At 61.0% G+C, this 57,671-nt stretch carries 49 protein-coding genes (2 of these 49 only partly in view); 32 read left to right on the top strand and 17 right to left on the bottom strand.

Annotated elements, in window-relative coordinates; translation table 11 throughout:
• Window positions 1-1,750 carry the 3' portion of an ATP-binding protein gene (locus tag AC06G5_RS03020; protein WP_413427410.1) on the top strand. 812 nt of this gene lie to the left of the window's left edge, so the window shows 1,750 of its 2,562 coding nt (coding positions 813-2,562); the start codon falls outside the window, past its left edge; the stop codon is at window positions 1,748-1,750.
• Between the two features lie 103 nt (window positions 1,751-1,853).
• On the opposite strand, the gene AC06G5_RS03015 is transcribed toward AC06G5_RS03020, so the two are convergent.
• Genes AC06G5_RS03015 through AC06G5_RS03000 form a run of 4 tightly spaced genes read right to left on the bottom strand, consistent with a single transcriptional unit; the run spans window position 1,854 to window position 4,139 of the window.
• Window positions 1,854-2,417 carry a DUF4136 domain-containing protein gene (locus AC06G5_RS03015; protein ID WP_413427409.1) on the bottom strand — a complete coding sequence of 188 codons (564 nt, stop codon included), beginning with the start codon at window positions 2,415-2,417 and terminating at the stop codon, window positions 1,854-1,856.
• A gap of 55 nt (window positions 2,418-2,472) precedes the next feature.
• Window positions 2,473-3,075, bottom strand: coding sequence for a DUF4136 domain-containing protein (locus tag AC06G5_RS03010; RefSeq protein WP_413703641.1), 603 nt, complete (start codon window positions 3,073-3,075; stop codon window positions 2,473-2,475).
• Window positions 3,076-3,087: 12 nt separating this feature from the next.
• Window positions 3,088-3,837: a methyltransferase domain-containing protein gene (locus tag AC06G5_RS03005; protein WP_008016770.1), complete on the bottom strand. Its 750-nt coding sequence runs from the start codon at window positions 3,835-3,837 to the stop codon at window positions 3,088-3,090.
• Window positions 3,837-4,139 (bottom strand): MazG-like family protein, encoded by a 303-nt coding sequence (locus AC06G5_RS03000; protein ID WP_413427407.1) that lies wholly within the window; start codon window positions 4,137-4,139, stop codon window positions 3,837-3,839. The genes AC06G5_RS03005 and AC06G5_RS03000 overlap by 1 nt, the downstream gene beginning before the upstream one ends.
• Window positions 4,140-4,318: 179 nt before the next feature.
• Here AC06G5_RS03000 and AC06G5_RS02995 point away from each other — a divergent pair, with 179 nt between their 5' ends.
• On the top strand, window positions 4,319-4,612 hold the full coding sequence (locus AC06G5_RS02995; protein ID WP_413427406.1) for a hypothetical protein: 294 nt from the start codon (window positions 4,319-4,321) through the stop codon (window positions 4,610-4,612).
• A 66-nt stretch (window positions 4,613-4,678) separates the two neighbouring features.
• Window positions 4,679-6,028 (top strand): MATE family efflux transporter, encoded by a 1,350-nt coding sequence (locus AC06G5_RS02990; RefSeq protein WP_413427405.1) that lies wholly within the window; start codon window positions 4,679-4,681, stop codon window positions 6,026-6,028.
• Here the strand turns inward: AC06G5_RS02990 and AC06G5_RS02985 are convergent.
• The 7 genes from AC06G5_RS02985 to AC06G5_RS02955 form a co-directional block, all read right to left on the bottom strand.
• The gene (locus tag AC06G5_RS02985) at window positions 6,022-6,894 is read right to left on the bottom strand and encodes an alpha/beta hydrolase (RefSeq protein WP_413427415.1); all 873 of its coding nucleotides are present in this window, start codon (window positions 6,892-6,894) and stop codon (window positions 6,022-6,024) included. The two genes, AC06G5_RS02990 and AC06G5_RS02985, sit on opposite strands and share 7 nt — an antisense overlap.
• 14 nt (window positions 6,895-6,908) lie before the next feature.
• The gene (locus AC06G5_RS02980; protein ID WP_413427404.1) at window positions 6,909-7,709 is read right to left on the bottom strand and encodes a DUF4123 domain-containing protein; all 801 of its coding nucleotides are present in this window, start codon (window positions 7,707-7,709) and stop codon (window positions 6,909-6,911) included.
• A complete protein-coding gene (locus tag AC06G5_RS02975) occupies window positions 7,706-9,025 on the bottom strand; it encodes a type VI secretion system Vgr family protein (protein WP_480458962.1) in 1,320 nt (439 codons plus the stop codon). The genes AC06G5_RS02980 and AC06G5_RS02975 overlap by 4 nt, the downstream gene beginning before the upstream one ends.
• A 232-nt stretch (window positions 9,026-9,257) precedes the next feature.
• Entirely contained in the window at window positions 9,258-11,171 is a 1,914-nt protein-coding gene (gene speA / locus AC06G5_RS02970; RefSeq protein ID WP_413427402.1) for an arginine decarboxylase, read from the bottom strand.
• A gap of 219 nt (window positions 11,172-11,390) precedes the next feature.
• Window positions 11,391-11,762 carry a translation initiation factor Sui1 gene (locus AC06G5_RS02965; RefSeq protein WP_008016777.1) on the bottom strand — a complete coding sequence of 124 codons (372 nt, stop codon included), beginning with the start codon at window positions 11,760-11,762 and terminating at the stop codon, window positions 11,391-11,393.
• 404 nt (window positions 11,763-12,166) lie between these two features.
• A complete protein-coding gene (locus tag AC06G5_RS02960; protein WP_480458961.1) occupies window positions 12,167-12,724 on the bottom strand; it encodes an NUDIX hydrolase in 558 nt (185 codons plus the stop codon).
• Between the two features lie 3 nt (window positions 12,725-12,727).
• Window positions 12,728-13,795 (bottom strand): DUF2333 family protein, encoded by a 1,068-nt coding sequence (locus AC06G5_RS02955; RefSeq protein ID WP_413427400.1) that lies wholly within the window; start codon window positions 13,793-13,795, stop codon window positions 12,728-12,730.
• 485 nt (window positions 13,796-14,280) lie between these two features.
• On the opposite strand from AC06G5_RS02955, the gene gcbA reads away from it, so the two are divergent.
• The 14 genes from gcbA to AC06G5_RS02885 all read left to right on the top strand — a co-directional run bounded on the left by gcbA (window position 14,281) and on the right by AC06G5_RS02885 (window position 32,955).
• The gene (gcbA, locus tag AC06G5_RS02950; protein ID WP_413703642.1) at window positions 14,281-15,951 is read left to right on the top strand and encodes a diguanylate cyclase GcbA; all 1,671 of its coding nucleotides are present in this window, start codon (window positions 14,281-14,283) and stop codon (window positions 15,949-15,951) included.
• A 52-nt stretch (window positions 15,952-16,003) separates the two neighbouring features.
• On the top strand, window positions 16,004-17,950 hold the full coding sequence (locus AC06G5_RS02945; RefSeq protein ID WP_480458960.1) for a methyl-accepting chemotaxis protein: 1,947 nt from the start codon (window positions 16,004-16,006) through the stop codon (window positions 17,948-17,950).
• A gap of 192 nt (window positions 17,951-18,142) precedes the next feature.
• Window positions 18,143-19,888 carry a protein-disulfide reductase DsbD gene (locus AC06G5_RS02940; protein WP_413427397.1) on the top strand — a complete coding sequence of 582 codons (1,746 nt, stop codon included), beginning with the start codon at window positions 18,143-18,145 and terminating at the stop codon, window positions 19,886-19,888.
• Between the two features lie 132 nt (window positions 19,889-20,020).
• On the top strand, window positions 20,021-20,476 hold the full coding sequence (gene aroQ, locus AC06G5_RS02935; RefSeq protein ID WP_413427396.1) for a type II 3-dehydroquinate dehydratase: 456 nt from the start codon (window positions 20,021-20,023) through the stop codon (window positions 20,474-20,476).
• Window positions 20,477-20,500: 24 nt separating this feature from the next.
• Entirely contained in the window at window positions 20,501-20,959 is a 459-nt protein-coding gene (gene accB / locus AC06G5_RS02930) for an acetyl-CoA carboxylase biotin carboxyl carrier protein (protein ID WP_413427395.1), read from the top strand.
• A gap of 17 nt (window positions 20,960-20,976) precedes the next feature.
• Window positions 20,977-22,335 (top strand): acetyl-CoA carboxylase biotin carboxylase subunit, encoded by a 1,359-nt coding sequence (accC, locus tag AC06G5_RS02925; protein WP_223462769.1) that lies wholly within the window; start codon window positions 20,977-20,979, stop codon window positions 22,333-22,335.
• 271 nt (window positions 22,336-22,606) lie between these two features.
• The gene (prmA, locus tag AC06G5_RS02920) at window positions 22,607-23,485 is read left to right on the top strand and encodes a 50S ribosomal protein L11 methyltransferase (protein ID WP_413427394.1); all 879 of its coding nucleotides are present in this window, start codon (window positions 22,607-22,609) and stop codon (window positions 23,483-23,485) included.
• A gap of 30 nt (window positions 23,486-23,515) precedes the next feature.
• Window positions 23,516-24,769, top strand: a complete 1,254-nt coding sequence (locus AC06G5_RS02915; protein WP_413427393.1) for a DUF3426 domain-containing protein — start codon at window positions 23,516-23,518, stop codon at window positions 24,767-24,769.
• Between the two features lie 184 nt (window positions 24,770-24,953).
• Complete coding sequence (dusB, locus tag AC06G5_RS02910; protein WP_480458959.1) at window positions 24,954-25,964, top strand: tRNA dihydrouridine synthase DusB; 1,011 nt, start codon at window positions 24,954-24,956, stop codon at window positions 25,962-25,964.
• A complete protein-coding gene (gene fis, locus AC06G5_RS02905; protein ID WP_007907419.1) occupies window positions 25,961-26,281 on the top strand; it encodes a DNA-binding transcriptional regulator Fis in 321 nt (106 codons plus the stop codon). The genes dusB and fis overlap by 4 nt, the downstream gene beginning before the upstream one ends.
• Before the next feature lie 82 nt (window positions 26,282-26,363).
• Window positions 26,364-27,971, top strand: a complete 1,608-nt coding sequence (purH, locus tag AC06G5_RS02900) for a bifunctional phosphoribosylaminoimidazolecarboxamide formyltransferase/IMP cyclohydrolase (RefSeq protein WP_413425523.1) — start codon at window positions 26,364-26,366, stop codon at window positions 27,969-27,971.
• A gap of 148 nt (window positions 27,972-28,119) precedes the next feature.
• Complete coding sequence (purD, locus tag AC06G5_RS02895) at window positions 28,120-29,415, top strand: phosphoribosylamine--glycine ligase (RefSeq protein WP_480458958.1); 1,296 nt, start codon at window positions 28,120-28,122, stop codon at window positions 29,413-29,415.
• A 100-nt stretch (window positions 29,416-29,515) separates the two neighbouring features.
• Complete coding sequence (locus tag AC06G5_RS02890; protein WP_413703647.1) at window positions 29,516-32,293, top strand: hybrid sensor histidine kinase/response regulator; 2,778 nt, start codon at window positions 29,516-29,518, stop codon at window positions 32,291-32,293.
• A 65-nt stretch (window positions 32,294-32,358) separates the two neighbouring features.
• Window positions 32,359-32,955 (top strand): MarC family protein, encoded by a 597-nt coding sequence (locus tag AC06G5_RS02885; RefSeq protein WP_111284385.1) that lies wholly within the window; start codon window positions 32,359-32,361, stop codon window positions 32,953-32,955.
• 197 nt (window positions 32,956-33,152) lie between these two features.
• On the opposite strand, the gene AC06G5_RS02880 is transcribed toward AC06G5_RS02885, so the two are convergent.
• The 5 genes from AC06G5_RS02880 to cobG all read right to left on the bottom strand — a co-directional run bounded on the left by AC06G5_RS02880 (window position 33,153) and on the right by cobG (window position 38,550).
• On the bottom strand, window positions 33,153-33,998 hold the full coding sequence (locus AC06G5_RS02880; protein ID WP_413425516.1) for a hypothetical protein: 846 nt from the start codon (window positions 33,996-33,998) through the stop codon (window positions 33,153-33,155).
• Window positions 33,999-34,183: 185 nt separating this feature from the next.
• Entirely contained in the window at window positions 34,184-35,893 is a 1,710-nt protein-coding gene (cobJ, locus tag AC06G5_RS02875; protein ID WP_413425514.1) for a precorrin-3B C(17)-methyltransferase, read from the bottom strand.
• Window positions 35,893-36,627: a precorrin-2 C(20)-methyltransferase gene (locus AC06G5_RS02870; protein ID WP_413703648.1), complete on the bottom strand. Its 735-nt coding sequence runs from the start codon at window positions 36,625-36,627 to the stop codon at window positions 35,893-35,895. Before AC06G5_RS02870 ends, cobJ begins: the two co-directional genes overlap by 1 nt.
• Window positions 36,624-37,250 carry a precorrin-8X methylmutase gene (locus AC06G5_RS02865; protein WP_015093293.1) on the bottom strand — a complete coding sequence of 209 codons (627 nt, stop codon included), beginning with the start codon at window positions 37,248-37,250 and terminating at the stop codon, window positions 36,624-36,626. The genes AC06G5_RS02870 and AC06G5_RS02865 overlap by 4 nt, the downstream gene beginning before the upstream one ends.
• Window positions 37,243-38,550, bottom strand: a complete 1,308-nt coding sequence (gene cobG, locus AC06G5_RS02860) for a precorrin-3B synthase (RefSeq protein ID WP_413425527.1) — start codon at window positions 38,548-38,550, stop codon at window positions 37,243-37,245. The genes AC06G5_RS02865 and cobG overlap by 8 nt, the downstream gene beginning before the upstream one ends.
• Window positions 38,551-38,802: 252 nt before the next feature.
• Here cobG and AC06G5_RS02855 point away from each other — a divergent pair, with 252 nt between their 5' ends.
• The 12 genes from AC06G5_RS02855 (at window position 38,803) to AC06G5_RS02800 (ending at window position 51,013) form a co-directional block, all read left to right on the top strand.
• Window positions 38,803-39,462, top strand: coding sequence for a hypothetical protein (locus AC06G5_RS02855; protein ID WP_413703649.1), 660 nt, complete (start codon window positions 38,803-38,805; stop codon window positions 39,460-39,462).
• A 153-nt stretch (window positions 39,463-39,615) separates the two neighbouring features.
• Window positions 39,616-40,827, top strand: coding sequence for a precorrin-6y C5,15-methyltransferase (decarboxylating) subunit CbiE (gene cbiE / locus AC06G5_RS02850; protein WP_480458957.1), 1,212 nt, complete (start codon window positions 39,616-39,618; stop codon window positions 40,825-40,827).
• Window positions 40,820-41,917, top strand: coding sequence for a cobalt-precorrin-5B (C(1))-methyltransferase (locus tag AC06G5_RS02845; RefSeq protein ID WP_480458956.1), 1,098 nt, complete (start codon window positions 40,820-40,822; stop codon window positions 41,915-41,917). The genes cbiE and AC06G5_RS02845 overlap by 8 nt, the downstream gene beginning before the upstream one ends.
• Window positions 41,914-42,642 (top strand): cobalt-precorrin-6A reductase, encoded by a 729-nt coding sequence (locus tag AC06G5_RS02840; protein WP_480458955.1) that lies wholly within the window; start codon window positions 41,914-41,916, stop codon window positions 42,640-42,642. The genes AC06G5_RS02845 and AC06G5_RS02840 overlap by 4 nt, the downstream gene beginning before the upstream one ends.
• A 252-nt stretch (window positions 42,643-42,894) precedes the next feature.
• Window positions 42,895-43,293 (top strand): DUF2946 domain-containing protein, encoded by a 399-nt coding sequence (locus AC06G5_RS02835; RefSeq protein ID WP_102669214.1) that lies wholly within the window; start codon window positions 42,895-42,897, stop codon window positions 43,291-43,293.
• 47 nt (window positions 43,294-43,340) lie between these two features.
• Window positions 43,341-43,820, top strand: a complete 480-nt coding sequence (locus tag AC06G5_RS02830; RefSeq protein WP_413425504.1) for a copper chaperone PCu(A)C — start codon at window positions 43,341-43,343, stop codon at window positions 43,818-43,820.
• Window positions 43,821-43,841: 21 nt separating this feature from the next.
• A complete protein-coding gene (locus tag AC06G5_RS02825) occupies window positions 43,842-44,297 on the top strand; it encodes a DUF2946 domain-containing protein (RefSeq protein WP_413425502.1) in 456 nt (151 codons plus the stop codon).
• Window positions 44,298-44,488: 191 nt separating this feature from the next.
• The gene (locus AC06G5_RS02820; RefSeq protein ID WP_413425500.1) at window positions 44,489-46,606 is read left to right on the top strand and encodes a TonB-dependent copper receptor; all 2,118 of its coding nucleotides are present in this window, start codon (window positions 44,489-44,491) and stop codon (window positions 46,604-46,606) included.
• 92 nt (window positions 46,607-46,698) lie between these two features.
• Entirely contained in the window at window positions 46,699-48,078 is a 1,380-nt protein-coding gene (locus AC06G5_RS02815; RefSeq protein WP_480458954.1) for a PepSY-associated TM helix domain-containing protein, read from the top strand.
• A 183-nt stretch (window positions 48,079-48,261) separates the two neighbouring features.
• Window positions 48,262-49,050 (top strand): ABC transporter ATP-binding protein, encoded by a 789-nt coding sequence (locus AC06G5_RS02810; protein WP_413703655.1) that lies wholly within the window; start codon window positions 48,262-48,264, stop codon window positions 49,048-49,050.
• On the top strand, window positions 49,047-50,006 hold the full coding sequence (locus AC06G5_RS02805; RefSeq protein WP_480458952.1) for an ABC transporter substrate-binding protein: 960 nt from the start codon (window positions 49,047-49,049) through the stop codon (window positions 50,004-50,006). Before AC06G5_RS02810 ends, AC06G5_RS02805 begins: the two co-directional genes overlap by 4 nt.
• Window positions 50,003-51,013: a FecCD family ABC transporter permease gene (locus AC06G5_RS02800; RefSeq protein WP_413703657.1), complete on the top strand. Its 1,011-nt coding sequence runs from the start codon at window positions 50,003-50,005 to the stop codon at window positions 51,011-51,013. The genes AC06G5_RS02805 and AC06G5_RS02800 overlap by 4 nt, the downstream gene beginning before the upstream one ends.
• Window positions 51,014-51,036: 23 nt before the next feature.
• Here AC06G5_RS02800 and AC06G5_RS02795 read toward each other — a convergent pair whose 3' ends face one another.
• Window positions 51,037-54,474, bottom strand: coding sequence for a hypothetical protein (locus AC06G5_RS02795; RefSeq protein WP_480458951.1), 3,438 nt, complete (start codon window positions 54,472-54,474; stop codon window positions 51,037-51,039).
• Between the two features lie 204 nt (window positions 54,475-54,678).
• On the opposite strand from AC06G5_RS02795, the gene urtA reads away from it, so the two are divergent.
• From urtA to urtC, 3 genes are all read left to right on the top strand, one after another.
• Complete coding sequence (urtA, locus tag AC06G5_RS02790; RefSeq protein WP_413425488.1) at window positions 54,679-55,944, top strand: urea ABC transporter substrate-binding protein; 1,266 nt, start codon at window positions 54,679-54,681, stop codon at window positions 55,942-55,944.
• 155 nt (window positions 55,945-56,099) lie between these two features.
• Window positions 56,100-57,602 (top strand): urea ABC transporter permease subunit UrtB, encoded by a 1,503-nt coding sequence (urtB, locus tag AC06G5_RS02785; RefSeq protein WP_413703659.1) that lies wholly within the window; start codon window positions 56,100-56,102, stop codon window positions 57,600-57,602.
• Window positions 57,602-57,671 carry the start of an urea ABC transporter permease subunit UrtC gene (gene urtC, locus AC06G5_RS02780; RefSeq protein ID WP_413425484.1) on the top strand. 1,010 nt of this gene lie beyond the right edge of the window, so 70 of the gene's 1,080 nt are visible here — the first part of the coding sequence; it begins with the start codon at window positions 57,602-57,604; its stop codon lies off the right edge, out of view. The genes urtB and urtC overlap by 1 nt, the downstream gene beginning before the upstream one ends.

Below are 57,671 nucleotides of genomic sequence, written 5' to 3'. Positions count from 1 at the left end.
CACTGAGCGCGACTGGTTGCAAATCACCGCTGCGCTCGCCAGCCCCTTGCTCGAACGCCTGCGCGAACACCGGCATCATCTGCAACTGGAACGCCTGGAATCGCTGCAAGCATTGCTGGGCACAGGCTGGTGGGAAGTTTTCAGCGACAGCGACGAGTTGCAATTGGCACCTTCGCTGGCCACGACCCTGAACCTTGGAGCGACACGTTTATCCGTGCAGGATTTGCTCGACAAGGTGTATCCCGCCGACCGCGAAGAGCTGCGCATCCGCCTGCAAGACTTGCAGGTGTCGGGCATGCCGCTGCTGTTGTGCGTGCGCCTGTATCACCCCGACGGTGCACCCGAACCGATCTGGTATCGCCTGCAAGGCCAGGCCCTGGGCGCGGGGAAAAAACGTCGGCTGGTGGGTTTCATGCTCGACATCAGCGACATCAAGAACCAGGAGCAGAGCGCCGCCGCTGCCCATGCACGCCTGGACAATCTGATCGCCAGCTCACCCGCGGTGATTTACGTACAGCGCTATGTCGAAGGTGCGTTGCAACCGGTGTTCTTCAGCGACAGCCTGTTGCCGCTGCTTGGCTGGACCCTCGCCGACTGCGCGCCCGGAACACTGGTGGAGCGGGTGCATCCCGACGACCGCTTGCAGTATTTCGAGCGCACGCGGCAGTTACTGCGTGAAGGCTCGGTGCGCGCCCGCTATCGGATGCGCGACAGCCGCGGCGACTATCACTGGCTGCTGGATGAAGCGAAGCTGTTGCGCGATGACCTCGGTTTGCCGGTAGAAGCCGTGGGCCTGTGGCTGGACGTCACCGAAGCGACCCTCGCCACCGAACAGGTCAGGCAGAGTGAGGAACGCTACCGGACTCTGGTGGAAGACTCTCCGGCGATGATCTGCCGCTACCAGCCGGACCTGACCCTGACCTTCGGCAACCGTCCGTTGGCCACTTATCTGGAACTGGCGCCCGAGCAATTGCCGGGGATGAACCTGGGTAGCTTGATGTCCGAGGAACAGCGCGATGCGTTCATCCAACGGCTGAACCAACTGAGCCCCGAGGTTCCGGTCAGCACCGCCGAGATCAACCTGCAACTGCCCGGCCACGAACACGCCTGGTGGTTCTGGTCCGATCGCGGGGTATTCGATGAACAGGGCCGGTTGCTCGAAGTTCAGGCCGTGGGGCGCGACAACACCGAGGTGCAGCGCGCCGCGCGGGTGGTGGATCACATGCGGGTGTTCGGCCGCCGCTCGGAAATCGAGCAGCAACCGTTCAACCCGGCCCTGGCCATCGAAGGCGCGCTGTCGCTGTTGTCCGAGGGCATGCGCGGCAAAGGCATCGACCTGCGCACCAACGAGACCGGTTTTGAAGTGCAGGTGCGCGGCTACGTCGATCAGCTTGAACAGGTGCTGATCAACCTGATGGTCAACGCCCGGGACGCGCTGCTCGGCAAGCGCGAAACCCGGCCCGGGTTCAAGCCGTGGATTTCGCTGCACGCCGAACGGGATACGCACTCGGTACGCCTGTGGATCGAGGACAATGGCGGCGGTATCGACCCGCGTTTGCTGGAGCGGATTTTCGAGCCGTTCTTCACCACCAAACCGGCGGGCGTCGGCACCGGCCTGGGGCTCTCGGTGAGCTACGGCATCGTCGAAAACATGGGCGGCAGACTGAGTGTCAGTAACTCCACCGAGGGTGCGCGTTTCTGCATCGAGCTGCCGATTGTGCTGCCGGATCAGATCACCAGTGACAACTGAGGTTGGCACCCACCTCGACTTTGCTCAGGTCGATCCCCAGGCTCGCCAGTGTCGAGCATAAAAAACCCCTGTGGGAGCACAGGGGTTGAGAGGCCGGCTGATTCTAGGATGCGTGCGGTGGGTAGTTGGCCAATATCCGCGTGACCGTTTCCCAGATGGCATCGCGACGATCCGTCGGGTTCGGCGTGCGGCTGAGTATCTGTTCGTCACTGCCGCGCCACACCAGCTTGCCGTCCTTGCCATCGAGCATGTCGATCTGGATGGTCGCTACCTTGTAGCTGACATTGCGGGTTTCGTTATACATGGGGGCGCCGTAGTAGCCATGCCACGGGTTACCCCAAGCGCCGCCGTAATTGGTGGTCACCTGTTGTTGCCGCTCTTCGACAATCAGGTAGGTCTGCACATTCAAATCGCCCTTGGCGCCTGCGGCGGCCGGGCGCAAACCGCGCTGATCCAGTTGATCGGCAACCGCCTGACGGATGCGCTGTTCGGTCAGGTCGCTCTTGATTCGTGGATCATCGGGACGGTATTGCAGGGCGGGTTCTTTCCACGTCCAGCTGCGATAGGCAGCAAAATCGCGGCTGGCGTCGAAGTCATGATTGACCTGGTTGGCGGCGCAGGCACTGAGCAGCGCGACCACTGCCAGTAATGCAAAACGGCGGAACATGGTGATTCTCCGATTGAAGGCATGATCCTGTGAAATGCTTCTTATCTACAAGAAGCTAACTAGGAGGATACGCCGACATTGCCTTTTCCACAGCCTCCCGTATCGCGTCGGCCCGCTCGCTTTCGCTGCCCCGGTTGCCGGTTTCAGCGCTCGAGCTCCATACCGGCTGGCCACTCCTGGCGTCAAACATATCCACCTGAACTACCACGACCTGTTCCGAATAGGTACGCACAATCGGCACGCTGCCGTACATGCCGTATCCCGGCCCGTAGCCGCCGTAACCGCCGTAGTAACCGTAATCGTCCCGGACCTGGCGCAAGCGGGTTTCCAGGCGCAGATCGGCGCTGACAAACAGGTCGGCCGGGCGATTGTCGTGCAACGGGCGCAAGCCGCGTTGATCCAGCGCATTGCTGACCGCTTCGGCGACCTGCGCCGAGTCGGCCCAGGCGGTGCCCGGTGGCAGGTGCCCGTCGAGCCACGCCCAACTGCGGTAGCGCCCATAGTCACGGGGGGCTGCCGGGTAAGCGCTGCGGTCAAAGGTGTTGGCGGCCTGGGGCGGTGCCGGTGGCAAAGGGTTGGACGTGGCGACATAGGGGTTGCTGCCCTGACAAGCGGCCAGCCCCAGGCAGAAAAGCAGTAAACCTGAATGACTTTTCATTGCGTGCTCCGATCAGACAGGCCGACAGATCCAGTGCAAGTAACGCCCAAGCCCGGCAAAGCTCGGATGACGACGGTGGGCCAGTTCCATTTCCAGCAAGTCCACCAGCTCGGCGCGAGCCTGGAATTCCACCGGCATGTAATCGTGAAAAACCCGCACTCCACTCTCTGATTCGACCCGCCACAGGCCTTCAAGTTGCGCCGCCAGCTCGCGTGGATCAAGGGGTTGCTGCGGGGTCAGGCTCTGCTTTTCGCCGGCCATGTCGTTCTTGCGCATCTTGCGGAAATGGCCCTTGAGCAAGTTGCGATAAATCAGCGCATCGCGGTTGTAAAACGCCAGGGACAGCCAGCCGTCCGCCTTGGTCAGCTGATGCAGCACCGGCAGGATGGCATGGGGTTCGGCCAGCCATTCCAGCACGGCGTGGCACAGCACCAGGTCGTAGGGTTCGGTGAGCTGCCCGAGCAGCTCCTGCCAGGGAGCCTGAATGAACGTGGCGCTCTGCCCGGCTTCGGCAAAACGCTGGCGGGCCCCTTCGAGCATCGGTTCGGCAGGCTCGGCGAGGGTCACCTGATGGCCACGCTGGGCCAGCCACAACGACATGTGGCCAAGGCCGGCGCCGATGTCCAGAACACGCAGCGGCCGGTCGGGCAGGATTTCGGCCAGATCGGCCTGCAACACCGCCAGACGGATCGCACCTTTGGCACCACCGTAGATTTTTTCGGCAAAACGGGTCGCCAGTTGATCGAAATGACGGTCGCTCATCAGCTGAACCTCCGTTCGCTGTCCGCCAGCTTGCTGCGCACCACGGCCTCCATGTCCAGGCCCAGCTCGCTGCACAACAGCAACAGATAAAGCACAATGTCACCGACTTCCTGCCCGGCGTGGGCGAGTTTATCCGCTGGCAACTGGCGTGACTGGTCTTCGGTCAGCCACTGGAAAATTTCCACCAGCTCGGACATTTCCACACTCGCGGCCATGGCGAGGTTTTTCGGGCTGTGAAATTGCTGCCAGTCATTGCGGTCACGGATGGCGTGCAGGCGTTCGGTCAGTTCAACAAGGTTCATCGGGCTCTCCTGAAGATGTATAGCTTCGGGGGGATGACCGAGGATGGCAAGTGACAACGTTTTTCGGGTGGGAGCGAGCCCGCTCCCACAGGACCGGTGCAACGCTCTATGCTTGTGGGAACCCGGCAGCATGATCGACAGCCCAAGACTCGATTCTCTTTAATCAGGACTCCCACTCCATGCAGGTAGAAGGTTTTTCCGAATGGCTCGGCCAGGTACTTGGCTCGATCATCCGCTTCATCGTTGATAGCCTCAGTGGGCTGTTCAATCTGTTGAGCAACGCCAGCAGCAATTTTGTCGAAGGCTTGTCCCAGGCGCTGGGCATGGATACCTCGGTCGTCAGCATCGTGACCTTGATCCTTGGGCTGATACTGATGTGGTCGGCGATCCGTGCATTTCTCAATGCGTCGTTCATCATGGGGATCATCTGGCTGATGCTGGGGCTTTGGTTATTTAGCTGGATCATTCACTGACCCCACAATTGATCGCGGCTTGCTCTCGATGTGCCGCTACAATGCCCGCTCCTCCAAGGAGCCTGCATGTCCAACCTGACCGCCGACTGGCGCGACCGCCCTACCCATCGCCGGGTCTGGGCACTCGCCGCGCCGATGATTCTTTCGAACATTTCCGTACCGTTGGTGGCACTGGTCGATAGCACCGTCATCGGCCACCTGCCCCACGCCCATCAACTCGGAGCCGTTGCGGTCGGGGCCAGTCTGTATACCTTCCTCGCCTGGGCCATGGGTTTTCTGCGCATGGGCTCCACCGGGTTCGCCGCCCAGGCAGCCGGGCGCGGGGATGGTGCGGCCTTGCGACAGATTCTGCTCCAAGGCCTGTTGCTCGCCATCGGCCTGGCCGTGGTGTTGGGTGCGGTGGGGGTGCCATTGAGCGGGGTCGCGTTGCACTTCATGCAGCCGTCGGCGGAGCTCGATCAACTGACCCGCGAGTTCTTCCACACCCGCCTGTTTGGCCTGCCGGCGGCGCTCGCCAGTTATGCCTTGGTCGGCTGGTTTCTCGGCACCCAGAATGCCCGGGCGCCACTGGCGATTTTGCTCAGTACCAACCTGGTCAACATTGCCCTGAACCTGTGGTTCGTCCTCGGCCTGGAATGGGGCGTGGCGGGTGCTGCCCGGGCCTCGGTGATTGCCGAATGGACCGGTGCACTGATCGGTTTGCTGATGACTCGCAAAGCCCTGCGCGCCTACCCCGGGCATATCGCCTGGACGGCATTGGCGCTGTGGCAGAGTTGGCGGCCATTACTGGCGGTCAACCGCGACATCTTCATCCGCAGCCTCGCGCTGCAATCGGTGTTTTTCCTGATCACGGTGCAAGGCGCGCGGTTGGGCGACGCCACGGTCGCAGCCAATGCCTTGCTGCTCAACGGATTGCTGCTCACCGCCCACGCCCTCGATGGCCTGGCCCACGCCGTCGAAGCCCTGTGTGGGCATGCGCTCGGCGCCCGCGACCGCGATGCCCTGCGCCGTTCATTGGTGGTGGCCGGCGGCTGGTCGTTGCTGGCGAGCCTGGGCTTTGCCGCGCTGTTTTTGTTCGCCGGGCATCTGTTCATCGAGATGCAGACGGACATTCAGAGTGTGCGCGACACCGCGTTCATTTACCTGCCCTACCTCGCCGTATTGCCGCTGATTGCTGTCTGGAGCTACCTGCTCGACGGTCTGTTCATCGGCGCCACCCGCGCCAGGGAAATGCGCAACGGCATGCTGCTGACCGTGGCGCTGGTGCTGCCTTTCGGCTGGGCGTTGCAAGGCTGGGGCAACCATGGCCTGTGGATAACCTTTCTGTTGTTCATGCTGCTGCGCAGTCTGACCCTTGGCGTGATCGCCTGGCGCCTGCGTCGTCACGATGGCTGGTTCGTCGGCAGCACTCACTGAACGGGCGTGGCCCCGACAAACGCCGAGACTTCATCCAGCACTGGCGCCAGTCCACGCAACGGACGGGATAACGTGGCCACCAGCGTGGCGTGACTGGTGCGGGAGAAATACAGGTCCTGCACCGGCACCCCCGCCTCCCGCAACTTTTTCGCCAGCCCACCGGTATTACGCGTCGGGTTGACCACGTCATCGTCACTCGAAGCCATCAGCAATGCCGGCGGCGCTCCTCGGCTGACATGGTTGATCGGTTGTGAGCGAGGCGGCGAGTCCGGCCAGAAAAATACCGGGCGTACCTCCGGATTCTGGATCGGCAAGAAATCATAAGGCCCGGCCAGGCCGATCCAGCCGCGCAAATCATGGGGCGACATGCCCACTGCCGCGAGCAGGCCGGGGTCCAGTGCCAGCATTGCGGCGTTATAGGCCCCGGAACTGTGGCCCATCAGATACAGCTGTTGCGGGTCACCGGAATACTGGCGAATGTGTTCATGAGTCCAGGCCACCGCTTTGGCGCAGTCTTCGAGAAACAGCGGATAGCGCACCTGTGGATACAAGCGATAGTCCGCCAGAACCGCGACGATGCCCCGCGAAGCCAGTGCCTCGCCGACAAAGCTGTAGTCACTGCGTGAACCGCTATTCCAGCTGCCGCCGTAGAAAAACACTACCACCGGGGTGTTCGGCCCGGCCTTGCGTGGCACGTACACATCCAGCTTTTGCCGTGGATCGTTGCCATAGGCAATGCCCTCGGCCTTGCCAAAAGAACCGTCGGGGGTCAAGGCATTGAGCATTTCCAACGGCGAACAGGCGATTACCGTGGCCAACATCAGGCCAGCGAATGCCACGCATAACAGCCGCCAAACAGGCCGCATCATCAATTTCGACCTCATGGCCAGGGTGGGTCGTTCTGCCACAGGTGACGCAGGCTATCGAGGCGTTCCTGTTGAGTCCTGCCCGGCAATGGCTGCACGGGCACGGCGTCGGGATATTGCAAGCGTAGCCATATCCAGCCATCAAGCACCGGGCGCTCGCTGAAACCCAGCGCCCCCCCCTCCAGCACGTGGGCCGACAAGCGGTAGAAATCGACACCGGTGGATTGGCTCCAGCGCCAGGCATGCTGCTCGAGCAGGCAGGTTTGCAGTGTTCCCTGTTGCCCGGCGCTGAGGCTCTCCTCGACTGCCAACGGGCGGACAGCCAGCCCCGGGTTGGACACACGCTGCCAGCCCTCACAGCCCATCGCGCGATCCGCCCAACTGCCGCCGAACCAGCGCAACTGGTTGATGGGCCCCAGCCAGCGACTCAATTCAGCGGCATCGCAGGCATCGAAAAAATAGCTGGCCGTGATCGGGTTGTAGTAGTTCAAAAGGGCCCGGTGCAGGCCAAGCGTGACCGTGAGCATGCGCCGCAAATGCGCCAGCAACGTCGAAGCACTGGCCTCACTGACCATCAGCAACCCGGGCCAACGTTGTCCGTCGACGATGCATAAATCGGCCAGTGCCGGGCAGGTGCGCAGATCGACCAGGACCGGCCCCTGCTCATGCAGCGCATGCCACTCGGTATCTTCGAACAACCCTGACCACCGGGCTTGAGCAAACATCTGCCGAAGTGTGACACCCGCCTGTGGCGTGCCCGGCACATCCAGCAACAGCCACTGCTGTGGTGCTTCGGGCGTGCGTGTCACGATCATGCTCCAGAGCTCTGGCCAAGCTGCGTCGCCAGACGGCAGGTGCACAATGCCTCTGCACAGTGGTTGAAACTGCCACCGCCGGGCAGCAGGCACAACACCAGCAATGGCTCTCCCGACCGCAACCACTGCTCCAGGCCCTCATCAGGGGTGCCGGTGGCCTGGGGTGCGTCGGTGTCCGTCACCTCGATCGTTGCCGGTACATGCAGCAACCCGGCTATCTGTGGCTGATCGGGATCGCCCTCGACAAAACTCACGACCAGCTCAGTCCCTTCCCGCAATGGCGAGAACATTTCGGCCTGCAACGGCCTGGCCAGGGGCAACCAGCAATGACTGGGCGCTGCCCCTTCGCCCTGATAAAGCCAGTCGAATTGCACCGGTACCGGTCTTGCCGGGTCGGGGCCTGGTTCATCGACTTCGACGACCCACGCCCGTTGCAGGCTATGCATCTGTGGTTTGACCGCCGCACAGGACGGCTCGAATGGTGCAGGCCAGCGCAGGGCACGGACCTGATTGTGGTAGGGCGTCGCCATATCCTGGCTGCCCCAATGTTCAACGTGGGTCAGCAGCCAGAGTCGATTGCATTCGGTAACCGGATGACCGGACAGCGGCATCAGCCCACCGCTGCGCAAGGTCGCCAGGTCTGTCCGGCATTCGGCACGCTGGGCTGCTGTTCCCCCGCAGCGCTGACGTTCGAACTGCCGCACCGCCGGCCCAACGCCCTCGTTCCGGAACACCGCCGGTTCGCCGGTTGGGAAATGCTGCCGGTCATCCCCAAACACCACACAGTGTCCGCAGGCCCGGTGTTCGAAGTGGTAGTGAAGCCGTTCCTGGGCGCACAGTCGCTGCAGAAACTGCAAGTCTGACTCTCGATATTGCGTGCAAAAATCTCTGGGCAGGTATTCGCCGCTCAGCTCCAGGCGTCGATCCTTGCCGGTAATGCCATGCTCCCTGAGCACCTGGTCGAGGATTTGCGGCACCGAACGGCCGCTGAAGATTCGTTGGCTGAAGCGCTGGTCCAGGCAAGCCAGTTTTGGCCCCAGGCGCACCTGGCAGAGTCGGGGCCCCGAGGCATGATCACGCTGGACGAGTTCATGCAACTGTCCATGCACGTGGTTTCCGGCTGGCCCGAAATGCAAGGCGGCCGGGCGGTACAGCAAACTGGCAAGGTCCAGCACCGGGTCATCGATCAGCAACTCCAGGTCGAACACGAACGGCTCACTGATGGCTTCTTTACCGGTAAAGGCCAGGACCTCGAAGGAGTCGGGCAGACCTGCTACATCCAGACGAGATGACGGTTCGCTGACTGGATTGAACATCGGCGTTTCTCTACAGGAGGGGCGGCCGGGGATTCTCGCTGAGAGACATGGCCGAGTAGAGTGCCGAAGTACAACTTAGGAAATGACCTACGCGAAAAGAAGACCAAATGGCATGGATCGCCAAGGACGTGGGTATTTTCGTTTGAAAAAACAGAAACGCCGTACCAGGTCATCTGAAATTTCCGCGGCAAACGGAAAAATTTCAGACAACCTGATCAGCGTGACGCTTACCTCAGGAAGACAGGTAAGACGAACGGGTCAGCCCCAGACGCAAGGCATCGAGGAACTGCGTGCGCTCGGATGCGCTGATGCGGGCACTGGCGCACTTGTCGCGGTAGTGAGTCATCAGTTCTTCCGGCGACAAGTGCACGTAACGCAGCATGTCTTCGATGGTGTCGTGGGTTTCGATACCGGCGTGGTACACGCTGCCGTCGGCGTTCTGGTAGATGTTCACCGAGTCGGTGTCACCGAACAGGTTGTGCATGTCGCCAAGAATTTCCTGGTAGGCACCGACCAGGAAAACTCCCAGCAAATAGTCTTCACCTTCGTTCAGCGCGTGCACCGGCAAACTGGTTTCGATGCTCTGCTCGTCGACGTACTGGTTGATCTTGCCGTCGGAGTCACAGGTCAGGTCTTGCAGCACCGCACGACGCAGCGGCTCTTCATCGAGGCGGTGCAGCGGGATGATCGGCAGGACCTGATCAATGGCCCAGGTGTCCGGCAGGCTCTGGAACACCGAGAAGTTGCAGATGTATTTGTCCGCCAGCTTGTCGTTGAGTTCGTCCAGCACCTGACGGTGGGAACGCTGGCGCGCCTTCAGCGAGTTGTGCAGGCGACGACACACCGCGAAGTAGCATTGCTCGGCCAGTGCTTTCTCGGCCAGGGTCAGCTTGCCGTCGGCATACTGGGCAGCGACATCGCTCATGTAGTGCGTGGCGCGCCAGTAGGTTTCGGTGACCATCTCGATGTCGGTCGGACCCAGCAGGTCCACCAGCCACTGCACGGTTTCCGGCAGTGCTTCCTTGTTCTCGATCTGCGGAACGTCGTCGTTGTGTTTCTCGACGTCGGTCACTTGCACCACCAGCATGGCGTGGTGGGCGGTCAGGGAGCGGCCGCTTTCGGAGAAGATGTTCGGGTGCGGCAGACTCTGCGCATCGCAGAATTCCTTGAGCATCCCGACCACGACGCCAGCGTAATCGTCCATGTCGTAGTTGATCGAACTGGCGTTACGCGAGTGCGTACCGTCGTAATCCACGCCCAGGCCACCGCCGACATCGATGTGGTCCACCGGCAGGCCGAGGTTGCGCAACTCGCCGTAGTAACGGATCGCTTCCTTGAAACCGTGCTGGTAGTCAGCGAGGTTGGCGATCTGCGAGCCCATGTGGAAGTGCAGCAGGCGAATACCCTGGTCCAGGCTGGCCGCACGGAAGCGCTCGACCACCGACAGCAGTTGCGCCGCCGACAGACCGAACTTGGATTTCTCGCCGCCGGTGTCCGCCCACTTGCTCGACGCCAGGGACGACAGGCGCACGCGCAGGCCGACCTGAGGCTTGACCTTGAGCGAGGCCGCTTCTTCGATCACCAGACCGACTTCGGATTCTTTCTCGATCACGATGAACACGTTGTGGCCGAGCTTCTGGCCCATCAGCGCCAGGCGGATGAATTCGCGGTCCTTGTAACCGTTGCAGACGATGGTGCCGCCCTTCGGCGCCAGTGCCAGCACTGCCAGCAGTTCGGGCTTGGACCCGGCTTCCAGGCCGATGGAAACGTTCTGGGTGGCGATGATGTTCTCGATCACCGCTTCCTGCTGGTTCACCTTGATCGGGTACAGTGCGGTGTACTTGCTCTGGTATTCCAGACGTTCGATGTTGGCGTCGAACGCGCCGGTCAGCTGACGCACGCGGTCCTGCAGAATGTCCGGGAAGCGGACCAGCAATGGCAAGGACAGGCCGCTTTTGCGCAGCTGGTCGACTTGCTCGAACAGGTCGATAGGCGAGCTGCTCGGACCGTTCGGACGAACTTCGACGCGACCGGCGTCATTGATCGCGAAATACCCGGCCCCCCAATGGCGAATCCCGTAAACACTGCGGCTGTCCGCAACTGTCCATTGGCTGCCATCGTCTTTGCGTGTGCGTCGTACGGACATCGAAGTCCCCTATAAAGAAGTCATAGTGCGTCGCCTGGGTTCAGGCCGGCGCAGTCTAAAGAATGAAAATGACGGTTCGTCAACGAGGCAATAGACCCCGCCGACCGCAGTGAGTTTAGAAACCGGTCATGAACAGGCTCTGTGAAAACCATGTGGCTGACGCCAGGCCTGAATGCCATCAGGACCGGATCAAGCCGAGGGTGGTTTTCACAGAGGCTGCTAGCCGCCGGACTTCTTCGCTTTGAAACCGAGCTTGATCAGTTCTGCCAAGAGTAGCTCGACATGATCGCCCTGGATTTCGATGACACCGTCTTTCAACGCCCCACCGGTACCGCAACGTTTCTTCAACGTCGTACCCAGTTCCTTGAGCGCATCTTCAGCCAATGGCACGCCGGTGATGGTGGTCACCGTCTTGCCGCCACGGCCCTTGCTTTCGCGACGCACGCGCGCAATGCCGTCGCCGGCCGGGATAACGGTCTGTTTGCAGATGCAGGCGTCCACCGGTTTACTGCATTCCGGGCAATGACGACCTGCGTCGGTGGAAAATACCAGGCCGCCCAGGGCGGCGAAGGATGCGGCTTTTTTGGCCACCGGCAATCCTCTTTGGAGGACAAAGACTGGCCGCAGCACCTGGGAAGTGCCATCGACCGCGAAGCCCCACTCAGGCAGGGGCAGCGCTACTGAAACGGTTCGACATTCATTTCATTGCAGGAGCGAGCTCGCGATGAACGTCAACGATAACGCGCGGCATCAGACAGCACGTGTCGTCCATTCGTTTTTCGCGAGCGAGCTCGCACCTACACGTAATGCATCTTTGTAGGAGCGAGCTTGCTCGCGATGGTCGTTAACGATAACGCGTGCATTCAGAATACACGCGTCGTCCATAAGTTCATCGCGAGCTCGCTCCTACAGAAACAGCCATACCGGTTCAGCTTGAAAAGGTCGCGCAGTGTAACGGCAAAAACGCCGATTGCTAAGAGCCAATCGGCGCCAATTTATAGCCTTTTTGCGACGTCTTGCCCGCGAGACCTCAGATAGCGTTTCAATGCCGCCAAAGAGTCCGGGCAGTAAGGCTTTTCCTCGATTTCCCGCAGCACTTGCTCAATCGGCAAAAAGCGCGCTTCGAGCACCTCTTCCGGTTGCAGGATCAACGGGCCGTCCCACACAGCCGAGAACGCCGAACACCACAGGCGATTACCGGTGTCCTCGAAGAAAAAATGGTCATGGGCGGTCAGCTCCACGCCACTCACGCCCAGTTCTTCCTCAAGTTCCCGGGCCGCCGACTCGGCGTAGGTTTCACTGGCGAGCACCATGCCACCCGCCGCCACGTCCCAGTAACCGGGATAGATCGCCTTGCTCAGCGTGCGGCGATGCACGCACAACTCGCCAGCGGAGTTGAACAACATGATGTAGGTGCCGCGCCCGATCAGCCCGCGCTCGCGCAGGTCGGAACGGACCAGGGCGCCGAGCAGGTTGTCCTGCTCGTCGACCCAGGCGATCTGTTCGGCATCGGACGCCGCGCGGTGCGCGGCTTCCCTGGCGTTATCGACCATGACTCAGCCCTGATTGAGCAATTGACGCAAATCGATCACCGCCGCGTTGGCCCGGGAAATGTAGTTGGCCATGACCAGCGAGTGGTTGGCCAGCACACCGAAGCCGCTGCCGTTGAGGATCATCGGGCTCCACACCGGCTCCTGCGACGCCTCCAGTTCACGAATGATCTGGCGCACGCTGACCGTGGCGTTTTTCTTGGCCAGCACATCGGCGAAGTCGACTTCGATGGCGCGCAGCAAATGCGACAAGGCCCAGGCCTGGCCACGGGCTTCGTAGAACACGTTGTCGATCTGCAGCCATGGAGTTTCGACGATTTCTTCATCGACTTGCGGCGCCACACCCGGTGCCACCACCTCGGTTTTCAACGCAGTGTTGAGCTTGACCCGACCGACACTGGCCGACAGCCGTTGCGACAGAGATCCCAGACGCGTGCCGACATCACCCAGCCAGTTGTTCAGGTTATCGGCGCGGGCATAGAACAATGCGCTCTTCTGGTTCGGATCGGACAGGCGCGCCTGATAGCGGCTCAGGGAATTAATGCCTTCCTGGTACTCGGACTCACTGGACGGCAGCACCCAGCTCTTGTTGTCGAAGTTGAAACGCGGCTCGGCCTTGGCCAGGTCGGCGTCTTCAGCGGACTGCGATTGCGAGCGGGCGAAGTCTTTACGCAATGCGCGGCTCAGGTCGCGGACCTGCACCAGCACGCCGTATTCCCAACTCGGCATGTTGTCCATCCACAGGCCTGGCGGGAATCGGTCGTTGGAAATATAGCCGCCCGGCTTGGTCAGCAAGGTGCCGGCGACGGTCTTGAGGGTTTCCACCGTGGTGTAGCCGACCACCATCTGCTTGCCTTCTTTCTCGGCCGCCAGTTGAGCGGTTTGCTGGACCGGGAACAACGCCGGCTCCTGGCTCCAGTACCAGCCCAGGACACTCGCCACCAACAGGTAGATGCCCAGCAGAGTGGCCAGCGCCCGGCTGAACAACAGGCCGCCCAGATAACTGCGGGCCTCCGACTTCGGTTCAGCGGTACGTTCAGGCGCACTGCCTGTGCGGTTCTTCCAGTCCAGCATGGCGATATCCTTTCAATCTCTTGGGTTCGACGGTTCGACCACAACCATACAACAACGTGCCTTGGCCCGGCACCCGCCATTGCATCGAAGGGGAAAATTACCGGGCTTGTGATGAAAAGTGTTCCTGCCCACCCGACGACGCTGCCGCCCTCAAAATCCACCTAATGGTAAGGATTGCACCCATAAGGGAATCCCTTACCCCCTGAAACCCGAAAAACCGAACCGGTCAGCACTCGCAAAAAAATCATCAATGGCCGAATGCCAATCGCTCGCCAATGGCCGCCCCACACCCGTCAAGTGCCCTGATTAATGCACTTCGCCCTCCGCACGCCGCGACTTCCAGGGCCAAAACCAGACCGACCGGTCACAAACTGAATGGAGTCACATTGCAGATTATTGACGTACAGCACTCATGTAATGGAAAAGTGGTGCTAGCATAGAGCCACCAGTCGACCTCAGTGTGCACCCTAACTAGTAGTCAGGATATGACCGAGCCAGAAGACCCCAGCCGCGAGCGCCTCAAGCATCACTTTGCCCAGCGGGTAATTCATCAGGCTCGTCAGATTCTTGAGATATGGCAGCGCCTGCAACGCAGTGAGTGGTCCACCGCCGACCTTTCGGAACTGAGCGAGGCCAATCTGCGTCTGCTGCGTTTCGCCGAGCGTTTCGAGCAACCGGAACACACGCAACTGGCACGCCATATCGGTCAGTCCCTGGAAGCGGTCGATGCCAACCGCGGACGCCTGAGCAGCGGCCTGATCACCGACCTCAATCGCTTGATGCAGCGCCTGTCACGCACCGGTCTGCGCCATGGCGACCAACTCGATCAAACCTTCCTGCCACCACTGCGCAAGCCTATCTATGTGATGCTGCAGGATCACGACCGTGCCGAGCGCCTGGCCAAGCAACTGGAATTCTTCGGGCTCAGCGCCCAGTCCCTGGACAGCGTAGACGCATTTCGCTCGTCGATGGTTGAGCGCTCGCCGGCGGCGATTGTCATGGACGTGGATTTCAGTGGCCCCGGCGTCGGCCTGAAACTGGCCGCCGAAGCCCAGGAAGGCCTCGACCAGCGTTTGCCGCTGCTGTTCTTCAGCCTGCACGAAACCGACACCCCGACCCGCCTGGCCGCCGTGCGTGCCGGTGGCCAGGAGTTCCTCACCGGCACCCTCGAAGCGTCGAGCCTGCTGGAGAAAATCGAAGTCCTGACCTGCGTCGCCCAGTACGAACCTTATAAAGTGCTGATCATCGACGACTCCCGCGCCCAGGCCCTGCACACCGAGCGCCTGCTCAACAGCGCCGGGATCGTTACCCGGACGTTGATCGAGCCGATCCAGGCCATGGCCGAACTGGCGGATTTCCAGCCGGACCTGATCATCCTCGACATGTACATGCCGGCCTGCACCGGTACGGAACTGGCCAAGGTGATCCGCCATAACGACCGTTACGTCAGCGTGCCGATCATTTACCTGTCGGCCGAAGACGACCTGGACAAACAGCTCGACGCCATGAGCGAGGGCGGCGATGATTTCCTGACCAAACCGATCAAGCCCCGGCACCTGATCACCACCGTGCGCAACCGCGCCGCGCGAGCCCGCAACCTCAAGGCACGGATGGTCCGTGACAGCCTCACCGGCCTGTACAACCACACGCACATCCTGCAATTGCTCGAGGACTGCTCGTTCCGCGCCCGTCGCGAGAACAAGCCGCTGAGCTTTGCCATGCTCGATATCGACCACTTCAAACGGGTCAACGACAGCCACGGCCACCCCATGGGCGATCGGGTGATCAAGAGCCTCGCGCTGTTTCTCAAACAACGCCTGCGCAAAACCGACTTCATCGGCCGCTACGGTGGCGAAGAGTTCGCCATCGTCATGCCGGACACCGATATCGAAGCGGCCTACAACGTGCTCGATGAAATCCGTCAGCGATTTGCCGAGATTCACTACCCCGCTCAACCCCAGGATCTGTGGTGCACCTTCAGTGCCGGGGTGGTGGAGTTATGCGAAAGCTCCGACAGCCTGATGATGGCCAGCCAGGCCGACGAGGCGCTGTATCGCGCCAAAGACGGTGGACGCAATCGCGTACAGGCCGCACGCACATCAAAGCAAAGTGCCACTTTTTTATCGGAATCGACCGATACGGTCATAACCCTGTAACAGAAACGCAATAACTTCAGGCACTTACCATTTCTGCCGTTGGTAGTCCGTAATGCGCCTGAAGCTGCTGACCAATCTCAATACCCTCCTTCTGGTGGCCGTGTGCGTGGCCCTCGGCGCTACGCTGTGGTGGTCGCAGAAAGCCCTTGAGCGCCCGTATCTATTAATGGAGCGCTACCTGGGTCTGTCGCAGCAGTTTCAGAATGAAGTCGCCCGCAGCATCGAAGATTACCTTGGCAGCGGCGATGCACTGCGCCTGAGCAGTGCCGCCCAAGGCATCGAAAGCCTGCAAAAACAACTCGGCGAATTGCCACCGGCCCTGGCCGAGACCTTGCGCCCCAGCCTCTCGACCCTTGAAGAGTTCAGCAAAACCGACCTGCTAGCCGCCGGCAAACTGGCTGGCGATCCGCAGGCGCTGTTGCTGCAGGCCGAGCGGGAACTGGGCGCCAGTCTCGATCAACTCAGCCAGTACGCCAGTGGCAATGCGGCCTACCTGACGCCGCTGCTCGCCGCCTCCCAGCACCTGGGCAAACTGTCCCTGGCGCGGGACAAACTGGTCAGCAGCGGCCGCAGTGAACTGGCCGCCGATGTCGAACGCGAAGTGGCCAACATCCGCACCCAGGCGGAGAAGCTCGACGCCCTGCCGCTGCTGGGCGTGACCACCAGCAGCGAGTCGAACACCGATGATTTCGCCTCGATGATGGGCCTTGAGAACAAGGAAAAAACCGTTGCCGAAGATGCCGGCGTTGGCCTCAAGCGCGAGCTTAACAGTCTGCTCACCCGCTACCCGGCCGAGCTCTCGCGCACTCGCGATCAAATCAGCAAACGCGCCGACCTCAGCACCGCGACTCACTTGAAAATCGCCGACGTGCAACAGGCCATCGCCGGGCTGGAACCGGTGGTACGCGCCCAGCACGGACAGATCCAGGGTGAAGTGCGGTTGATGCAAGGCGTGATGATCGGCTTGATTCTGTTGATCGCGCTGCTGATCGACACCCTGCAGCGCAAACTGGCCCGGACCCTGACCAACCTCGCCCCGGCCCTGTCGACCTGGGCCGAAGGCGACTTCAGCCGCGATATTGAACTGGGCAACACCAACCGCGAACTACATGACATTGAAGCCTCGCTCAACCGCTTGCGTGCGTATCTGGTGGACCTGGTGGGGACCATTCGCCGCAACGCCGAACAAGTGGCCGGTAGCAGCCGTACCCTGGCCGACCTGAGCAACGACTTGCACAGCGGCGCCGAGCACCAGGCCGGCGACACGGCGCTGATCCGCGATTCCCTGAGCGAACTGGAAGCGACCATTCAACAAGTCGCCGGTGATGCCAGCCAGGCCGCCGACGCCAGCCGCCACGCGGGCCTGGCCGTGGAGCATGGACAGAAAGTCATCGGCTTGAGCCTCACCGGTCTGCATGCGCTGGTGGATGAAGTGCAAGGCAATGCACAAATGATCGAACACCTGGCCGAAGAGTCGGCCACCATCGGGGGCGTGTTGACGGTGATCCGCTCGATTGCCGACCAGACCAACCTGCTGGCCTTGAACGCCGCCATCGAGGCAGCCCGGGCCGGGGAGATGGGCCGAGGCTTTGCCGTGGTGGCCGAAGAGGTGCGCTCACTGGCGCAACGTACCGCCGGGGCCACGGCAGAAATCCAGACCTTGATCGCAGGGCTGCAAACCGCCGCGCGACAATCGGTGGAAGGCATGCGCGCCCAGGTCGAACACGCCGAAGCCACCGCCAACCAGGCCCAGGCCGCCGATGGCGCGCTGGATAAGATCGTCGGGGCAATCCAGACCATTTCCGACACGGCGGTACGCATCGCCGATGTCACCGCCCAGCAAAGCGGCGCTGTCAGCGAGATCCGCGACCACAGCGAGCGGATTCACCAGTTGGGAGGGGATAACCTGCTGCGTATTGGCGAAGGCCGCGAGCAGGGGGAGAACCTTTTGGTGCTCGGTGGACGACTGCATACAGCCGTTCAGGCGTTCCGCGTCTGACAGATTGCTTTCGCGAGCAAGCCCGCTCCCACATTTGATCTCTGGTGTTCACAAATGATGTGCACACAGCAGAACCAATGTGGGAGCGGGCTCGCTCGCGAAGGCGTCAGAACCTTCACCACGAAACTCCCGCCCTGCACACCCCCGCAACTGTCCGCTATCATCCCCCCAATTCCGATACGCGAGACCGTCATGCGCCGCTTGCTCTGCCTGTTGTTTTTAGTGTTTGCCCTGCCGGCCAGCGCCACTGGCTTGCTGGAGAATCGCCCCAGTTCGACCCTGGGCTCGATCAACAACAGCGCCGACTTCCTGCCAGTGCGTGAAGCCTTCCGGCTGAGCCTGGTAGAAAGCACGCCGCAATCGATCAAGCTGCGCTTCGTCGCCACTGAGGGTTATTACCTCTACCGCCACCGTTTTCAGTTTCGCGCAGATCCGGCCGAAGTCGTCCTCGGCGCCGCGAAACTGCCAGACGGCCAGAAAAAGCACGATGAATATTTCGGCGATGTCGAGGTCTATCACGGCATTCTCGACGTCGAGCTGCCGCGCACCGACCAGCGCGCCTTCACCCTGGCCGTGACCTATCAGGGTTGCGCCGACAAAGGCCTGTGCTATCCGCCGGAAACCGAGCGATTGAGCATCGACGGCAGCGGCGCTCCGGCGACGGCCTATCAGTGGAATTGGCGCGAACTGGCCTTGTTTTTTCTCGCCGGCCTTGGCCTGACGTTCACGCCGTGCGTGCTGCCCATGCTGCCGATCCTGTCCGGCGTGGTACTGCGCGGCCAGGTCGGCGGCTGGCGCGGTTTCAATCTATCACTGGCCTATGTGCTGCCGATGGCCGCCTGCTTTGCCCTGCTCGGCGCGCTGATGGGCCTGTTCGGTGCCCAGCTCAATCTGCAGGCGCGGCTGCAATCGGCCTGGGTGCTGGTGCCTTTCGCGATGTTTTTTGCGCTGTTCGCGCTGGCGATGTTCGGCGTCTTCGAACTGAAACTGCCGCACGCGATCAGCAGTCGCCTGGACCGTATCGCCGGTCGCACCGAAGGCGGGTCACTGTGGGGCGCCGCGGTGTTGGGCGTGGTCTCCAGTTTGTTGGTTTCACCCTGTGTTTCGGCGCCATTGGCCGGCGCGCTGCTGTATATCAGCGCCAGTGGCGATGCGCTGGGCGGCGGCCTGAAGCTGTTCATGCTCGGCCTCGGCATGGGCGCACCGCTGTTGCTGGTGGCCACCGGTGGCGCAGCCTGGTTGCCGAAAAGCGGCCCGTGGCTGGTCTATGTGAAAAACGCAATTGGCGTGTTGTTGCTCGGGTTGGCCATCGGCCTGCTCAGCCGCATCCTGCCGGGTCAGGTCACCTTGCTGCTGATCGGCTTGCTGGCGGGCGGCGTCGGCCTGTTCATGGGGGCTCTGGAGTTCGTCTATAAACCGCCGCGCAAACGCCTGGGCCAATTGCTCGGCATGTTCCTGCTGTTTTACGCACTGGCCTGCTGGTATGGCGCCTTCAGCGGCCAGACCGACCCGTTCAACCCGATTGGCCAGCCCCGTATCATTGACAACAGCGGACCTGCGCAAAACACCAGCAGCTGGCAAACCGTCAGCACACCGGTCGATCTGGATCGCGCACTCGCCGACGCACGGTCATCCGGCACACCGCTGCTGCTCGACTGGTACGCCGACTGGTGCATCAGCTGCAAAGTCATCGAACATGAGGTGCTGAACGACCCGGTCGTCGTCGAACGCCTCAAGGGTTACCGGCTGATCCGCTTCGACATCACCGCCAGCAACGCCGAACAACGCGCCCTGCTCGACCGTTACCAGTTGTTCGGCCCTCCGGCCCTGATGTTTTTCGGCAAGGACGGTGTCGAACGCGCCGATGTGCGGGTGATCGGCGAGATCAACGCCAAAGACTTCGCCGAACGTGTTACCAGGGCCAATGACCAAATTTAATCAAGCAGTCATATATTTCGCGCAAACATCGGTCATCGTGCCGGCTATTGCAGAGAACTGGACAGTCACAAAGGCTTTGCGGCATAGTCGCCGGGTTCTGACAATTGCTCACGGATAACAAAGGAACCGCCGATGGCGACACTACTCGTATTGCACGGACCCAACCTGAACCTGCTCGGCACTCGCGAACCGGGTACCTACGGCGCCACGACGCTGGCGCAGATCAACCAGGACCTGGAACGCCGTGCCCGCGAAGCCGGTCACCATTTGCTGCACCTGCAAAGCAATGCCGAGTACGAATTGATCGACCGTATTCACGCCGCCCGCGGCGAAGGCGTGGACTTCATTTTGATCAATCCGGCAGCTTTTACACATACAAGTGTCGCATTACGTGACGCGCTGCTGGCGGTGAGCATCCCATTCATCGAAGTGCATTTGTCTAACGTGCACAAACGCGAACCTTTCCGCCATCACTCTTACTTCTCCGACGTAGCGGTGGGAGTGATCTGCGGCCTTGGCGCCAGCGGTTACCGACTGGCCCTGGAGGCCGCCCTGGAACAGCTTGAACAACAAGTTAACCGCCCCTGACCGACCCTTGGGAGTTGATGATTCATGGATATCCGTAAAGTTAAGAAACTGATCGAACTGCTGGAAGAGTCCGGCATCGACGAGCTCGAGATCAAGGAAGGCGAAGAGTCCGTACGCATCAGCCGTCATAGCAAGACTCCGGCTCAGCAGTACTACGCGCCGGCACCAATGCCTGCTCCGGTTGCCGCGCCTGCCGCTGCCGCCGCTCCGGCTGCTGCACCTGCTGCCGCCGCCGCTCCAGCACTGAACGGTGCCGTTGCCCGTTCGCCGATGGTCGGTACTTTCTATCGCAAGTCTTCGCCAACCTCGCCGTCCTTCGTGGAAGTCGGCCAGACCGTGAAGAAAGGCGACACCCTGTGCATCGTTGAAGCCATGAAGATGATGAACCACATCGAAGCTGAAACCAGCGGTGTGATCGAATCCATCCTCGTCGAAGACGGCCAGCCGGTTGAGTACGACCAACCGCTGTTCACCATCGTTTGAACCGCGGAGAGCCTTTGATGACTGCGAAGTTGGAAAAAGTTCTGATCGCCAACCGCGGTGAGATCGCCCTGCGGATCCTGCGCGCCTGCAAAGAGATGGGCATCAAGACCGTCGCCGTTTACTCCAAGGCTGACAAGGAACTGATGCACCTGGGCCTGGCGGACGAATCCGTCTGCATCGGTCCGGCATCGGCCGCCCACTCCTACCTGCACATTCCGGCAATCATTGCCGCAGCCGAAGTGACTGGCGCCACCGCCATTCACCCGGGCTACGGCTTCCTTGCGGAAAACGCCGACTTCGCCGAGCAGGTCGAGAAATCCGGCTTCGCGTTCATTGGCCCGAAAGCTGAAACCATTCGCCTGATGGGCGACAAGGTATCGGCCAAGCACGCCATGATCGCCGCCGGCGTACCGACTGTTCCGGGCTCTGACGGCCCGTTGCCGGAAGACGAAGAAACCGCTCTGCGCATCGGTCGCGAAGTCGGCTACCCGGTGATCATCAAGGCCGCTGGCGGCGGCGGTGGTCGCGGCATGCGCGTTGTGCATAAAGAAGAAGACCTGATTTCCTCGGCCAAACTGACCCGCTCCGAAGCAGGCGCGGCGTTCGGTAACCCGATGGTCTATCTGGAAAAATTCCTGACCAACCCACGTCACGTGGAAGTCCAGGTTCTTTCCGATGGTCAGGGTCACGCTATCCATCTGGGCGACCGCGACTGCTCGTTGCAACGTCGCCACCAGAAAGTTCTCGAAGAAGCGCCGGCACCGGGCATCGACGAGAACGCGCGCGAGGAAGTCCTCGCCCGCTGCGTCAGGGCGTGCATCGACATCGGTTACCGTGGCGCAGGTACTTTCGAGTTCCTGTACGAGAACGGTCGCTTCTACTTCATCGAGATGAACACTCGTGTCCAGGTAGAGCACCCGGTATCGGAAATGGTCACCGGCATCGACATCGTCAAGGAGATGCTCAGCATCGCCGCCGGCAACAAGCTGTCGTTCACCCAGGATGACGTCGTCATCCGCGGTCACGCACTGGAATGCCGGATCAACGCCGAGGACCCGAAAACCTTCATGCCGAGCCCGGGCACGGTCAAGCATTTCCACGCTCCAGGCGGCAACGGCGTTCGCGTCGATTCGCACCTGTACAGTGGCTATGCCGTTCCGCCGAACTACGACTCGTTGATCGGCAAGCTGATCACCTACGGCGCAACCCGTGACGAAGCCATGGCGCGCATGCGCAATGCGCTGGACGAAATCGTGGTCGACGGGATCAAGACCAACATCCCGCTGCACCGCGACCTGACCCGCGATGAAGGCTTCTGCAAAGGGGGCGTGAATATTCACTACCTCGAGCACAAGCTGGCTGGCGAGAAGCACTAAGCTTCGAACCCATCAACAAAGCCGCCTTTGGGCGGCTTTGTTGTATCTGGACGCTCCATCAGATAGGTGACTTTGCACATTCCCTGTGGGAGCGGGCTTGCCCGCGAAGGCGTCTGCACACCCAACATCAATGTAGCAGGCAGTCCGCTTTCGCGAGCAAGCCCGCTCCCACAGGTACAGTGGACTCCCACAAACCCTCCGCGCTCGCGTAAACTTGCGCGCTTCTCGCAGCCCGCTAGGCTGCAATCAACATTTTTCAAAGGTGCCCGCCATGCCTTGGCTGCAAGTACGTCTCGCCATCAGCCCAGAACAAGCCGAAACCTATGAAGACGCTTTCCTTGAAGTGGGCGCCGTGTCGGTGACCTTCATGGACGCCGAAGATCAGCCGATCTTCGAGCCGGAACTCAACACCACGCCGCTGTGGTCGCACACGCACCTGCTGGCCCTGTTCGAAGGCGGTACCGAGCCCGGCCCGGTACTGGCCCATCTGGAGCTGCTGACCGGCAGCCCGCTGCCTGAACACCACAGCGAAGTGATCGAAGACCAGGACTGGGAACGCAGCTGGATGGACAACTTCCAGCCAATGCGTTTCGGCCAGCGCCTGTGGATCGTGCCGAGCTGGCACGCCGCGCCGGAGCCTGATGCAGTGAATCTGCTGCTGGACCCAGGCCTGGCATTCGGCACCGGTACCCACCCGACTACCGCACTGTGCCTGGAATGGCTCGACGGTCAGGACCTGAAGGACTGCAACGTGCTGGACTTCGGCTGCGGCTCGGGGATTCTGGCGATTGCCGCCCTGTTGCTGGGCGCAAAACAAGCCGTCGGTACCGATATCGACGTGCAGGCCCTGGAAGCCTCCCGCGACAACGCCGGACGCAACAACATTGCCGAAGAGCTGTTCCCACTGTACCTGCCGCAAGACCTGCCGCAGGTTCAAGCCGATGTACTGGTCGCCAACATTCTCGCCGGCCCGCTGGTTTCCCTGGCACCGCAGTTGTCCGGCCTGGTCAAGCCGGGCGGTCGCCTGGCGCTGTCGGGCATCCTCGCCGAACAGGGCGACGAAGTCGCTGCCGCCTACGCCGAGGACTTCGATCTGGATCCGATCGCCAATCGCGATGGCTGGGTGCGCATCACTGGCCGTCGGCGCTAGAATGACCGCCTGCATAATCCGGATCGCCGCATGACCGATAGCTTCGTCACCCAGTGCCCGCATTGCCAAACCAGCTTCCGCGTCAGCCATGCCCAGTTGAGCGTGGCGCGTGGCGTGGTTCGTTGCGGCTCCTGCCTGCAGGTGTTCAATGCCGCCAGGCAGTTGCTTGAACAGGCGGGCAAGGAATCACCGGTAGCGACGCCGATTCCGCCTGTGCAGCCTGCGCAGCCCCTCGAACCATCGCCGCCGCGCGCCATCAGCCAAAAGCAATGGAGCGCGACCGAACTGGACCTGGACAGCCTCGACCTCGACGAAGAACTCGCCCGGCTCGAACAGCGGGAGATCCAGCCGGCCACCGAACTCGGTCGCCATCGCGACGACTCGCTGAGCGCCCGTCGCGACAGCACCGGGCAGGATGACGAAGAGCCGTGGTCCGACAGCCTGTTCAGTGAGTCGGCCGCCGATCGTGCGCAAGCCGACGAACCGCTCGACAGCCTTGAAACGCCAGAGCCCACGGTCGAACCGGGCAAAGCCTCACGTACCGAACCTTCGCTGTCCCTGGAACCGGTTGATCTGGACGACGAGCCGCAGCCGCCCCAGCTGCGATTGCACGACCCTCTCGATGCACCGCTGAACCACGAACGCCTGTCGGCCACCGACGAAAACGGAATCGACGACAACCTGCCCTCGATCGAACCGCTGCGCAAACGACGCGAGCGTAGCGAGCCGGGCGTGCGCGCTGAAGTGCTGCAAGACCTGACCGACGATCCGCTGCAACTGGATTGGCAAAAACGCCGCTCGCCCTGGGGCCGACGACTGCTGTGGTCGCTGCTGGTGCTGATTGCCGCTGGCGCCCTCGCCGGCCAGTACATCGCCTACCATTTCGACGAACTGGCGCGACAGGATCAATATCGTCCGTGGTTCCAGCAACTTTGCCCGCAAATCGGCTGCATCGTGCCCTCCAAAGTCGACATCGCGAAAATCAAAAGCAGCAACCTGGTGGTGCGCAGCCATCCCGAGTTCAATGGCGCTCTGGTGGTCGATGCGATCATCTATAACCGCGCGCCCTTCTCCCAGCCCTTCCCGCTGCTGGAACTGCGCTTCGCCGACCTCAATGGCCACCTGATCGCCAGCCGCCGCTTCAAACCCGGCGAGTACCTCAATGGCGATCTCGAAGGCATGGCGGAAATGCCACCGCAAACGCCGATCCACATCGCCCTGGACATTCTCGACCCCGGCGCCAAAGCCGTGAACTACAGTTTGAGCTTTCACTCTCCGGAGTGAAACGCCTCATCCACCTAGGATTGATGTCGGCTTTTTGACTCCACCCGGCAAACCAAACCACGGGTAATAACAGAATAACTGTTCAGATTTTGTTCAATTCAGCCTTTATCCAGTCATCGAGAGCGGGTATCATGCCAACCCTTTTTCGAACTCCCATGATCCGGCCCCACAACAGGGAAGTCCTATGTCGGCGGTACGCATCGGCCCATACACATTACATAACAGCTTGATTCTCGCCCCCATGGCGGGCGTCACCGACCAGCCCTTTCGTCAGCTGTGCAAGCGCCTGGGCGCGGGACTGGTTGTCTCGGAAATGGTCACCAGCGACATGAGCTTGTGGAACACCCGCAAGTCGCGCATGCGCATGATCCATGAAGGTGATCCCGAGCCACGCTCGGTACAGATCGCCGGTGGGGACGCGCAAATGCTGGCGGACGCCGCCCGTGCCAACGTTGAAATGGGCGCGCAGATTATTGATATCAACATGGGCTGTCCGGCAAAAAAAGTCTGCAACAAGGCTGCCGGTTCCGCACTGTTGAAGGATGAGCCCTTGGTAACCGAGATCCTGCAGGCTGTCGTGGCCGCGGTCGATGTGCCGGTTACCCTGAAGATCCGGACCGGTTGGGACCGGGACAACAAGAACGGCCTGACGGTGGCGAAAATCGCCGAGCAGGCAGGCATTACGGCGCTGGCAGTGCATGGCCGCACCCGTGCCGACCTGTACACCGGTGAAGCCGAGTACGACACCATTGCCGCGATCAAGCAGGCGGTGTCGATTCCGGTCTTCGCCAACGGCGATATCGACTCGCCGGAAAAAGCCCGGTACGTGCTCGACGCGACCGGTGCCGATGGCCTGCTGATTGGCCGGGCCGCCCAGGGGCGGCCGTGGATTTTTCGCGAGATCGACCATTTCCTGCGTACCGGCGAGAAGCTCCCGGCGCTGGAGCTGATCGAGGTGGAACGCATTCTGCTAGAGCATCTGGCCGCCCTGCACGCCTTCTATGGCGATGTCATGGGTGTACGCATTGCTCGAAAGCATGTGGGCTGGTATCTCGCAACCCTGCCGGGCGCCAGGGAGTTTCGTGCCCACTTCAATCGTTTGGATGGTACGGATGCACAATGCGCCAACGTTCAGGCGTTTTTCGCCGAACGTTACAAGAGCCTGACAGGGGACGGAGAGTGGGTGGCCGCATGACGATGATGACCGAGACTTTAGTGAGTGGAACAACACCCGTGAGCGACAACGTGAATTTGAAACAGCACCTCAATACACCGAGCGAAGAGGGCCAGACCCTTCGCGGGAGTGTCGAGAAGGCGCTGCACAATTATTTCGCCCACCTTGAGGGCGCTGCCGTCACGGATGTGTACAACCTGGTGCTCTCCGAAGTCGAGGCTCCCCTGCTCGAGTGCGTGATGAACTACGTCAAGGGCAACCAGACCAAGGCCAGCGAGCTGCTCGGGCTGAACCGGGGCACGCTGCGCAAGAAACTCAAGCAGTACGATTTGCTGTAAGCATTCAATCAAACCAGAAAGGCGCCCGCGTAAAACCGGTCGCCTTTTTTGCTGACTTCCTTTGCTTTTGATGGAAATTGAGATGACCGACCAGACTACCCGCCTGCCGATCCGCCGCGCCCTGATCAGCGTTTCCGACAAGACCGGGATCCTCGAATTCGCCAAGGAGCTTGAAGCCCTGGGCGTCGAGATCCTCTCCACCGGCGGAACGTTCAAGCTGCTGCAGGACAACGGCGTTGCCGCAGTGGAAGTCGCTGATTACACCGGTTTTGCCGAGATGATGGACGGCCGGGTGAAGACCCTGCACCCGAAAATCCACGGCGGGATCCTCGGTCGTCGCGGTATCGACGACGCCATCATGAGCGAGCACGGCATCAAGCCGATCGATCTGGTAGCGGTCAACCTGTACCCCTTCGAAGCCACCATCAACAAGCCTGGCTGCGACCTGCCGACCGCCATCGAGAACATCGACATCGGTGGCCCGACCATGGTCCGTTCAGCGGCCAAGAACCACAAGGACGTGGCCATCGTGGTCAACGCCAGCGATTACGCCAGCGTCCTGGAAAACCTCAAGGCCGGCGGCCTGACCTACGCCCAGCGTTTCGACCTGATGCTCAAGGCCTTCGAGCACACCGCCGCCTACGACGGCATGATCGCCAACTACATGGGCACCGTGAACCAGGCTGCCGACACCCTGAGCACCGAAGGTCGCAGCGAGTTCCCGCGCACCTTCAACAGCCAGTTCATCAAGGCCCAGGAAATGCGCTACGGCGAGAACCCGCACCAGAGCGCGGCGTTCTACGTTGAAGCCAAGCCTGCCGAAGTCGGCATCGCCACCGCGACCCAATTGCAAGGCAAGGAACTGTCGTACAACAACGTGGCCGACACCGACGCCGCGCTGGAATGCGTGAAGAGCTTCGTCAAACCGGCTTGCGTGATCGTCAAGCACGCCAACCCGTGCGGCGTGGCTGTCAGCCCGGACGCCGAAGGCGGCATCCGCAAGGCCTACGACCTGGCCTACGCCACCGACACCGAATCCGCCTTCGGCGGCATCATCGCCTTCAACCGCGAACTGGATGCCGAGACCGCCAAGGCCATCGTCGAGCGTCAGTTCGTCGAAGTGATCATCGCCCCGAGCGTCAGCGCAGAAGCCCGCGCCATTGTCGCCGCCAAAGCCAACGTACGCCTGCTGGCCTGCGGCGAGTGGTCGGCTGACCGCGCCGCGGCCTGGGACTACAAGCGCGTCAACGGTGGCCTGCTGGTACAAAGCCGTGACATCGGCATGATCGGCGCCGATGACCTCAAGGTCGTGACAAAACGCGCACCGACCGAACAGGAAATCCACGACCTGATCTTCGCCTGGAAAGTCGCCAAGTACGTGAAGTCCAACGCCATTGTCTACGCCAAGAACCGCCAGACCATCGGTGTCGGCGCCGGCCAGATGAGCCGCGTGAACTCCGCGCGTATTGCTGCAATCAAGGCTGAGCATGCTGGTTTGCAGGTTCAAGGTGCGGTCATGGCGTCCGACGCCTTCTTCCCGTTCCGCGATGGCATCGACAATGCGGCCAAGGCCGGTATCACTGCGGTGATCCAGCCAGGCGGCTCGATGCGTGACAATGAAGTGATTGCAGCCGCTGACGAAGCTGGCATTGCAATGGTATTCACCGGCATGCGCCACTTCCGTCACTAATAGAACGGCTTCCCCTGTAGGAGCGAGCTTGCCCGCGATGAACGATAAGACGCCGCGTTGATTCAGACACCCAGCGTTATCGTTAACCACCATCGCGAGCAAGCTCGCTCCTACAGTTCCCAGATTTGCGTCATCCGAGGTTTTTGAAATGAATGTTTTGATCATTGGCAGCGGTGGCCGTGAACACGCCCTGGCCTGGAAAGTGGCTCAGGATCCGCGCGTGCAGAAGGTGTTCGTGGCTCCGGGCAACGCCGGTACCGCCATCGAAGCCAAGTGCGAGAACGTCGCCATCGACGTACTGGCACTTGAGCAACTGGCAGACTTTGCCGAGAAAAACGTTTCCCTGACCATCGTCGGCCCTGAAGTGCCGCTGGTTGCCGGTGTTGTGGATCTGTTCCGCAGCCGCGGTCTCGACTGCTTCGGCCCGACGGCTGGTGCTGCGCAGCTGGAAGGTTCGAAAGCCTTCACCAAGGATTTCCTGGCTCGTCACAAGATCCCGACTGCCGACTACCAGAATTTCACCGAAATCGAGCCGGCCCTCGCTTACCTGCGTGAAAAAGGCGCTCCGATCGTGATCAAGGCCGACGGTCTGGCCGCCGGTAAAGGCGTGATCGTCGCCATGACCCTGGCCGAAGCCGAAGACGCCGTGCGCGACATGCTGGCGGGCAATGCCTTTGGCGATGCGGGTTCGCGCGTGGTCATCGAAGAGTTCCTGGACGGCGAAGAAGCCAGCTTCATCGTCATGGTCGACGGCAAGAACGTGCTGCCGATGGCCACCAGCCAGGACCACAAACGCGTCGGCGACGGCGACACCGGTCCAAACACCGGCGGCATGGGTGCTTACTCCCCGGCGCCAGTGGTCACCGCCGACGTGCACAAGCGCGTCATGGACCTGGTGATCTGGCCGACCGTGCGCGGCATGGCCGAGGAAGGCAACGTCTACACTGGCTTCCTGTACGCCGGTCTGATGATCGACAAGGCTGGTAACCCAAAAGTCATCGAATTCAACTGCCGTTTCGGTGACCCTGAGACCCAACCGGTGATGCTGCGTCTGCAGTCGAGCCTGGTGCTGCTGGTCGAAGCCGCCCTGGCCAAGGCGCTGGATAAAGTTGAAGCGCAATGGGATCCACGCCCGAGCGTCGGCATCGTCCTGGCCGCTGGCGGCTATCCTGGTGACTACGCCAAAGGCGCAGCCATCAAGGGGCTGGAAGCAGCCTCCGCACTGGAAGGCAAGGTTTTCCACGCCGGCACTGCGCTCAAGGATGGTCAGGTAGTGACGGCCGGTGGTCGTGTATTGTGCGCCACAGCCATGGGTGCCAGCGTCGACGCCGCACAGCAGCAGGCCTACAGGCTGGCGGCAGCGATTGACTGGGAAGGCTGTTTCTATCGCAAGGACATTGGCTACCGCGCCATTGCCCGCGAGCGTGGCGAAAATCAGGAATAAGGTAAACACCGCGCCAGGCAATGAACACGGTTTATTGCCTGGCTATTCCGGCGCCGCGCATCGTTATATTCTGGCATCAACCTAACGAAGGGATTTCGCCGTGCGCTGGCTCAGGATTGCCATAAGCTTGACCGTCACTTTGCTGACCTTGCTCTGCATGCTACCGGCCCAGGCCACGCAAGGCAGTGGCTGGGCGGTATTGCTCGACGAACAGGGCGACCTGCAACTGAGCGACATCCGTTCCGCACGCTACACCAATCAATTCAGCCCTATCGAACCCGACCGCATAACCGCGGCCGAACCCGATGGTGCGTTATGGTTGCGATTCAGGCTGGCACCGGGCAAACACGAACAATTGCTGCGGATGTTTGCGCCTGACCTGCGTCAGTTCAACATGTACGTACTGGACGGCGACAAGCTGATCGATCAATCCAGCACGGGCAACGAACAGCACCAATCCGAGCGGCCATTGCCCAGCAGCGACTTCATGCTCGCCCTGCCGCAAAGCGACAACCCCCTCGATGTATACGTGCGACTGGCCTCTGACCACCAGTTACGGCCCTATATCACCCTGCAATCGGCGATCACCGCGGCTGCCAACCAGAACCAGACGCTGATCTATGGCCTGCTGTTCGGTTGCATGGCCATGTTGATCCTGCACAATCTCATCCGCTACGCCTACACCCGCTCGCGCAGTGCCCTCTGGCTGGCGGCGTGCGAAGGGTTGTTGATGCTCAGCCTGCTGCTGTTGCTGAACCTTGCCAGCCCCTGGCTACCGGACTGGCATGCACTGCAAACGCCGGGGGCTTACCTGGCACTGCTACTGACTGCGCCTTGCGGCCTGATGCTTGCCCATCGCTTTTTCTCCCCGCTCGGGCCGCACCCGCTGAATCGGTTGCTGCTCGGCGAGGTCCTGCTCATCACCGCCTGCGGCCTGATGCTGTTGTTCGTCAATACCTTGCCGCTGAACTTCATTACCTACGGCCTGGTAGCCCTGGCAGGCCTGAGCATGCTGTTCATCAGCGCCTACCACTGGCAAAAAGGTTATCGCCCGGCTCGCCTCTTCGTGGCGGCCATGGTGGTGTTCAATCTCGGGACACTGGTCATCCTGCCCGCCCTGTTGGGGCTGACCCTGATCGAACCCCATGGCCTGATCACCACATTGCTGGTGTTCATCTGTATCAGCGGCCTGCTGATGAGCATCGCGTTGAGCGAGCGCCAGCGCCGCATCACCGAAGACCGTTTCAGCATCAGTCGCGACCTGGCGGCCAGCAACGCCGAGATCAACGCCAAGGCCGAGTTCCTGGCGAAGATCAGCCATGAGATCCGCACCCCGATGAACGGCGTCCTCGGCATGACCGAGCTGCTGCTGGGCACACCGCTTTCGGTCAAGCAACGCGACTATGTGCAGACGATCCACAGCGCCGGCAACGAGCTGCTGACACTGATCAACGAAATTCTCGACATATCCAAACTCGAGTCCGGGCAGATCGAGCTGGACGATGTGCAGTTCGACCTCAACGCACTGATCGAAGACTGCCTGAGCATCTTTCGCGCCAAGGCCGAGCAGCAAAACGTCGAGTTGATCAGCTTCATCCAGCCGCAAGTGCCGCGGGTGATCAGCGGTGACCCGACGCGCCTGCGCCAGACCCTGTTGAGCCTGCTGGAAAACGCCCTGAAGAAAACCGACGAAGGTGAAATCCTGATCGTCGTGGCGCTCGACGAGCGCAGCGCCAAACCTCGCCTGCGTATTGCGGTGCAGGACAGCGGCGAGCCCATGGACGCCGAAGAACGCGACGCCCTGATGCACGCCGAACTGCACAGCCGGCATTTCCTTTCGGCCACCCACCTGGGTGGCAACCTGGGCCTGGTGATCGCCCGGCAGTTGATTCGCTTGATGCAAGGGGAATTCGGAATCAAGAGTGGCAGCAACCAGGGCAGCACCCTGTGGCTGACCTTGCCGCTGGACCCGGATCGCCTCGAACACCCGACCTCAGACCTCGACGGCCCGCTGCAGGGTGCACGGGTATTGGTGGTGGACGATAACGACACCTGTCGCAAGGTGCTGGTGCAGCAATGCAGCGCCTGGGGCCTGAATGTCAGCGCCGCACCTTCCGGCAAGGAAGCGCTGGCACTGCTGCGCACCAAGGCTCATTTGCGCGATTACTTCGATGTGGTCCTGCTGGACCAGAACATGCCCGGCATGACCGGCATGCAACTGGCGGCCAAGATCAAGGAAGACCCGAGCCTGAACCATGACATCCTGCTGATCATGCTCACCGGCATCAGCAATGCGCCGAGCAAGATCATTGCGCGCAACTCCGGGATCAAGCGCATCCTCGCCAAACCGGTGGCCGGCTACACCCTCAAGACCACCCTGGCCGACGAGCTGACCCAACGCAACAAAGGCCTGGTCGTCTCGCAACCACTGCCAAGCGGCCCTGCCCTGCCGATCAAGGTCCCCAGCGACTTCCGCATTCTGGTGGCCGAAGACAACAGCATCTCGACCAAGGTGATCCGCGGCATGCTGAGCAAGCTCAATCTGCAACCGGACACCGCCTGCAACGGTGAAGAAGCCTTGCAGGCAATGAAAGCCCAGCGCTACGACCTGGTCCTGATGGACTGCGAAATGCCAGTCCTCGACGGCTTCTCGGCCACCCAGCAATTGCGTGCCTGGGAAGTCGGCAACCAGCGGGTCCGTACCCCCGTGGTGGCATTGACCGCCCATATCCTGGCCGAACACAAAGAGCGCGCGCGCCAGGCCGGCATGGACGGACACATGGCCAAACCGGTCGAACTGTCACAGCTGCGAGAATTGATCGAGCATTGGGTCGCCCAGCGTGACCAGCAGAATCGCGCAACGACCCAAACGTCCTGAGCCGACAGACTGCGCAACCCCTGATAGACTCCCCCTCGACTTCCCTCGCCAGTGAGCCCGGCACCATGCTCCATGTGTTGTTCAGCGTTTACTTGAAGATGCTGGTGCTCTACAGCCCATTCTTCGTATTGTCCTGCTTCATCAGCCTGACCCGTGGTTATTCGCGCAAGGAGCAGCGTCGGCTGGCCTGGAAAGTGGCGGTCGCCACACTGGTCTCCAGCGTGCTGTTGTACTTGTTCGGCCGAGTGATTTTCAGCGTTTTCGGTATTACCGTGGATGCATTCCGCATTGGCGCAGGCAGCGTCCTGTTCATCTCGGCACTCGGGATGGCACAAGGTAAATCGGCGGTGCAGACCGACAACGTGCAGCAGGATGTGACCATCGTCCCGCTGACCATTCCGCTGACCGTCGGCCCCGGCACCATCGGTGCCTTGCTGGTGATGGGCGTGAGCCAGCCGCACTGGGACGACAAGCTCACCGCCATTGTCAGTATTGCCTTGGCCAGCTTCACCGTGGGGGTGGTGCTTTATCTGTCGAGCCGCATCGAACGCATACTCGGCGATCAGGGCTTGCAGATTGTCAGCCGGCTGATGGGGCTGTTCGTCTGCGCACTGGCGGCGCAAATCATTTTTACCGGGGTGAAGGGGTACCTGGTACCTTGAACACAAAGCGCTCCGTTTCTGGCAAGTCGTGGGGCTAGTGGACTCGAAACATCCGTGTGCCTCACCACTGCACGATGCCTGCATCGCAATCCCTGCAACACCCAATGATGCAAACCGGGTAACCCTTCCCCCTCTACATCCTTATATGTTTCAAACAGGCCAGAGACAATCAGCCTCTGACCCTGGCTTAATTGAGTTCACTGCCTGCGTCGCGGAAATCTTTTAGCCAACACTTCTTTGCGATTCTGCGCCAGGATAAATTCGACATCATTTTTTACTTCAGCGTAAGCAGAAGGATTAAAGGCAAGAAAGTTGGAGCCCTGGTAAATATCGAGACCTGCAATTTTCAAATCCAAAAACAAAACCCCACCACCCACTTGGTCTCCAACATGATTAACAGATGAAAACGAAACTATGACCAATCCGTTCCTGGTTTGCTCGCAAGGCAGCAAGGCCAGTTTCACACCCTTGGCCCTGGTAACTTCATAGTTGAAAACCTTGATGGTTTCAGGCTCTTTTTCCAATGCTGACAATGTGCTGTCTGCGATGGCACTTAGCACGGTTGCACCTGGAATGGCCGCTTTTGCCGCTTCAACGCCCGCCTGGACAATAGTGGTGACGACATTTTTCATTGTCCCGCTGCCAGCCCTCCTCTTGTATTCGATACTCGCGTTGATGGGGACAGAACAGCCCATATCCTCCATACACTGGAGAAAAGCCCGGTGCCAGGCGGCAGGGCTATGACTATCTTTAGTCTCGCGATCGGCCTCCAGCTTCGAAAACTTTATGAGGTTTTCGATAATTGTCATATTCTCAAGCGAAATATTATCGCCATAACCAATAAGTGCATTACCCAAAACCAAAGCATCCAAAGCCTTGGTAGGACTCGAATCGTCCAACGCCTTGGGTGAACTTGAGGCAGTGGTCGACATTAATGCTCTGGCACGAGCTACACTGTTCAACAATGCCTTTGACCTGGCAAGACGCGCCTTCCCAATATCAGTGCATTGTCTGTGAGTTATAAAATCTTCTACAACTTCCATATCGGACAGTTCCTTTTAAGTTCGCTTAAGTCTCCAACAGAGACAAAACGAATCTAAACCACCCAAACACCACCATCAAACCCGATTAAATGTCGACATATGTAAACGCCCACCAACCCTTACAAACACGCAGCAATTGTCGAGCGATCAAGCTCGAACAACGCTGCACCAAACCGTCATATTACTTAGTTAATTTCGCTTAATTTATCGCCATAACTACGCGGCGTATAAACCCACGACATTCCTTGCGAACGATGAAACACACGAGTCGTAGATGAACCAATCAACACCATGGTCCGCATGTCGACCTGGTCTGGAGTCAATTGAGAGAGCGTCGTCACGCGTAATGCCTGCCCCGGGCGTCCGACATCACGCCCTAACACGACTGGCGTTCCAGGTGCGCGATGTTGGCCGACGATCTCCAGCGCACGCCCCAATTGCCAAGGTCGGGAGCGCGAGATCGGATTGTAGAACGCCATTGCCAGATCAGCTTGCGCTGCCAGATCCAGACGTTTTTCAATGATCGACCAGGGTTTCAGGTTGTCCGATAGCGACAGCACACAGAAGTCATGCCCCAGTGGTGCACCAGCCTGGGCGGCCGTCGCCAGTGAGGCGGAAACCCCCGGCAAAATCTCGAGATCGACGTTGTGCCAATGGATGTCACTGGACTCGTGCAGCGCCTCCAGCACCGCCGCAGCCATGGCGAAAACCCCCGGATCCCCTGAGGAAACCACCACCACCGATCGCCCTTGGGCTGCCAGTTCGAAAGCATGGCGGGCGCGCTGCATCTCTTCGCGGTTGTCGGTGCAATGCAGCACCTGATCGGCGCGAAACGGCCCGGCCATGCGCACGTAGGTTTCGTAACCCAGCACATCGGTTGCGCGGGCCAGTTCCGCCTTCACCGCTGGTACCATCAGGTCGGCAGCGCCCGGCCCGAGCCCGATCACCGCCAGTCGTCCACGCGAACGGCCAATTTGCAACGGGTCCAGCGGCTGCTCTGCCACCGCAATGGCAACATTGTCGCTACCAAGCATGGAAACGGGCTGGCCTATGGCGGCACTCAAACGCTCGCCAAGCACCATCTCAGCCTGGGCAAAGCGCAACGGCACGCCCAATTCAAGCGCCGCCTCGCGCAACCCCGGGCTGGCCATTTCGGTGTCGGCAGCCAACAGGCAGGCGAGCGACTGCACGGCGATCTTCGCCTGATGCAATGCGTCGCGCACCGCCTGCGCAACGTTCTCCAGGCCGGCATCCGTAGCGACCACTACATTGCGCGGGTAGATCAACAATTCGTTGACCGCAGGAGCCCGTTCAGCATGACTGACATGCACCGCCAGTCGAGCCTGAGCATCTTCGGGCAACTGCGCCTGCGCCAGCCACGGGGCTTCACCCTCAATGCGCACCGTTTCGCCGGCTAACAAATCGGAAACGAAACGCTTGCCCAGCTCCAGATCGCCAAGGGCATAACCGCTGGGCGGGTTGAGCAGGCACGTGCCGAAACGCAACTCGCCGCTGGTGGTGATCGCCGCAGCGACTTCAAGTCCGGCGGCAATCTCCCGCGCCATCACATTCACGCCACCGAGACCACCCAGCAGTGGAACCACGGCGCTGCCGTCTTCGGCCACCGCCAATACCGGAGGCTCGGCGCCCTTTTCCAGCAACAGGGGTGCCAGCGTGCGAATCACGATCCCGGCCGCACACAGAGCAATGATCGGTGTGCCCTGTTGGTAGAGCTCACGCAGGGTCGCGCCAAATTCGTGATAGACCCGATCCGCACCGTCGACCCGTTCGGCCAGGCCGTGGATCGTGGCTTCGGGGTACACCTGCTGAATGCTGCGTGCGGTAGCGAGGCTGCCATTGCCGAGAATGACAATCGCCGGAACTGGACGGGTCATCAGCCTTGCCACCTTTCACCGGGAACGATGATCAACGAAAAATACGGCGAGGACATCGGCTCGACCTGATCCAGCGGCACGATCTTCTGGTTGGCCATGGTCGCACGTTCGACGTACAGCGCACGCTCGGCCAGGCCGAGTTCTTCCAGCACCTGGCGGACCTTGGGAAAGTTGCGCCCCAGCTTCATGATCACCGCTGCATCGGCATCGGCCAGGCGGCGCTTGAGTTCGTCTTGCGGCAGCACACCGGACAACACCGACAGACTCTGATTGCGATACACCAGTGGCGCACCGAGCACCGAGGCACCGCCGAGCATCGAGCACACACCGGGCACGACTTCCGCCTGATAACGCTGGGCGAGCCGGTCGTGCAAGTACATGTAGGAGCCGTAGAAGAACGGATCACCCTCGCAGATCACCGCCACGTCGCGGCCTGCGTCGAGATGCGTGGCCAGTTCTGCGGCAGCGTCATCGTAGAAGTCACTGATCACTTGCTCGTAGGACAACGGCGCCGGCAAGGCTTCGGTGGTCACCGGGTACACCAGTGGCAACAGGTTCTGTGCGTCTTGCAGGTGCGCTTCGATGATGCCGAAGGCATTGCCCTTCTTGCCCTTGGCGACGAAGTACGCCACTACAGGCGACTCGCGCAGCAAGCGCAGAGCCTTGACGGTAATCAGTTCCGGATCACCGGGACCGACGCCGAGGCCGATCAAACGTCCAGGTTGTTGCATCATTCGATCTCCGTGGCGAGGGCATTGACGGCGGCGGCGGCCATGGCGCTACCGCCCAGGCGACCCTGCATGATGACAAAAGGCACGCCACGGCTGTCGGCCGCCAGCGCTGCCTTGGATTCGGCGGCGCCGACGAAGCCCACTGGAAAACCGAGGATCAGCGCCGGTTTCGGCGCACCGGCGTCGAGCATTTCCAGCAAGTAAAACAGTGCCGTCGGGGCGTTGCCGATGACCACCACGCTGCCTTCGAGGTGCGGACGCCACAGTTCCAGGGCAGCAGCTGAGCGGGTGTTGCCCAATTCACGGGCCAGCTGCGGAACGCTCTCATCGCGCAAGGTGCAGATCACCGGATTGTTCGCTGGCAGCCGTGCACGGGTAACGCCCTCGGAGACCATCCGCGCATCGCACAGGATCGGCGCGCCGGCTGCCAGTGCATCACGCCCGGCCTTGCCTGCACCTTCGGAAAACTGCAAACCGTCGATGGCCTCGACCATGCCGCAGGCGTGAATCACACGGACCGCGAGTTTCTCCAGATCGGCCGGGATTCGGTCGAGGTTGGCCTCGGCGCGAATGATCGCGAAGGAGTTGCGATAGATCTCCTGACCGTCGCGGATGTAATCAAGCATCAAGGGGGCTCCGTGAGCGGGCGTCGAGCAGAGCCGCGACCGCTTCAATAGTAAGGTTGTATGCGTGCAGTGCGCCGAAACCCGGCTGCGCTGCATCGCGAAAATAGAGATCGTAGTGACCGGGGGCGACGGCCAGCAAAGTGACGGGCGCCGTATGCGCGGCGGCACAGGAACGCGCGCATCCGCTCAAATGCACGCTCGGCGATTGTCCGTGACGCTGCAGCAATGTAGCCAGTTGCAGGGCATCGCCCTTGGTCTCGGCCAGGCCTTTACCGCAGCCGTTCGAACCGGTGCAGGCAATCAACCGGGATAAGGGCTGATCGGCTTCGCACTGCAAACCCAGACATTGCAATTGCCGAATGACCTCGGCGGCGTTTTCCGCACGGACATTGGGCAGCAGCAGGCTTTGCCAGGGCGTGAAGCGCAGACTGGAATCACCGAACTCGCGTGCCAGTCGTGCCACGCCTCGCAGCATCGCCGGATCGAGCCGCCCCAGCGGCGGGACAGCCCCTACATAGACAACACCGGGCTCGGCCTGGGGATGGGCGCCGATATGCAAATCACTGGCACCCGAATCCCGCTGCCAGCGGACAACGGCTTGCAGCGGTACTCGCTCAGCCAGCCGAAGCAGTAAGGCCTCGACCGAATACCCGGCCAGCAAATGGCGCATCCGCGTCTGCTCGGGGCGCGCCAGTTCAAGGAACAACTCAAGGACCGCGACCACCAGCGCATGCCCGTCGTCGAGTGCAACCGAACCGGCGGGGCTGTCCGTCGGGCATCCCGCCAGACCGAACGCCAGCCGTCGCTCGCCGTCTTGCTCAAACGCCGAGAGCCACAGGTCATGGGGATGCTCGAGCATCGCCAGGTCTTCACCTCCATCGAGTTGCACGGCGAACTTGGCGCTGAGGTCGTGAAACGGTTCGTGGCTCTGCAGCGTGGCGAGGACCTGCCCTGCCAACGGGCGTGTGTCGAATAGCATGTGCCGGTCGATCCCGGCGCCGGGGCTGAGCATCAGGTTGCGCACATCGTCGCCAGCTGCCGTGCGTGGTCCCAGATCGGTAGCCAGCAGACAGTCGATCAACGCCGTTTGCTGGTTGCCAATCCCGCGGATCTGCAGGTTGGCCCGGTTGGTTGCCTCGATCGCACCGCTGGCATATCGCTCGGCGGCATCAGCCACAGCGATTGCCTGGTGCGCACGGATGGCGCCGCCGTCGAGCTTGATCCGGCAAATGCCACCATCCAATGCCTGGACGACACGCAACAACCCGGGACAGGCGGAAGGGCGCAAACGGTTGGGTATCTGACGTGACTTCACAGGACGACCGGTACAAGACGAAGGACAGCATTATGCCTGCTTTGTCCGGCCTGATGAAAAGCCCAAGCGGCTTGACGACGAAATACTCTCGACCCAGACATAAAGTTGCTTCGCTTGCAAACAGCAAGAATCAATTTCACCTATCAATCTTATTCAAACCACACAGCCACTCTTGTACGTTTGCCCAACATGCAAAACAAACAACAACGGAATATAGATATATACAAGGAGTAGTACATGAACACGAAAACACCGGCTGGAGCATTGACCGCCCACAATCTCATTTCATGCATCGAGCAACTTTCTCTGCAAGATTACGACGACTTCACTCATTGCACTCAGATAGCCACCCGGTCCGCAGACATGGTCAGCAGTCGCTTTGCCAACTCGACAAAGTGGCTGCATGAATACGTCACAACGTTGAATTTTCTTGGCTGGTCCGTCTTTCAGGATGCCATCTTTAGCCGCACTCAACACACCCTCTCGAGCAGCATTGCGGAGTTTCTGGTCCAGAGCGCTCAAGCCATGCCGGACACCCGACAAGGAAACGCCATGATCGACACCCTCGACGCGCTGAAAACCGACGAGCCCGCGCTGTATTCACTGGACCAACAAAGTCTCTTGGGAGAGCGGTTTCAGGTAATACCTGCACGCTATGACTCAAAGGGCTTTCTTGAAGTCGCCGTTTTTAATCTCGAATTGGTGACATCTACAAAAAGGAGCAACTTTCTATTTTTTCACACGGAAGAACAGACGACAAAGATCATTCAGCACCGAGCCATTCTGAAACTTGACAAAAACGTACTCGAAAGCAAAAGAGCGCTCATAGACCGCAAACGGAGCGAAATCAGGATGAAGAGATTCGACCTGCAAAAGGTACCAACAATACATCCGTAATAGTGCCCTATCACCGTCAATGACGCTTTCTCCCGCTGACAACAGGCGAATTCAATCCACACCGAGCTATGATGCACAACCGCACAGGTCGACACAGACCGACACAGACCGACAGCGCGATGATTTGGCTTCGATTGATAGAAGAGGAACAGCATGACCCCCTGGCTGACAGTGGTAGGCATCGGAGAGGACGGTTTCAAGGGGCTAGGCAAAAATGCCCGACACGCTCTGCTGAACGCCACGCGGATCATTGGCGGTCAACGGCAGCTGGATTTGTTGCCCGCCTGCATCCGCGGTGTACGGCAATTGTGGCCCAGTCCTTTCGCCCTTGAACCTGTTTTGACGAAACAGGGAGAGCCCGTTTGCGTCCTGGCCAGCGGTGATCCGATGTTTTTTGGGGTGGGAGCCAGCCTCTCTCGACATTTATCCAGCGATGAAATGCTTATTCTGCCGGCGCCCTCTTCCTGCTCGCTCGCCGCAGCACGAATGGGCTGGCCCTTGCAGGAAGTCATCACTCTTTCAGTGGTGGCCCGGCCTGTCGCCGCACTCAGCGCCCACCTGTCCAGCGGTGTGCGCTTGCTGGTATTGAGCAATGACGGCCGCAGCCCCACCGCCATCGCAGCACTGTTGCGCGAACGCGGCTTCGGCCCCAGCCGTCTCACCGTGCTGGAACATCTGGGCGGTGAAGCCGAGCGGCGCATCGACGGTATCGCCAGCGACTGGAACGATTCGCCGATCGCCGACCTGAACCTGATCGCCATCGAGTGTGTCGCCGAGCCCAACACGTTGCGGCTGTCGCGACTGGCCGGCCTGCCGGACTCGGCGTTCCGGCACGACGGCCAACTGACCAAACGCGATGTGCGCGCCATCACCCTCGCGCGCCTGGCTCCAACTCCCGGCGAACTGTTGTGGGACGTCGGCGCCGGCTGCGGCTCGATCGGCATCGAATGGATGCGCGCTCACCCCAGCTGTCGTGCACTGGCCATCGAGGCAGATGCGGGCCGCCAAACGTTGATCGAACACAACCGCGATGCCCTCGGCGTACCCGGCCTGCAGCTGGTTCGTGGCAGCGCGCCCCAGGCCTTGGCCGGGCTGGAGCGGCCGGATGCGATTTTCATCGGCGGCGGTGTCACCCGCGAAGGCGTGCTTGATGTCTGCTGGGCCGGACTCAAACCCGGGGGCCGGTTGATTGCCAACGCGGTCACCCTGCAAAGTGAAATGACCCTGATGGCCTGGCGCGAGCAACACGGCGGGGAGCTGACCCGCATTCATATCGCCCAAGCACAACCGCTGGGCGACTTCGACACCTGGCGCCAGGCCTTGCCGATTACCTTGCTGGACGTGACGAAACCCTTCGATGCGTGATGAAACCGCCGAACAACCTGCCCCTCTGCGCAGCGGCCTGACCACCGGCAGTTGCGCCACGGCTACCAGCCTCGCCGCCGCGCGCCTGCTGCTGGATGGCACAGCGGCCGATGCCGTGGAAATCGTGTTGCCCAAGGGCAAACAGGTGCAGATGCGCCTGGAGTTTTGCCGCCTCACCGAGGACGGCGCCGAAGCGGGAACTCTCAAGGATGCCGGTGACGATCCAGACGTGACCCACGGAGCCCTGCTCTACTCCCAGGTGCGCCTGAGCGCCGAACCGGGGACCCGCTTCAAGGCCGGCCGCGGCGTCGGCACCGTTACCCGGCCCGGACTGGTGCTGGGTGTCGGCGAGCCCGCGATCAATCCGGTGCCACGAAAAATGATCAGCGAGCACTTGGCCCGACTGGCCGACGAACTCGGCTACAGCGGTGGTTTCGACGTTACGATCAATGTCGAGAACGGCGAGGCACTGGCACTGAAAACCATGAACCCGCGCCTGGGCATTCTTGGTGGCCTGTCGATACTCGGTACCAGCGGCATCGTCCGGCCGTTTTCCTGCGCGGCCTACATCGCCTCGATCCACCAGGGCATCGACGTGGCGAAAACCAACGGTTACCTGCACATCGCCGCCTGCACCGGCAACGCCAGCGAAGACACCATGCGCCGGGTCTACAACCTGCCGGAAATCGCCCTGATCGAAATGGGCGACTTCGTCGGCGCCGTGCTCAAGCATCTGCGCAAAGTGCCTGTGGATAAACTCAGCCTGTGCGGTGGTTTCGGCAAGATCAGCAAACTGGCGGCCGGGCATATGGACCTGCACAGTCGCCATTCGAGCATTGACCTGCCGCAACTGGCGTCATGGGCGGCGCAGGTCGGCGCCGATGCGGCCTTGCAGCAGAGCATCCGCGAGGCCAACACCAGCCAGCAGGCACTGGCCATGGCTGCCGCAGCCGGGGTCGCCCTGGGTGATGCAGTCTGTCAGCACGCCCTGGATTTTGCCCGCAGCGTGGTGCCGGCGCAGGTTCAGGTGGAAGTCTTTGCCATCGATCGCCAGGGCGGGATTGTTGGCCATGCGGGAGCCTTTGAATGAAGCGCATCCTGTTGCTCGGCGGCGTGACCGAAGCCATGGCCATTGCCCGCACGCTGGGACCGCAGCATATCTACAGCCTGGCCGGCATCGGTCGGATACCGACGGATCTGCAATGCCAGGTTCGCGTCGGCGGCTACGGCGGTGCCGAGGGGCTGGCGCAATTCATTCGCGATGGAGGTATCGATCTGCTGCTCGATGCCACTCACCCCTACGCCGCCCAAATCAGCCAGAACGCCGCGACCGCCGCACGCTTGAGCGGCATCCCCTGCTGGGCGCTACGGCGTCCCGCCTGGCAAGCCCAGGCGGGTGATGACTGGCGGGAAGTCAGCGATTGGGCCGAACTGATCGAAGCCCTGAAGCCCTTCCGTCGACCGCTGTTCACCCTCGGTCGCGAGCCCCTGCAACACCTCGATGAGATTCCTGCACGGCAGTTCTGGACCCTGCGCGCCCTGGACCTGTATCCGGGCAACGAGCGCTGCGAAGTGATCGGTGCCCGTGGGCCATTCCTGATCGACGATGAACGTGAGTTGTTCGAGCGGCGAAACATCGACGTGCTGATCAGCAAGAACAGCGGCAGCACGGCGACCGAGCCGAAACTGGAAGTCGCCCGTGAGCGGGGGGTGCCGGTGATTGTTTTGAAGCGGCCGGAGTTGCCAAGGGTTGATCGGGAGTTTGGAGCGGTGACAGAAATCCTGACGGCCCTGTCGCTCTTCGACTGTTCCTGATCCCCCGTCCGCCGGAACTATTCCTGCAACGTCTCCGGAGCACATCGATTATCCATTCAGTGGTTCCAACCCTATAGTCCGGCGGATTCTGAACAAAGCTCAAACGCTACCGGCACTTTGAAATTCACGACTATCATAAAAGCTACGAAAGGACGGCGCTGCGACACCACACCGCACACCGTCTTTTTACTTATCGGCCCTGATCAGGCTAAATAGCCCGCGCCTGATCGCCCACCCAAACGGATTTGTCCCATGTCCCGACAACGGCTCGCAATTGCCTGGATAGCCTGCTTCGCAGTGCTGTTCAACATGCTCGCCATGCCGATGTCCGGAGCGATGGCGCAATCGGTGAAATCACCGGCCGAACAGTTGTTGTGGGGCAGTTTCTGCAGCTCCAGCGGCACCAGGATGGTGGCGATTTCCATCGGAGACCTGGAACAGAAAGCCCCGCAAAGCGACGATCATTCCAACATGCAGCATTGCTGGTGCTGCTCGGGTTCTGCGCCATTGGTGGCGCTGCCGGGGCATACGCCACAACTGTATTTCGCGCACTTCGAGTCCAACCGAAGCCTGCCTGCGACCTCTCTTGAAAGTCCGTCACCGCGCCAGCAATGGCCGAGTCTCAACCCCCGCGCCTCCCCTCTGGTTTGATTTTTTTCGCAATTGACCTGCGTTTCAAATCATTCTGGAGAACTGCCATGTTGAACAAACTCATCGTTCTGGCCGCGTTGCTGCTGCCTGCCTGCTTTGCCAATGCCCACGAATACAAGGTCGGCGAACTGGAAATCGCGCATCCGTGGTCCCAGGAGTTGCCACCCAATGCGCCCACCGTTGCGGCGTATTTCGTGATCAACAACGAAGGCAAGACCGCCGACCGCCTGCTCAGCGTCGACACCCCCATTGCGGGCGAAGCGCAATTGCATGAACACCTGATGCAAGGCGACGTGATGAAAATGCAGCACGTACCGAGCGTGGAAGTGCCCGCCGGTGGCGAGGTCACTTTCGCACCGATGGCCTATCACGTGATGTTGCTGGGTCTCAAGGATCGTAGCCTGCTGGTTGACGGCAATCGCTTCCCGATGACGCTGCACTTCGAGAAGTCCGGTGACGTGACGGTCGAAGTCGCGGTGCAGAAGCAGGCGCCGGACAGCCTGCAAGCGCACGTGCACACGCCGTAATCGCCTGAGCTGAAAACGCCCATGCGCTCGCTTAGCGCCAGGTCACCCAGGTCGCGAAATCAGGCAATGAGCCTGACACGCGGCAGCTGGATCAGCCTGTTCGCCATGCTGATGATCTTTATCGGTCCGCTGATTTCTCAGTCGATGCCGATGGATTCGCGCGCCATGTCGATGAGCATGCCTGCGGGCATGAGCATGGACATGCCGATGGACATGTCGGCGATGGAGCATGCCGACCATGGCACGCAAGCCACCGCCGAGCACTGCCCGCCTGCCCCGGGGCACCATGTGCTGTGGGAAAAGTGCGGCTATTGCAGCCTGCTGTTCAATTGCCCGGCGCTGACCGGTGGCGTGTCCTTCGCCAACTTCGTCATTCCACCCGTCAACACCTTCACCACCCCCTCTGCGCGCCAGGGCCATGCCCGGCAAACCTACTTTCCCGGCGCCCGCACCCGCGCCCCGCCCGCCATCGCGTAAACACTCACTTCTGATTTCACACGGTCCGCAAGACAGCCAAAGCAACCTGTGGGAGCGGGCTTGCTCGCGAACGCGGTGTGCCAGACGGCATCAATGTTGACTGTCACTCCCTCTTCGCGAGCAAGCCCGCTCCCACAGGGATTGCGCAGGCTGCCGGCCGTGTCGTTTACGACTGTTCGATGGAAATTGTCATGTCCAGGTTTTCTGCTGTCCCGTGCTTGAGCCCTGCCCAAGCCTCCTTTGCCCTGAACGAATCCGCTGTTCGTTTCGGGCACGCCACCGCCATCCTGTGCGGTGCCTTGCTGGCGCCTTCTGCGCTGGCCGATGACCATGCCGGTCACAGTGAAGAACTGAGCCCGACGGTGATTACCGCCGTTGCACCCAGCTCGCCATTGACCATCGTCACCAACCCCAAGGACCCGCGCCAACCGGTGCCGGCCAGCGATGGCGCCGATTACCTGAAAACCATCCCGGGCTTCGCCCTGGTGCGCAATGGCGGCACCAACGGCGACCCGGTGCTGCGTGGCATGTTCGGTTCGCGGCTGAACATTCTCACCAACGGCAGCATGATGCTCGGTGCCTGCCCGGGCCGGATGGACGCCCCAACCTCCTACATCTCGCCGCAAACCTACGACAAGCTCACCGTAATCAAAGGCCCGCAAACCGTGCTGTGGGGGCCGGGCTCTTCAGCCGGTACCATCCTGTTCGACCGCGAACCGGAGCACTTCGGCGAGCTCGGCACACGGGTCAATGCCAGCGTGCTGGCCGGCTCCTACGGCCGCTTCGACAAACTGCTGGACGCTGCAGCCGGCGGCCAGTCGGGTTATGTGCGGGTCATCGGCAACACCGCACACTCCGACGACTACCAGGACGGCAACAACGACACCGTGCCGTCGCGCTATGAAAAATGGAACGGTGATGTGGCGCTGGGCTGGACGCCAAACGCCGACACCTTGCTGGAGCTGACCGCCGGCCGTGGCGATGGTGAAGCCCGGTACGCCGGGCGCGGCATGGACGGTTCGCAGTTCCTGCGCGAAAGCCTTGGCCTGCGTTTCGAGCAGTCCAACATCGGCGACGTACTGGATAAGGTCGAAGCACAGGTCTACTACAACTACGCCGACCACGTGATGGACAACTACACCCTGCGCACGCCGTCCGGCACCGGGATGATGGCCGGTCCCATGGCCTCCAACGTCGACCGTCGCACTCTCGGTGCGCGGATCAAGGCCACCTGGCGCTGGGCCGATGTGCAGCTGATCAGCGGCATCGACGCGCAGACCAACGAGCATCGCCAGCGCAGCGCCATGGGCATCGACACCTACAAGGACCTGCCGTACACCAAGGATACCGATTTCCATAACTACGGCGTTTTCGGCGAACTGACCTGGTACGCCGCCGACCGTGATCGCCTGATCAGCGGCGCACGCCTGGACCGTGCCTCGGCCAAGGACTATCGGCAGACCATCGGCTCGGGAATGATGACCCGCCCGAATCCGACCGCCGACGACACCCGCGCCGATACCCTGCCGAGCGGTTTCATCCGCTATGAGCACGACCTGGCCGACAACCCGACCACCGTGTATGCCGGCCTCGGTCACACCCAGCGGTTCCCGGATTACTGGGAGCTGTTTTCACCCAAGTCCGGCCCCGCCGGCTCGGTGAATGCCTTCGATTCGATCAAACCGGAAAAAACCACCCAGCTCGATTTCGGCCTGCAATACAAGACGGAAGTACTTGAGGCCTGGGCTTCGGCTTACGTCGGGCAGGTGCGCGACTACATCCTGTTCAACTACACCCCGACAATGATGGGTACAACCTCGCAAGCCGAGAACATCGACGCGCGAATCATGGGCGGTGAACTGGGCGCTGCTTACAACTTCACCGACAACTGGAAAGCCGACGCGACCCTGGCCTACGCCTGGGGCAAGAACAGCAGCGATGGCACGGCGTTACCGCAGACGCCTCCGCTGGATACCCGTTTCGGCCTGACCTACAGCGAAGACAACTGGAGCGCCGGGGCACTGTGGAGAGTGGTTGCCGCGCAAAACCGCATCGACCTGAACAAAGGCAACGTGGTCGGCAAGGACTTCGACAAGACGCCGGGTTTCGGCGTGTTTTCCCTCAACGGTGCCTATCGGATCAACAGCAACTGGAAGGTCAGCAGCGGCGTCGACAACCTGTTCGGCAAGGCTTACGCCGAGCACTTGAACCTGGCCGGCAACGCCGGTTTCGGCTTCCCCGCCAATGACCCGCAAGCCATCAAGGAGCCGGGGCGCACGCTCTGGACCAAGGTGGACATGAGCTTTTAAGAGCATCGCTGTAGGAGCGAGCTTGCTCGCGATCGGTTGCGCAGCAACCGCCAACACACAACTAAAAGATCCAGCCAAGCGGAGCACACGAGATGAAACAGCCCAAAGTGAATTTCTACAACCTGGCCTGGCGCTGGCATTTCTATGCCGGATTGTTCGTGGCGCCTTTCATGGTGATGCTGGCCCTGACCGGCACCATTTACCTGTTCAAACCGCAACTCGATTCGCTGATGTACAGCAGCTGGCTCAACGTCCCTGCCGGCCATCACACCCTGGCGGCTGACGACCTGCTCAACCGGGTGAAAGGCGCCTATCCACAAGTCACGATCAAGCAATACCTGCCACCGATGAACGCCGAACGCAGCGCTCAGTTTGTCGTACTCGACAGCGGCAAGGAACTGAACGTTTTCGTCGACCCGTACCACGGCGACATCCTCGGTGAGCAAGACGCCAAGAAGAACCTGCAAGCCATCGCGCGGGCGATTCACGGCGAATTGATGATCGGTACCGCCGGTGACCGGCTGGTGGAACTGGCCGCCGGCTGGGGCGTGGTGCTGGTGGTTTCCGGGGTGTTCCTGTGGTGGCCACGGGGCCAGGCGGCCGGCATTCTGTGGCCACGCCTGAGCAGCCGCGGCCGGGTGCTGTGGCGTGACTTGCACGCCGTCACCGGGTTCTGGGGCGCCTCGCTGTTGCTGGTGATGTTGCTCAGCGGCATGACCTGGACCGGGTTCTGGGGCGAAAAATTTGCAGGCGTGTGGAACGTGTTCCCTGCCGCGATGTGGGATGACGTGCCGAAGTCCGACATCGAGGCACGCAGCCTCAACAGCGCCACGCGTCAGACCGTGCCGTGGGCCATGGAAAACACGCCAATGCCGATGTCCGGTGACCACGCCGAGCACATGGCCCACGACGGAGCGCATGCTGGCCCGGCAGCGCCGACCATCAGCCTGCAAGACGTACAAGACATCGCCACGCAGAGCAAGGTCGAGCCGGGCTACAGCATCACCTTGCCGAAATCCGCAACCGGCGTGTTCACCATTTCGGTGTTCGCCGATGACCCGCGCAACGACGCCACCCTGCATGTCGATCAATACAGTGGCAAGGTCCTGGCCGACGTGCGCTACGAGCAGTACGGCACCGTCGCCCGCGCCACGGAAATCGGCGTGATGCTGCATGAAGGCAAGATGTTCGGCGTGTTCAACCAGATCATCGTGCTGCTGATCTGCCTGATGATTTTGCTCAGTGCCGTCAGCGGTGTGGTGATCTGGTGGAAGCGCCGCCCGCAAGGAAAACTCGGCGTGCCGCCGCTACGTCACGACCTGCCGAAATGGAAAACCGCGATGGTGATCATGTTCGTTCTGGCGGTGGCCTTTCCGTTGGTGGGTGCTTCACTGGTAGCGGTGTGGTTGCTGGATCGCCTGCTGCTGTCGCGTTTTACCCGGCAGACTGAAAGCGCGTCATCTTCATCATGAAACAGGCGAGATGCGCGGGGCTCAATGGGCTGTAAACTCCCCCGCGCATGTCGTTCGCTCGACTTCTGCTTTGACCTCAAGGCCCCCATCGCGAGCAAGCTCGCTCCTACAGGAATCACGCAATTCCTGTGGGAGCGGGCTTGCCCGCGAAGGGGCCATCAGCATCACCTCAAGAGTTACTGCATGACCTCGCTGAATCTGACAAGCCTCACCTGGTCCCCACTGGGTCACGGCCATTGCCATCACCAGTTCCAGTTGCGTGATGTCTCTGCGCACGTGTCCGCCGGTGAGTTCGTCGGGCTGATCGGCCCCAACGGCAGCGGCAAGACCAGCCTGTTGCGTTGCGCCTGGCGCTTCAACAAACCGGAGCACGGCGAGGTCATGCTCGATCACTGGAATGTCTGGAAGCAATCCTCGCGCTGGTGTGCGCAACGCATCGCCGTGGTGTTGCAGGAGTTCCCTGATGCCTTCGGCCAGACCGTCTTTGAGGTGGTCGCCATGGGCCGCACGCCGCACAAAGGCTTGTTTGATGGCGACACGCTTGAAGACTCGAACCTCATCAACCAGGCCCTGGCGTCAGTCGGTCTCGGGGGCTTCGAAGACCACGGGTTCGCCACTCTCTCCGGTGGTGAAAAACAGCGAGTCATCCTCGCCCGCGCCCTGGTCCAGCAACCTCAGTTGTTGATCCTCGACGAGCCGACCAACCACCTCGACCCGCGATATCAGCTTGAGCTTTTGAAGTTGGTCAAGCGCTTGAACATCGGCACCCTGGCGAGCATTCACGACCTCAACCTGGCTGCGGCTTTTTGTGATCGGCTGTACGTGATCAACCATGGCCGTATCGTCGCCAGCGGTACGCCGAAAGAAGTCCTGACGGCTGTGCTGCTGCGCAATGTGTTTGGCGTCGAAGCGCTGATCGATGAACATCCGCTGCACGGCTACCCACGAATCACCTGGATAACCCAACCATGACTTTGCGTTCCCTGCTGCGCTCCTGCCTCTCTCTCGCGATGCTGCTGGGCAGCGTCCAGGCATTGGCCGAAGCCACCCACTACCCGCTGACGATCAAAAGCTGCAACCGCGAATTGACCTTCAAGCAGGCACCGCAACACGCACTCAGCCACGACATCAACATGACCCAGATGATGCTCGCCCTCGACCTCAAGCCACGGATGGCCGGTTATAGCGGCATCAGCGGCTGGAAGGCCGTGACGCCCGAGATGCAGAGCATTCTCGACGGCCTGCCGGAGTTGGCGGCCAAATACCCGTCGGTGGAAACCCTGCTCGATGCCAACGTCGATTTCCTCTTCGCCGGTTGGGACTACGGCATGCGCGTCGGCGGCGATCTCACCCCGCAAACCCTGCAACCGTTGGGCATCAATGTGTATGAGCTGACCGAGTCCTGCGCCTTCGTGATGAAGCGCCCTGCCGCGACCCTGGAAGACACTTACAACGACCTGCGCAACCTCGGCAAAATCTTCGACGTGCAGGATCGCGCCAACGCGCTCATCGCCGACATGCAGAATCAGGTCGCAGAGATCGGCAATGACTTGCCGGTGGAAAAACCCCGGGTTTTCCTCTACGACAGCGGCGAAGACCGCGCCATGACGTCCGGTCGCCTCGGCATGCCGCAAGCGCTGATCGACGCCGCTGGCGGGCGCAACATCCTCGATGACGTCGACGCGAGCTGGACCCGAGTCAATTGGGAGACCGTGGTCGAGCGCAATCCGCAGGTGATCGTGATCGTCGACTACAGCGAAATCACCGCCGAACAGAAGATCCGGTTCCTGCTGAACAACAAGGCGCTGCAATCGGTGGATGCGATCAGGGACCAGCGCTTCATCGTCATCCCTTACGTGCAGGCCACACCGGGTATCGACAATGTGCTGGCAGTGGCAACCCTCGCCAAAGGTTTCCACGGCGAATGATCAATCGTCGTTTTGCGCTACTGCTGATCGCCCTGGGCGCCGTGCTGCTGGTGTCGTGCGTGGTGTCGCTGGGCTTCGGCCCGGCTCGGGTGCCGGTGGACGTGGTGTGGCGGATCCTGCTGCACAAACTGTTCGGCATCGGCGTGCAGGACTGGAGCGCCGGCCAGGAACACATTGTCTGGCTGATCCGCGTGCCGCGCATGTTACTGGGTGCGCTGGTGGGCGCCGGGCTGGCACTGATCGGCGCGGTACTGCAAGCGGTGACACGCAACCCGTTGGCGGATCCACACCTGCTCGGTGTTACCTCCGGCGCCACCCTCGGCGCGGTGATTGTGGTGTTGCATGTCGGCGAAATCGTCGGCCTGCTGACGTTGCCGATTGCCGCATTCATCGGTGCGTTACTGAGCATGCTGGTGGTGCTGATGATCGCCAGTCGCCACGGGCGCCTGGACAGTGACCGGTTGCTGCTGTGCGGCGTGGCGGTCTCGTTCGTGATGATGGCGATCGCCAATCTGTTGCTGTTCATGGGCGACCATCGCGCCAGTTCCGCGGTGATGTTCTGGATGCTCGGCGGGCTCGGGCTGGCGCGCTGGGAGCTGCTCACGGTGCCGGCACTGAGTGTGTTGCTCGGGCTGGTTCTGTTGCTCGGCATGGCACGACCGCTGAACGCATTGATGGCCGGAGAACAGACCGCCGTCACCCTGGGCCTGAATGCCCGTGCAGTGCGCCTGCGAGTGTTCGTGATCGCTTCGCTGATGACCGGTGTACTGGTGTCGATCAGCGGCTCCATCGGCTTTGTCGGGCTGATGGTGCCGCACATTGCGCGTCGACTGGCGGGTGCCGAACATCGTCGGTTGCTGCCGGTTTGTCTGTTGCTCGGCAGCGTGTTCCTGATGTGGGTCGATGTCGCTGCCCGCACGCTGATCGCCCCGGAAGACTTGCCTATTGGCATCGCTACCGCAGCGATTGGCGGGCTGTTCTTTATCGGCCTGATGCGTCGCTGCTGACGTAGCGCACGAACCTTGCGCAGTTACAACTCGTCGCGCTGAAACCTGACCGGTGCCAGTGGCAACTGGCGGCGAACGACCTTCCAGTTTTGACCCAACCGCCCCGTACGGTTCCAGAAAGCGGCCGCCTGCAATACCCGCAACTCGCCGATTTCAGCCAGTTTCGAAATGAAATCCGCCATCGACAATTTCGTTTCCCACCGACCGTCGACCAAATCGACCTGGCGGGTCAGCAACAGCTCCTTTTCAACCTGCGTATTTTCGGGTACGTACTTGATCAGCGCACCATGGGGCGTCGAGTAGTAGTACGCACTGATGTTGAAGCCTTTAGCCTTCAAGGCATGAGTATGAAGGCGCATCAGCGTCGGCGAAGTGAAGCTGCTGTAGACCTGCTCTTCATCTGCTGCCAACGCAGAGACGCCCGACAGGTAGAGCTGATGGCTCGCCATCAGTTTGTAGCCTGGCGCAAAGCGGGGGACTTCATTTCTGCGGGTGGTATCAGGATCCGTGAGCGTGCGGAAGATCCGACCGAGGCCGGCAAGGCTCTCATCCGTTTGCGGCAATGGCTCCAGTCCGCAATAGGAATAGGTATCGGGTTTGGCCACGATGGCGCTCTCGTAGGTGGTCGTCTGCGTGTAGGCGCTTCCCGCGCGCCGCTGAATGTAGCTGGCAGCATCGTCGGGATGATGGAATATCGGCCCCATGGGCAGTTCAGGCTTCCAGCTCCAGAGCTCCTGCTCGGACATGCCCGGATGACGCGGTTGCCAGTATCGCGCCACATAACCCTTCACCCAGCAATCACTGGATACCAGAACCTCCAGTCTCCCGAACTTGACCATGCGCTGGATGTAATCGCCCAGAGTGAAGGTGCGCAGGCTGATATTACGCAGGTCGGCGCGCGCCTGTTCGAACGAGCCAAAAGTGCCTAGGAGTCTCTCCGACTGACTGTCCAGTTCGGGTGGTACCCCTGGCGTGTAGTAGGCTGTTTCAAATTGCAAAAGTGCACCATCGGCACAGGAAAAATAAACAGGTTTGTAACCATTGCTGACCCTGGCCCTTGCCAATACCTGATGCACTGCCATGGGCGAGAAGAAAAAGCTCCCGAACTCGTCATCACCTGCGTCGTTCTCATTGCGCGCGGCACATAGATAAACGCTTGAAACGATGTAACCCGATGGCAATTGCCCTTCGGGAAAGACACGGTCATATGCCAGTGCCGAGTCCTGCACCGCCACCGGTAAAGTGCTGTGATAGGTGCCAAGGCGCTCGTTGTGCAAAATGAACCCGAAACCGGGGACCGCACGTTCGCCCGCCTGCTCATGGGCAAACCGGGCTGCGGCGGACTCTTGAGCAAACATCGGGCTGTAACGCGGCTCGCTGCTCGCTGTGGCAGGCGAAAGTGTGTCGGGCTCAACAAGGGCGACAGCGAGCTGATCGACTGTACGTGGCACACCCCAGGTCGGGCTGCCGACCACTACCTGCAAATAGCCATTCCTTGCCAGCGAGTCGATCCATTCGACCGGGCTCAAATCCCCTTCATGGATACGCTTCCTGATCCACTCCGCGTCCAGGTCGTGGGGCAGGTTGCCATAACCGTTCAGCGCGCGGGCCAGATCGGCATGCAACTGCCTCCAGGTCCCGCAACGGTAACGGATCACCGAACCATCCGGCCCGAACAGGTATTCGTCCAGAAACCGCCCGCCTCGGTTGAACGCGGTGTATACAACCTTGACCGAGAGCATGTTGAGGTACAGTTGCCTCTGCTTTTCTTCAAGGATCACCGGCACAGTCCGGCTCTGGCGCGAACGGTAACGGCCGACGATGTAACAACCGGCAGGAAAAAGCCCCGCGCCGATGCTTTCGTCCGGGAAGATCCACTCCACAGCGAAATCCTCATGGAGCGCAATTACTGGTTGAGTGGCGACAAACAAGCCGTCCGGACGCTTCAATACCAGACCGCCATAGACCCTGTCGGTGTCAGCCGGAATTCGGGAGCGCGCGGACAACACCGCATCATCGGCCGTCGCGAAGGCCGCGCTCAACTGGCATCGCTCCAGATTCAGGGCGGGACGCCAGTTGATGTCGACCGGGCCTTCCCTGTCCCACACAGCATTGGTATGCAAGACGCTCAATGCGCCACTGTTGGCCACCACCTTCACAAAATCGCTGGAGGTCAGTTTTCCGTTGGCCAGGTTGGACTGAACATCCTCCAGCCCCATGTTCGGTGTGTCGTTATCGAATAGCTTGCTGTTCGGGCGCAGGGTGTACTTGAGCAGTGCACCGTCCTGCGTGCCGATATAAGTTGGGATCGCGCCGGGCCTTTCGACGATGGGTGGTCGTCGGGAGTCATACACGACAATGAACAGATCTCTGGGCACGATGAAGTGCCTGGCCAGCCATTCACGATTGGGGCGGGTATGGGTGACCCGCTGACGCGAATAAAAATAGGAGTGGCGCTTGAAGGATTCCGGCGCGACCAGCTCCATGAAGTCGGGGGTAAGGGGAAAGAGACTGCGACGTGAAAACAGCTTGTCACGAACACCATTGACCGCCACCAGCTCCGTCGCGACGTACTCCTCCTTGCCCTGCTGCTTGAGGATAAAGCCGAACCAGGTCTGCTCCTGGTTGGTCTGGCCCCTCATTCGGGAGAAACGGTCCTGCGCGGCTTCATCCGCCGAGGAAAAAATCGCGCCGTAGGCCACCTGTTGTGGCACCGGCCGTTCGCCAAGCGTCGGTAACGGACTCCACTGACCGGTTACCTTGCCCCGGTATCCCCATGGCGTGTTGTCGACGACTATCCGCAATGTGCCTGCCTGCGCCACCTCCCGGACGAACTCGACCGGCAGGACACTGCCCTGCTCAAGGCCTTGCGCCAGAGGCCCCGGGTTAGCCGGAGTGCCAAGACGCTGCAACAGACTCTGCCAGCCTGCACTGTCTTCCTCGAACCACAACAGGCTGTCTTCAGCCCCGGACAAATAGGCCGGAACATCTGACGTGACGATATGGAACAACTCGTGGATGCTGAACATCTGCAAGCTCACGGTCGCGTCCATGCGCGACCACTTCAGGCGCTGTATCTGCGCCGCATCGAGGGTCGACAGCGCTTGGTGCGAGTAGAACCAACTGTCTAACTGATGATTGGCCGGATAGACCGGCCGGCCTCGTCCGTCCACCGCGAACAGCTGGGTTTCCAGCAAGTGGTCCCCGGCTTCGACCGGCTCGGTGACGACAAATCTCTGTGCACCGCGCTTGAAAATCATCGCGACAAACTTGCGGTCACGTCGTTGGCCAACCTGTTCGTGTGCATACCGCGCCGCGTCATCGGCCGAGAGAAATTCGCGGCTCATCAGAGGCGCGGCATTGTTCGGGGCTTTGTTCTCATCCATGAAAGTGCTCCAACCTGAATACAGACTTAAGTGAGCACTCAGGTTATCCAGTGCAAAAATCCCGGAGCGGTACATATGTATATCGCCAGGCACCACTTGGGCGCACAGCCGTGCCCTGCCCGGCATTGCGCGCCCGAGCATGGTGCGGCGCGCAGGACTCGTCCGTCGGCGACCGCTCTGAATAGACTGTTTTCCCCCTTAGGCACAGCCCTTGCAAAACACCCTTCAGTCGTCCGCATCTGCCAACCATAAAAACTCAATGTTCATGGAGATCGCACAATGAAGCGTCGCAGTTTGATCAAGGCTTTCACACTCACGGCATCCATTGCCGCGATGGGCATGACCTGGACTGTCCAGGCCGCCGAGACCATCAAGGTCGGTATTCTGCATTCGTTGTCCGGGACCATGGCGATTTCCGAAACGTCGTTGAAAGACATGGCGTTGATGACCATCGACGAGATTAATGCCAAGGGCGGCGTGAACGGCAAGATGCTCGAGCCTGTGGTGGTCGACCCGGCGTCTAACTGGCCACTGTTCGCCGAGAAGGGGCGTCAGTTGCTGACCCAGGACAAGGTCGCCGTGGTATTTGGCTGTTGGACCTCGGTGTCGCGCAAATCGGTGCTGCCGGTGTTCGAAGAACTCAACGGCCTGTTGTTCTACCCGGTGCAATACGAAGGCGAAGAGATGTCGCCAAACGTGTTCTACACCGGCGCCGCACCGAACCAGCAGGCAATCCCGGCGGTGGAATACCTGATGAGCGAAGAAGGCGGCAGCGCCAAGCGCTACTTCCTGCTCGGCACCGACTACGTCTACCCGCGCACCACCAACAAGATCCTGCGTTCGTTCCTGCACTCCAAAGGTGTGGCCGACAAGGACATCGAAGAGGTCTACACCCCGTTCGGTCATAGCGACTACCAGACCATCGTCGCCAACATCAAGAAGTTCTCGGCAGGTGGCAAGACGGCCGTTATCTCCACCGTCAACGGCGACTCCAACGTGCCGTTCTACAAAGAACTGGCCAACCAGGGTCTGAAGGCCACCGACGTTCCGGTCGTGGCGTTCTCGGTCGGCGAAGAGGAACTGCGCGGCATCGACACCAAGCCACTGGTGGGCAACCTCGCGGCGTGGAACTACTTCGAATCGGTCGAGAACCCGGTGAACAAGAAGTTCGTCGATGACTGGAAGACCTACGCGAAGAAACACAACCTGCCGGGCGCCGACAAGGCCGTGACCAACGACCCGATGGAAGCCACTTATGTCGGCATCCACATGTGGGCGCAAGCGGCGGAAAAAGCCAAGTCCACCGACGTCGACAAAGTCCGCGAAGCCCTGGCCGGCCAGACCTTTGCCGCGCCGTCCGGTTACACCCTGACCATGGACAAGACCAATCACCACCTGCACAAGCCGGTGATGATCGGCGAGATCCAGTCTGACGGTCAGTTCAACGTGGTGTGGCAGACCGAAGGACCGATCCGCGCCCAGCCGTGGAGCCCGTTCATCCCGGGCAACGACAAGAAGCCGGAGTATGCGGTGAAGAGCAACTGAGCCATTGGGCCTGACGATTATTCAGGCCCAACACAACTCCCTGTGGGAGCGGGCTTGCTCGCGAAGACGGCGGCACATCCAACATTTATGTGACTGACTCACCGCTTTCGCGAGCAAGCCCGCTCCCACATTTAGTCCGAGCAAGGCGACTCTTTATGCCCACTGCCATCTACCGATTGTTCCTCGCCATCGCCCTGCTGTTACCGATGGCCGCTCACGCCAGCGACGCCGAAGACTTCGTAGCCGCCAATCCCGTGCAGCAAGCCAGGCTGCTGGAAACCTGGGCTGCGCAGCCTGATCCGGCCCGTATCGAGTTGATCAACGCCCTGCAACAAGGCGAGCTGACAGTCGATGGCCAGCCGAAAACCCTGCGCCTGAACAACCGTCTGCGGGGCCTCATCGACACAGCCATGGCCAGTCATCAGTTGCTCGCCGCCGACGCCAAAATCCGTCTGATCGCCGCACAGCAATTGCAGAAAAGCGCCAAACCTGCGCAGCTTGCATTCCTCGACCGGCAACTGACGGGCGAGAAGGACGAGAGCGTTCATGCCGCCCTCAGCCTGGCACTGGCCAATCTGCAACTGGTCGACAGCGATCCGGCCGTGCGCCTCGCCGCCGTGCGTCTGCTCGGCGAAACCGGTGATCCACTGGCCCGTACCCGCCTCGAAGGCTTGCTCGATCCCGGGATCGAAACTGACGCCAACGTGCGCACTGCCGCCGAGACCAGCCTCGCCCAGGTCAAACGCAAACTGCTGGTCGGCGAGATGCTCGGCCAGGCATTCAGCGGTATGTCGCTGGGCTCGATACTGCTGCTCGCCGCCCTCGGCCTGGCAATCACCTTCGGCCTGCTCGGCGTGATCAACATGGCCCACGGCGAGATGCTGATGCTCGGCGCCTACTCGACCTACGTGGTGCAACTGATGTTCCAGCGCTTCGCCCCGCAGGCCATCGAGTTCTATCCGCTGGTCGCGCTGCCCGTGGCGTTTTTCGTCACCGCGGCCATCGGCATGGCGCTGGAGCGCACGGTGATTCGCCACCTCTACGGCCGTCCGCTGGAAACCCTGCTCGCCACCTGGGGCATCAGCCTCATGCTGATTCAACTGGTTCGCCTGGTGTTCGGCGCGCAGAACGTCGAAGTCGCCAACCCCGCGTGGCTGTCGGGCGGGATTCAGGTGCTGCCCAATCTCGTGCTGCCGTACAACCGCATCGTCATCATTGCCTTTGCGCTGTTCGTGGTGGTGCTCACATGGCTGCTGCTGAACAAGACACGCCTGGGTCTCAACGTGCGTGCCGTCACCCAGAACCGCAACATGGCCGCCTGTTGCGGCGTGCCCACCGGGCGCGTGGACATGCTCGCCTTCGGCCTCGGCTCGGGTATCGCCGGCCTCGGCGGCGTAGCCCTGAGCCAGATCGGCAACGTCGGCCCGGACCTCGGCCAGAGCTACATCATCGACTCGTTCCTCGTGGTGGTGCTCGGCGGTGTCGGTCAGTTGGCCGGTAGCGTGCTGGCCGCATTCGGCTTAGGCATAGCCAACAAGATTCTCGAACCGCAGATCGGTGCCGTGCTCGGCAAGATCCTCATCCTCGCGCTGATCATTCTGTTCATCCAGAAACGTCCGCAAGGCCTCTTCGCACTCAAAGGACGGGTGATCGACTGATGAACCAGCCCCTGATGCTCAAGGCCACACAAAAGGCCGGCCCGAAAATCACGATTGCCGTCGGCGCGG

The sequence above is a fragment of the Pseudomonas sp. WT-JTC genome, from assembly GCF_056711565.1.
This window is presented reverse-complemented; position numbering and strand designations above follow the sequence as displayed.

Excerpts from the sequence above, each read along its gene's own strand:
- speA (WP_413427402.1), bottom strand. The coding sequence starts at position 11,171 with ATGTCCGTACGACGCACACGCAAAGACGATGGCAGCCAATGGACAGTT.
- urtB (WP_413703659.1), top strand. The coding sequence starts at position 56,100 with ATGCCCACTGCCATCTACCGATTGTTCCTCGCCATCGCCCTGCTGTTA.
- AC06G5_RS02845 (WP_480458956.1), top strand. The coding sequence starts at position 40,820 with ATGCGTGATGAAACCGCCGAACAACCTGCCCCTCTGCGCAGCGGCCTG.
- purH (WP_413425523.1), top strand. The coding sequence starts at position 26,364 with ATGACCGACCAGACTACCCGCCTGCCGATCCGCCGCGCCCTGATCAGC.
- accB (WP_413427395.1), top strand. The coding sequence starts at position 20,501 with ATGGATATCCGTAAAGTTAAGAAACTGATCGAACTGCTGGAAGAGTCC.
- AC06G5_RS02805 (WP_480458952.1), top strand. The coding sequence starts at position 49,047 with ATGACTTTGCGTTCCCTGCTGCGCTCCTGCCTCTCTCTCGCGATGCTG.
- fis (WP_007907419.1), top strand. The coding sequence starts at position 25,961 with ATGACGATGATGACCGAGACTTTAGTGAGTGGAACAACACCCGTGAGC.
- AC06G5_RS02955 (WP_413427400.1), bottom strand. The coding sequence starts at position 13,795 with ATGCTGGACTGGAAGAACCGCACAGGCAGTGCGCCTGAACGTACCGCT.
- AC06G5_RS02865 (WP_015093293.1), bottom strand. The coding sequence starts at position 37,250 with ATGCTTGATTACATCCGCGACGGTCAGGAGATCTATCGCAACTCCTTC.
- urtA (WP_413425488.1), top strand. The coding sequence starts at position 54,679 with ATGAAGCGTCGCAGTTTGATCAAGGCTTTCACACTCACGGCATCCATT.
- purD (WP_480458958.1), top strand. The coding sequence starts at position 28,120 with ATGAATGTTTTGATCATTGGCAGCGGTGGCCGTGAACACGCCCTGGCC.
- aroQ (WP_413427396.1), top strand. The coding sequence starts at position 20,021 with ATGGCGACACTACTCGTATTGCACGGACCCAACCTGAACCTGCTCGGC.
- AC06G5_RS02870 (WP_413703648.1), bottom strand. The coding sequence starts at position 36,627 with ATGATGCAACAACCTGGACGTTTGATCGGCCTCGGCGTCGGTCCCGGT.
- AC06G5_RS02985 (WP_413427415.1), bottom strand. The coding sequence starts at position 6,894 with ATGCGGCCTGTTTGGCGGCTGTTATGCGTGGCATTCGCTGGCCTGATG.
- AC06G5_RS02995 (WP_413427406.1), top strand. The coding sequence starts at position 4,319 with ATGCAGGTAGAAGGTTTTTCCGAATGGCTCGGCCAGGTACTTGGCTCG.
- AC06G5_RS02825 (WP_413425502.1), top strand. The coding sequence starts at position 43,842 with ATGCGCTCGCTTAGCGCCAGGTCACCCAGGTCGCGAAATCAGGCAATG.
- cbiE (WP_480458957.1), top strand. The coding sequence starts at position 39,616 with ATGACCCCCTGGCTGACAGTGGTAGGCATCGGAGAGGACGGTTTCAAG.
- AC06G5_RS02915 (WP_413427393.1), top strand. The coding sequence starts at position 23,516 with ATGACCGATAGCTTCGTCACCCAGTGCCCGCATTGCCAAACCAGCTTC.
- AC06G5_RS03010 (WP_413703641.1), bottom strand. The coding sequence starts at position 3,075 with ATGAAAAGTCATTCAGGTTTACTGCTTTTCTGCCTGGGGCTGGCCGCT.
- gcbA (WP_413703642.1), top strand. The coding sequence starts at position 14,281 with ATGACCGAGCCAGAAGACCCCAGCCGCGAGCGCCTCAAGCATCACTTT.
- AC06G5_RS02960 (WP_480458961.1), bottom strand. The coding sequence starts at position 12,724 with ATGGTCGATAACGCCAGGGAAGCCGCGCACCGCGCGGCGTCCGATGCC.
- cobJ (WP_413425514.1), bottom strand. The coding sequence starts at position 35,893 with ATGACCCGTCCAGTTCCGGCGATTGTCATTCTCGGCAATGGCAGCCTC.
- AC06G5_RS02795 (WP_480458951.1), bottom strand. The coding sequence starts at position 54,474 with ATGTACCGCTCCGGGATTTTTGCACTGGATAACCTGAGTGCTCACTTA.
- AC06G5_RS02820 (WP_413425500.1), top strand. The coding sequence starts at position 44,489 with ATGTCCAGGTTTTCTGCTGTCCCGTGCTTGAGCCCTGCCCAAGCCTCC.
- AC06G5_RS02830 (WP_413425504.1), top strand. The coding sequence starts at position 43,341 with ATGTTGAACAAACTCATCGTTCTGGCCGCGTTGCTGCTGCCTGCCTGC.
- AC06G5_RS02990 (WP_413427405.1), top strand. The coding sequence starts at position 4,679 with ATGTCCAACCTGACCGCCGACTGGCGCGACCGCCCTACCCATCGCCGG.
- AC06G5_RS03000 (WP_413427407.1), bottom strand. The coding sequence starts at position 4,139 with ATGAACCTTGTTGAACTGACCGAACGCCTGCACGCCATCCGTGACCGC.
- AC06G5_RS02880 (WP_413425516.1), bottom strand. The coding sequence starts at position 33,998 with ATGGAAGTTGTAGAAGATTTTATAACTCACAGACAATGCACTGATATT.
- AC06G5_RS02800 (WP_413703657.1), top strand. The coding sequence starts at position 50,003 with ATGATCAATCGTCGTTTTGCGCTACTGCTGATCGCCCTGGGCGCCGTG.
- AC06G5_RS02815 (WP_480458954.1), top strand. The coding sequence starts at position 46,699 with ATGAAACAGCCCAAAGTGAATTTCTACAACCTGGCCTGGCGCTGGCAT.
- AC06G5_RS02945 (WP_480458960.1), top strand. The coding sequence starts at position 16,004 with ATGCGCCTGAAGCTGCTGACCAATCTCAATACCCTCCTTCTGGTGGCC.
- AC06G5_RS02835 (WP_102669214.1), top strand. The coding sequence starts at position 42,895 with ATGTCCCGACAACGGCTCGCAATTGCCTGGATAGCCTGCTTCGCAGTG.
- AC06G5_RS02840 (WP_480458955.1), top strand. The coding sequence starts at position 41,914 with ATGAAGCGCATCCTGTTGCTCGGCGGCGTGACCGAAGCCATGGCCATT.
- AC06G5_RS02975 (WP_480458962.1), bottom strand. The coding sequence starts at position 9,025 with ATGTTCAATCCAGTCAGCGAACCGTCATCTCGTCTGGATGTAGCAGGT.
- AC06G5_RS03005 (WP_008016770.1), bottom strand. The coding sequence starts at position 3,837 with ATGAGCGACCGTCATTTCGATCAACTGGCGACCCGTTTTGCCGAAAAA.
- AC06G5_RS02980 (WP_413427404.1), bottom strand. The coding sequence starts at position 7,709 with ATGATCGTGACACGCACGCCCGAAGCACCACAGCAGTGGCTGTTGCTG.
- dusB (WP_480458959.1), top strand. The coding sequence starts at position 24,954 with ATGTCGGCGGTACGCATCGGCCCATACACATTACATAACAGCTTGATT.
- AC06G5_RS02855 (WP_413703649.1), top strand. The coding sequence starts at position 38,803 with ATGAACACGAAAACACCGGCTGGAGCATTGACCGCCCACAATCTCATT.
- AC06G5_RS02885 (WP_111284385.1), top strand. The coding sequence starts at position 32,359 with ATGCTCCATGTGTTGTTCAGCGTTTACTTGAAGATGCTGGTGCTCTAC.
- AC06G5_RS02810 (WP_413703655.1), top strand. The coding sequence starts at position 48,262 with ATGACCTCGCTGAATCTGACAAGCCTCACCTGGTCCCCACTGGGTCAC.
- prmA (WP_413427394.1), top strand. The coding sequence starts at position 22,607 with ATGCCTTGGCTGCAAGTACGTCTCGCCATCAGCCCAGAACAAGCCGAA.
- AC06G5_RS02940 (WP_413427397.1), top strand. The coding sequence starts at position 18,143 with ATGCGCCGCTTGCTCTGCCTGTTGTTTTTAGTGTTTGCCCTGCCGGCC.
- accC (WP_223462769.1), top strand. The coding sequence starts at position 20,977 with ATGACTGCGAAGTTGGAAAAAGTTCTGATCGCCAACCGCGGTGAGATC.
- AC06G5_RS03015 (WP_413427409.1), bottom strand. The coding sequence starts at position 2,417 with ATGTTCCGCCGTTTTGCATTACTGGCAGTGGTCGCGCTGCTCAGTGCC.